The organism is Chelonobacter oris, assembly GCF_000772535.1.
Lineage (GTDB): Bacteria > Pseudomonadota > Gammaproteobacteria > Enterobacterales > Pasteurellaceae > Chelonobacter > Chelonobacter oris.
In genome coordinates this window covers 1-57,671 of record NZ_JSUM01000006.1, presented here as the reverse complement: position 1 = coordinate 57,671, position 57,671 = coordinate 1, and the positions used below count along the sequence as shown (strand labels likewise).

53 protein-coding genes, 5 tRNA genes, 1 other RNA gene and 3 pseudogenes (1 of these 62 running past the window's edge) are annotated in these 57,671 nt (G+C 44.1%); 31 read left to right on the top strand and 31 right to left on the bottom strand.

All coding sequences use genetic code 11. The annotated features are described in order from the left end of the window. A protein-coding gene (gene kdgR, locus OA57_RS04520; protein ID WP_034614025.1) for a DNA-binding transcriptional regulator KdgR crosses the window boundary here: on the top strand, nucleotides 1-215 show its 3' portion. It extends 571 nt beyond the left edge of the window; the window shows 215 of its 786 coding nt (coding positions 572-786); its start codon lies off the left edge, out of view; its stop codon occupies nucleotides 213-215. Between the two features lie 47 nt (nucleotides 216-262). On the opposite strand, the pseudogene OA57_RS04515 reads toward kdgR, so the two are convergent. The 9 genes and pseudogenes from OA57_RS04515 to OA57_RS04475 all read right to left on the bottom strand — a co-directional run bounded on the left by OA57_RS04515 (nucleotide 263) and on the right by OA57_RS04475 (nucleotide 6,796). Beyond that, nucleotides 263-1,571: pseudogene (locus tag OA57_RS04515) on the bottom strand (TRAP transporter large permease). A 57-nt stretch (nucleotides 1,572-1,628) separates the two neighbouring features. Beyond that, on the bottom strand, nucleotides 1,629-2,087 hold the full coding sequence (locus OA57_RS04510; RefSeq protein ID WP_152596717.1) for a TRAP transporter small permease: 459 nt from the start codon (nucleotides 2,085-2,087) through the stop codon (nucleotides 1,629-1,631). A gap of 53 nt (nucleotides 2,088-2,140) precedes the next feature. After that, nucleotides 2,141-3,070 (bottom strand): TRAP transporter substrate-binding protein, encoded by a 930-nt coding sequence (locus OA57_RS04505; protein WP_268746703.1) that lies wholly within the window; start codon nucleotides 3,068-3,070, stop codon nucleotides 2,141-2,143. An 86-nt stretch (nucleotides 3,071-3,156) separates the two neighbouring features. Further along, complete coding sequence (kduI, locus tag OA57_RS04500) at nucleotides 3,157-3,864, bottom strand: 5-dehydro-4-deoxy-D-glucuronate isomerase (protein ID WP_268746702.1); 708 nt, start codon at nucleotides 3,862-3,864, stop codon at nucleotides 3,157-3,159. Nucleotides 3,865-4,261: 397 nt separating this feature from the next. Then, nucleotides 4,262-4,348, bottom strand: a tRNA-Leu gene (locus OA57_RS04495). Between the two features lie 4 nt (nucleotides 4,349-4,352). Then, nucleotides 4,353-4,428, bottom strand: a tRNA-Gly gene (locus OA57_RS04490). A gap of 115 nt (nucleotides 4,429-4,543) precedes the next feature. Beyond that, a complete protein-coding gene (pgsA, locus tag OA57_RS04485; protein WP_034614023.1) occupies nucleotides 4,544-5,101 on the bottom strand; it encodes a CDP-diacylglycerol--glycerol-3-phosphate 3-phosphatidyltransferase in 558 nt (185 codons plus the stop codon). A 132-nt stretch (nucleotides 5,102-5,233) separates the two neighbouring features. Next, entirely contained in the window at nucleotides 5,234-6,076 is an 843-nt protein-coding gene (gene ypfJ, locus OA57_RS04480; RefSeq protein ID WP_034614021.1) for a KPN_02809 family neutral zinc metallopeptidase, read from the bottom strand. A gap of 39 nt (nucleotides 6,077-6,115) precedes the next feature. After that, the gene (locus OA57_RS04475; RefSeq protein WP_034614019.1) at nucleotides 6,116-6,796 is read right to left on the bottom strand and encodes a TIGR01621 family pseudouridine synthase; all 681 of its coding nucleotides are present in this window, start codon (nucleotides 6,794-6,796) and stop codon (nucleotides 6,116-6,118) included. Between the two features lie 38 nt (nucleotides 6,797-6,834). On the opposite strand from OA57_RS04475, the gene cls reads away from it, so the two are divergent. Next, complete coding sequence (gene cls, locus OA57_RS04470) at nucleotides 6,835-8,295, top strand: cardiolipin synthase (protein WP_034614017.1); 1,461 nt, start codon at nucleotides 6,835-6,837, stop codon at nucleotides 8,293-8,295. 76 nt (nucleotides 8,296-8,371) lie between these two features. On the opposite strand, the pseudogene tnpA reads toward cls, so the two are convergent. Next, nucleotides 8,372-8,793 (bottom strand): annotated as a pseudogene (gene tnpA, locus OA57_RS04465) (IS200/IS605 family transposase). A gap of 46 nt (nucleotides 8,794-8,839) precedes the next feature. Between tnpA and OA57_RS04460 the strand changes: the two are divergent. After that, nucleotides 8,840-9,517, top strand: coding sequence for an RNA-guided endonuclease InsQ/TnpB family protein (locus OA57_RS04460; protein WP_034614015.1), 678 nt, complete (start codon nucleotides 8,840-8,842; stop codon nucleotides 9,515-9,517). A gap of 385 nt (nucleotides 9,518-9,902) precedes the next feature. Here OA57_RS04460 and OA57_RS04455 read toward each other — a convergent pair whose 3' ends face one another. Beyond that, nucleotides 9,903-10,121, bottom strand: coding sequence for a type II toxin-antitoxin system RelB/DinJ family antitoxin (locus tag OA57_RS04455; protein WP_034614013.1), 219 nt, complete (start codon nucleotides 10,119-10,121; stop codon nucleotides 9,903-9,905). A 741-nt stretch (nucleotides 10,122-10,862) separates the two neighbouring features. On the opposite strand from OA57_RS04455, the gene OA57_RS04450 reads away from it, so the two are divergent. The 6 genes from OA57_RS04450 to OA57_RS12945 all read left to right on the top strand — a co-directional run bounded on the left by OA57_RS04450 (nucleotide 10,863) and on the right by OA57_RS12945 (nucleotide 20,380). Next, entirely contained in the window at nucleotides 10,863-12,641 is a 1,779-nt protein-coding gene (locus OA57_RS04450; protein ID WP_161788332.1) for a ShlB/FhaC/HecB family hemolysin secretion/activation protein, read from the top strand. Between the two features lie 66 nt (nucleotides 12,642-12,707). Continuing rightward, nucleotides 12,708-18,560 carry a two-partner secretion domain-containing protein gene (locus OA57_RS04445; RefSeq protein ID WP_034614009.1) on the top strand — a complete coding sequence of 1,951 codons (5,853 nt, stop codon included), beginning with the start codon at nucleotides 12,708-12,710 and terminating at the stop codon, nucleotides 18,558-18,560. Nucleotides 18,561-18,569: 9 nt separating this feature from the next. Further along, nucleotides 18,570-18,938 (top strand): DUF596 domain-containing protein, encoded by a 369-nt coding sequence (locus OA57_RS04440; RefSeq protein ID WP_034614007.1) that lies wholly within the window; start codon nucleotides 18,570-18,572, stop codon nucleotides 18,936-18,938. 3 nt (nucleotides 18,939-18,941) lie between these two features. Further along, entirely contained in the window at nucleotides 18,942-19,334 is a 393-nt protein-coding gene (locus tag OA57_RS12950; RefSeq protein WP_407637074.1) for a GH-E family nuclease, read from the top strand. 86 nt (nucleotides 19,335-19,420) lie between these two features. Continuing rightward, nucleotides 19,421-20,029, top strand: coding sequence for an ankyrin repeat domain-containing protein (locus OA57_RS12360; RefSeq protein WP_235424628.1), 609 nt, complete (start codon nucleotides 19,421-19,423; stop codon nucleotides 20,027-20,029). 183 nt (nucleotides 20,030-20,212) lie between these two features. Continuing rightward, a complete protein-coding gene (locus OA57_RS12945) occupies nucleotides 20,213-20,380 on the top strand; it encodes a DUF596 domain-containing protein (RefSeq protein WP_084589866.1) in 168 nt (55 codons plus the stop codon). A gap of 240 nt (nucleotides 20,381-20,620) precedes the next feature. On the opposite strand, the gene OA57_RS04430 is transcribed toward OA57_RS12945, so the two are convergent. The 3 genes from OA57_RS04430 to OA57_RS04420 form a co-directional block, all read right to left on the bottom strand. After that, nucleotides 20,621-20,707, bottom strand: a tRNA-Leu gene (locus OA57_RS04430). A 12-nt stretch (nucleotides 20,708-20,719) separates the two neighbouring features. Further along, nucleotides 20,720-20,793 (bottom strand) — tRNA-Cys (locus tag OA57_RS04425). 8 nt (nucleotides 20,794-20,801) lie between these two features. Beyond that, nucleotides 20,802-20,877, bottom strand: a tRNA-Gly gene (locus tag OA57_RS04420). Nucleotides 20,878-21,125: 248 nt separating this feature from the next. Between OA57_RS04420 and OA57_RS04415 the strand changes: the two genes are divergently transcribed. From OA57_RS04415 to bioD, 6 genes are all read left to right on the top strand, one after another. Next, nucleotides 21,126-22,232 (top strand): methionine biosynthesis PLP-dependent protein, encoded by a 1,107-nt coding sequence (locus OA57_RS04415; protein ID WP_034614001.1) that lies wholly within the window; start codon nucleotides 21,126-21,128, stop codon nucleotides 22,230-22,232. Between the two features lie 108 nt (nucleotides 22,233-22,340). Next, nucleotides 22,341-23,630: an adenosylmethionine--8-amino-7-oxononanoate transaminase gene (bioA, locus tag OA57_RS04410; protein ID WP_034613999.1), complete on the top strand. Its 1,290-nt coding sequence runs from the start codon at nucleotides 22,341-22,343 to the stop codon at nucleotides 23,628-23,630. After that, nucleotides 23,627-24,784 carry an 8-amino-7-oxononanoate synthase gene (gene bioF / locus OA57_RS04405; RefSeq protein ID WP_034613997.1) on the top strand — a complete coding sequence of 386 codons (1,158 nt, stop codon included), beginning with the start codon at nucleotides 23,627-23,629 and terminating at the stop codon, nucleotides 24,782-24,784. Before bioA ends, bioF begins: the two co-directional genes overlap by 4 nt. A gap of 2 nt (nucleotides 24,785-24,786) precedes the next feature. Next, nucleotides 24,787-25,437 carry a DUF452 family protein gene (locus OA57_RS04400; RefSeq protein ID WP_034613995.1) on the top strand — a complete coding sequence of 217 codons (651 nt, stop codon included), beginning with the start codon at nucleotides 24,787-24,789 and terminating at the stop codon, nucleotides 25,435-25,437. Then, nucleotides 25,428-26,207: a malonyl-ACP O-methyltransferase BioC gene (gene bioC / locus OA57_RS04395; RefSeq protein ID WP_034613993.1), complete on the top strand. Its 780-nt coding sequence runs from the start codon at nucleotides 25,428-25,430 to the stop codon at nucleotides 26,205-26,207. The genes OA57_RS04400 and bioC overlap by 10 nt, the downstream gene beginning before the upstream one ends. Nucleotides 26,208-26,211: 4 nt before the next feature. Then, on the top strand, nucleotides 26,212-26,856 hold the full coding sequence (bioD, locus tag OA57_RS04390) for a dethiobiotin synthase (protein ID WP_034613991.1): 645 nt from the start codon (nucleotides 26,212-26,214) through the stop codon (nucleotides 26,854-26,856). A 76-nt stretch (nucleotides 26,857-26,932) separates the two neighbouring features. Here bioD and OA57_RS04385 read toward each other — a convergent pair whose 3' ends face one another. The 9 genes from OA57_RS04385 to OA57_RS04345 form a co-directional block, all read right to left on the bottom strand. Beyond that, nucleotides 26,933-28,531, bottom strand: coding sequence for an ABC transporter substrate-binding protein (locus OA57_RS04385; protein WP_034613989.1), 1,599 nt, complete (start codon nucleotides 28,529-28,531; stop codon nucleotides 26,933-26,935). A 171-nt stretch (nucleotides 28,532-28,702) separates the two neighbouring features. Continuing rightward, the gene (locus OA57_RS04380) at nucleotides 28,703-30,064 is read right to left on the bottom strand and encodes a PFL family protein (protein ID WP_034613987.1); all 1,362 of its coding nucleotides are present in this window, start codon (nucleotides 30,062-30,064) and stop codon (nucleotides 28,703-28,705) included. A gap of 9 nt (nucleotides 30,065-30,073) precedes the next feature. Beyond that, on the bottom strand, nucleotides 30,074-30,346 hold the full coding sequence (locus OA57_RS04375; protein WP_034613985.1) for an ACT domain-containing protein: 273 nt from the start codon (nucleotides 30,344-30,346) through the stop codon (nucleotides 30,074-30,076). A gap of 70 nt (nucleotides 30,347-30,416) precedes the next feature. Beyond that, nucleotides 30,417-31,508 (bottom strand): redox-regulated ATPase YchF, encoded by a 1,092-nt coding sequence (gene ychF, locus OA57_RS04370; protein ID WP_034613983.1) that lies wholly within the window; start codon nucleotides 31,506-31,508, stop codon nucleotides 30,417-30,419. 32 nt (nucleotides 31,509-31,540) lie between these two features. After that, a complete protein-coding gene (pth, locus tag OA57_RS04365) occupies nucleotides 31,541-32,125 on the bottom strand; it encodes an aminoacyl-tRNA hydrolase (RefSeq protein WP_034613981.1) in 585 nt (194 codons plus the stop codon). A gap of 101 nt (nucleotides 32,126-32,226) precedes the next feature. Next, nucleotides 32,227-32,595, bottom strand: a complete 369-nt coding sequence (locus tag OA57_RS04360) for a GDYXXLXY domain-containing protein (protein WP_034613979.1) — start codon at nucleotides 32,593-32,595, stop codon at nucleotides 32,227-32,229. 29 nt (nucleotides 32,596-32,624) lie between these two features. Then, a complete protein-coding gene (locus OA57_RS04355) occupies nucleotides 32,625-33,194 on the bottom strand; it encodes a hypothetical protein (protein ID WP_152596716.1) in 570 nt (189 codons plus the stop codon). Next, nucleotides 33,154-33,393, bottom strand: coding sequence for a hypothetical protein (locus OA57_RS04350; RefSeq protein ID WP_152596715.1), 240 nt, complete (start codon nucleotides 33,391-33,393; stop codon nucleotides 33,154-33,156). The genes OA57_RS04355 and OA57_RS04350 overlap by 41 nt, the downstream gene beginning before the upstream one ends. A 69-nt stretch (nucleotides 33,394-33,462) precedes the next feature. Beyond that, entirely contained in the window at nucleotides 33,463-33,792 is a 330-nt protein-coding gene (locus tag OA57_RS04345; protein ID WP_034613974.1) for a DUF2157 domain-containing protein, read from the bottom strand. Between the two features lie 214 nt (nucleotides 33,793-34,006). Between OA57_RS04345 and OA57_RS04340 the strand changes: the two genes are divergently transcribed. From OA57_RS04340 to OA57_RS04310, 7 genes and pseudogenes are all read left to right on the top strand, one after another. Continuing rightward, nucleotides 34,007-34,759 (top strand): carbonic anhydrase, encoded by a 753-nt coding sequence (locus OA57_RS04340; RefSeq protein ID WP_052122368.1) that lies wholly within the window; start codon nucleotides 34,007-34,009, stop codon nucleotides 34,757-34,759. Nucleotides 34,760-34,867: 108 nt separating this feature from the next. Beyond that, the gene (locus OA57_RS04335; protein ID WP_034614463.1) at nucleotides 34,868-35,605 is read left to right on the top strand and encodes a copper homeostasis protein CutC; all 738 of its coding nucleotides are present in this window, start codon (nucleotides 34,868-34,870) and stop codon (nucleotides 35,603-35,605) included. A gap of 77 nt (nucleotides 35,606-35,682) precedes the next feature. Then, nucleotides 35,683-36,117, top strand: coding sequence for a type II toxin-antitoxin system RatA family toxin (locus tag OA57_RS04330; protein ID WP_034613972.1), 435 nt, complete (start codon nucleotides 35,683-35,685; stop codon nucleotides 36,115-36,117). Beyond that, nucleotides 36,107-36,412, top strand: a pseudogene (locus OA57_RS04325) (RnfH family protein); the annotation flags it as partial. The gene OA57_RS04330 and the pseudogene OA57_RS04325, both read left to right, overlap by 11 nt. A gap of 121 nt (nucleotides 36,413-36,533) precedes the next feature. Then, nucleotides 36,534-37,751, top strand: a complete 1,218-nt coding sequence (locus OA57_RS04320; protein ID WP_034613968.1) for a ribosomal protein uL16 3-hydroxylase — start codon at nucleotides 36,534-36,536, stop codon at nucleotides 37,749-37,751. Nucleotides 37,752-37,759: 8 nt separating this feature from the next. After that, nucleotides 37,760-39,157 carry an exodeoxyribonuclease VII large subunit gene (gene xseA / locus OA57_RS04315; protein ID WP_034613966.1) on the top strand — a complete coding sequence of 466 codons (1,398 nt, stop codon included), beginning with the start codon at nucleotides 37,760-37,762 and terminating at the stop codon, nucleotides 39,155-39,157. Nucleotides 39,158-39,259: 102 nt separating this feature from the next. Further along, a complete protein-coding gene (locus OA57_RS04310; protein WP_200883595.1) occupies nucleotides 39,260-39,829 on the top strand; it encodes a cytochrome b in 570 nt (189 codons plus the stop codon). Nucleotides 39,830-39,856: 27 nt separating this feature from the next. Here the strand turns inward: OA57_RS04310 and OA57_RS04305 are convergent, their stop codons facing one another. From OA57_RS04305 to OA57_RS04290, 4 genes are all read right to left on the bottom strand, one after another. After that, a complete protein-coding gene (locus tag OA57_RS04305) occupies nucleotides 39,857-40,975 on the bottom strand; it encodes a pyridoxal phosphate-dependent aminotransferase (protein ID WP_034613964.1) in 1,119 nt (372 codons plus the stop codon). 97 nt (nucleotides 40,976-41,072) lie between these two features. Further along, complete coding sequence (locus OA57_RS12585; RefSeq protein ID WP_052122367.1) at nucleotides 41,073-41,261, bottom strand: hypothetical protein; 189 nt, start codon at nucleotides 41,259-41,261, stop codon at nucleotides 41,073-41,075. 33 nt (nucleotides 41,262-41,294) lie between these two features. Next, entirely contained in the window at nucleotides 41,295-41,738 is a 444-nt protein-coding gene (locus OA57_RS12580) for an ISAs1 family transposase (protein ID WP_052122366.1), read from the bottom strand. Nucleotides 41,739-42,513: 775 nt separating this feature from the next. Beyond that, entirely contained in the window at nucleotides 42,514-43,416 is a 903-nt protein-coding gene (locus tag OA57_RS04290) for a DNA adenine methylase (protein WP_034613962.1), read from the bottom strand. Nucleotides 43,417-43,704: 288 nt separating this feature from the next. On the opposite strand from OA57_RS04290, the gene OA57_RS04280 reads away from it, so the two are divergent. Beyond that, complete coding sequence (locus OA57_RS04280) at nucleotides 43,705-44,187, top strand: hypothetical protein (RefSeq protein WP_152596714.1); 483 nt, start codon at nucleotides 43,705-43,707, stop codon at nucleotides 44,185-44,187. Between the two features lie 485 nt (nucleotides 44,188-44,672). Here OA57_RS04280 and ssrA read toward each other — a convergent pair. Beyond that, nucleotides 44,673-45,038: a transfer-messenger RNA gene (ssrA, locus tag OA57_RS12345) on the bottom strand. A gap of 402 nt (nucleotides 45,039-45,440) precedes the next feature. On the opposite strand from ssrA, the gene pstS reads away from it, so the two are divergent. The 5 genes from pstS to phoU all read left to right on the top strand — a co-directional run bounded on the left by pstS (nucleotide 45,441) and on the right by phoU (nucleotide 49,924). Further along, the gene (gene pstS / locus OA57_RS04275) at nucleotides 45,441-46,496 is read left to right on the top strand and encodes a phosphate ABC transporter substrate-binding protein PstS (protein WP_034613956.1); all 1,056 of its coding nucleotides are present in this window, start codon (nucleotides 45,441-45,443) and stop codon (nucleotides 46,494-46,496) included. Nucleotides 46,497-46,570: 74 nt separating this feature from the next. After that, nucleotides 46,571-47,530, top strand: a complete 960-nt coding sequence (gene pstC / locus OA57_RS04270; RefSeq protein WP_034613954.1) for a phosphate ABC transporter permease PstC — start codon at nucleotides 46,571-46,573, stop codon at nucleotides 47,528-47,530. Nucleotides 47,531-47,535: 5 nt separating this feature from the next. Continuing rightward, on the top strand, nucleotides 47,536-48,411 hold the full coding sequence (gene pstA / locus OA57_RS04265) for a phosphate ABC transporter permease PstA (RefSeq protein WP_034614451.1): 876 nt from the start codon (nucleotides 47,536-47,538) through the stop codon (nucleotides 48,409-48,411). 16 nt (nucleotides 48,412-48,427) lie between these two features. After that, nucleotides 48,428-49,210: a phosphate ABC transporter ATP-binding protein PstB gene (pstB, locus tag OA57_RS04260; RefSeq protein ID WP_034614447.1), complete on the top strand. Its 783-nt coding sequence runs from the start codon at nucleotides 48,428-48,430 to the stop codon at nucleotides 49,208-49,210. A 12-nt stretch (nucleotides 49,211-49,222) separates the two neighbouring features. Further along, nucleotides 49,223-49,924, top strand: coding sequence for a phosphate signaling complex protein PhoU (phoU, locus tag OA57_RS04255; protein ID WP_034613952.1), 702 nt, complete (start codon nucleotides 49,223-49,225; stop codon nucleotides 49,922-49,924). Nucleotides 49,925-49,998: 74 nt separating this feature from the next. On the opposite strand, the gene metE is transcribed toward phoU, so the two are convergent. After that, on the bottom strand, nucleotides 49,999-52,263 hold the full coding sequence (gene metE, locus OA57_RS04250; RefSeq protein WP_034613949.1) for a 5-methyltetrahydropteroyltriglutamate--homocysteine S-methyltransferase: 2,265 nt from the start codon (nucleotides 52,261-52,263) through the stop codon (nucleotides 49,999-50,001). Nucleotides 52,264-52,393: 130 nt separating this feature from the next. Between metE and OA57_RS04245 the strand changes: the two genes are divergently transcribed. Continuing rightward, entirely contained in the window at nucleotides 52,394-53,320 is a 927-nt protein-coding gene (locus tag OA57_RS04245) for a LysR family transcriptional regulator (protein WP_034613947.1), read from the top strand. On the opposite strand, the gene hxpB is transcribed toward OA57_RS04245, so the two are convergent. Both hxpB and OA57_RS04235 read right to left on the bottom strand, forming a co-directional pair. Continuing rightward, complete coding sequence (hxpB, locus tag OA57_RS04240) at nucleotides 53,303-53,971, bottom strand: hexitol phosphatase HxpB (protein WP_034613946.1); 669 nt, start codon at nucleotides 53,969-53,971, stop codon at nucleotides 53,303-53,305. The genes OA57_RS04245 and hxpB overlap by 18 nt on opposite strands. A 28-nt stretch (nucleotides 53,972-53,999) precedes the next feature. Beyond that, nucleotides 54,000-54,857, bottom strand: a complete 858-nt coding sequence (locus OA57_RS04235) for a fructosamine kinase family protein (RefSeq protein WP_034613945.1) — start codon at nucleotides 54,855-54,857, stop codon at nucleotides 54,000-54,002. A gap of 261 nt (nucleotides 54,858-55,118) precedes the next feature. Here OA57_RS04235 and thrS point away from each other — a divergent pair, with 261 nt between their 5' ends. Beyond that, nucleotides 55,119-57,050 carry a threonine--tRNA ligase gene (gene thrS, locus OA57_RS04230; RefSeq protein ID WP_034613944.1) on the top strand — a complete coding sequence of 644 codons (1,932 nt, stop codon included), beginning with the start codon at nucleotides 55,119-55,121 and terminating at the stop codon, nucleotides 57,048-57,050. 226 nt (nucleotides 57,051-57,276) lie between these two features. Continuing rightward, nucleotides 57,277-57,513, top strand: a complete 237-nt coding sequence (locus OA57_RS12810) for a Fic/DOC family N-terminal domain-containing protein (protein WP_034613943.1) — start codon at nucleotides 57,277-57,279, stop codon at nucleotides 57,511-57,513. Nucleotides 57,514-57,671 lie beyond the last annotated feature (158 nt).

Below are 57,671 nucleotides of genomic sequence, written 5' to 3'. Positions count from 1 at the left end.
ATTACGCGGAGGACAATGAAGAGCAGGAGCAGGGACTCAGATGCGTTGCTGCACCGGTTTATGATCGTTTTGGATATATTATTGCAGGGCTGTCGATTTCACTACCTTCAATTCGTTTTGAAGAAGAAAAATTACCGTATTTGGTTACTTTATTACAACAAGCTGGAAAGAATATTTCTGAGAAATTAGGATATCATAGCTATCCTATAATATAATATCTAACAGGAGAGGAAAACCTCTCCTATTCTTTAAATGAGAAATGTCATTTAATAAATCCCATCATTTCAGGTATTGCCATTGAAATTTCAGGTATATAGGTAACTAGCATTAACACGAGAAAAATAACTAAAAAGAACGGTAGTAATGTTTTAATAACTTGTTCAATAGCAATGTTATTTACCTTGCAGCCTGTGAATAATATTGGACCAACAGGTGGTGTTATTGTTCCTAGTGATAAATTAAATATTAATATTATGCCAAATTGAATTGGACTCATTCCTAAACCGGTACAGATTGGTAAGAATATAGGAGTGAATATTAATACTGCCGGGGTAGGATCCATAAATGTACCAATTATTAGTAAAATAATATTAATAATTTAATAAGATCAATACAGGATTATCCGTGATAGATAATAAAATATTAGCAATCACTCCTGGTATTTGCGTAAAAGCCATAACCCACGACATGATTGATGATGTAGCAAGCATAAGAATAACAATGGCAGTCATTTTTGCAGTGTCTAACAAAATATTAGATAATTCATCTAGATTTAGATTTCGATAATATAAACTGAGAAATAAAGAATACATGACTGCGATAGCAGAAGCTCCTGTAGCAGTAAATATTCCACCCAAAATACCACCGATAACAATAAAAATTAAAGAAAGACTGGGAATGGCTTCTAATGTTACTTTTATGCAATCAGTAAAGTTCATATAGTGCTTTGTAATGTAACCTTGTTTTTTTGCCATCCAGCCAGCAACTAGCATTACTCCTAATCCCCAAAGAATCCCTGGTAAATAGCCTGCCATAAATAGTGCTGATACTGAAACGCTACCTGCAATAGTGGCATAAACAATTAATGTATTGCTTGGTGGAATTATCATACCTGTGGGGGCGGATGCAATATTAACTGCAGCACTATATTTAGGCTCATATCCTTCTTGCTTTTGAATAGGGGACATTATTCCACCAATGGCTGCGGCAGATGCAACTCCGGAGCCACTTATGGAACCGAATAGCATATTAGATACAACATTTGTTTGGGCCAAATAACCGGGAAAAAAACCACTAATAATTTTAGAAAAATTAATTAATCTAATAGCAATCCCACCTTTATTCATAATATTACCAGCAAGTATAAAAAATGGAATTGCTAGCAAGGCAAATGAGTCAAGACCGACAAAAATTCTTTGAGCTGATGTCACTATTGTCCCCTGAAAAGGAAGTATAAACAACATTGCAGCAAAAGATGATATTCCAACGCTAATACTTATTGGAGTACCGATAAGAAGAAAAAAAACAGTCCCTAGGAACATAATTAACCCTGCTGTTGTAGCTAAATCCATAATTAATCCTCTGAATTTTATGATGTTTTTTTAAAATCGTTATATAATTTTAATTCATTATGAATAAAATAAAATTAATCCGCCGCTTATAGGGATAACTGAGTATATTACCCCAATTGGTATTTGTAGTGCCGAATCTAATTGCCACATTTGGCGAACACTTGCACTATAACCTCCAAGAATCATTATAGCTAATGCAAAAACAGCAACAGCAAGCTCTGATAACATATCAGAAATTATCTTTGTTTTTGGTGGGAATTTGTCTTTTATGAAAGAAATTAGCATATGTTCTCTTAAACCGAATACATAGGCACTACCGAATAAAACTAACCAAATAAAGAAATATCTAGATAAAACTTCACTTATGGCACTTGGGTTATTGAAAATATACCTAGCGATGACTTGATAAGAAACTAATAGTGTCATAGTGCTAATAATAAATATACATGCTATAGAAATGATTTTGTCTATTATTATTTTCAGCCTTTTGATGATGTTAAAAATTTTATTAAACATATAAAATCCTTTATAAAAAGGAGGCTAGGCTATGATTAGCCTCCTTAACTTGTTTATTTGAATGAAATTATTTTTTCATATAATGCTTTTTGTTCTGGGGTTCTTATTAGCTCATTTTGTAAGTTTTTGCAGCTTTCTTGAAATGGAAGAATGTCGACATTAACAAATGAAGCTCCTTTTTCTATAGCACTATTTTCTGCTGCTTGAATTTGTAAATTCCATATTGAGAATTCTTTAGATATGCTATCTTTCGCTAACTTTTTTAAAATATCTTGATCTGTGTCAGACATAGAAGATAAGAAATGACTGCTTACAACTAATAGATCTGCAACCATTAAATGTTTTGTTCTAGAGAAATAAGGAGCAGCTTCATACTGTTTTAAATCAGTATAGGTTATTTCATTATTTTCAGCCCCATCAAGCACACCTTGTTGGATGGCAGTATAAACTTCTCCTTGATTCATTGGAACACCGGTACCTCCCATACAATTCAGTGTTTTAATCATAGTATCAGATTGTAGTACTCTGATTTTTTTTCCTTTAAGATCAGACATTGTTAATACTGGCGAATTTTTAGTGTATATGCTTCTGGCTCCTGCTGTATAGGCAGCTAAAACTTCAAAACCAAACTTATTTGTAGAAATAAATAAATTGTCTAATATACTGGAAGTAAAAACTTTTTCTTGATGCTCTGAACTGGTGTAAACATAGGGTAATCCTAATATAGCAAAAGTATTATCATAATTTTCAACTAATGGATTCGCTACTATTGCCATTTGGATTGCACCATTCTGTACTAATTCTAATGATGCGCGTTGATCACCTAGTAATTCATTTGGATATATATTAAGTTGATAGCGACCTTCGGTTTTTTCATATAATTGCTGACTTAAATATTGCAATGCCTGATATTGAGGGTGTTTATCTGATTGGTTGAATGCTACTTTTAATTCAGTTGTTGCATTCGCTGCATAGCGATATATTTAATAATCCACTAATGATAGAGATTAGGGATACAGATTTTAATAATCTATTTTTAAACATAATTATGTCTCCTAAAAAATTCTAGTTAAGATAATTGATTAATATCAATAAAATCCATGTCGTCAAATGTTTGATTTTCACCGGCCATTCCCCAAACAAAGCTGTAATTTTCGGTTCCACAGCCAGAATGGATAGACCAACTGGGTGAGAAAATAAGTTGTTTATTTCGTATGATGATATGGCGTGTTTCATGTGCTTCTCCCATGAAATGGAAAACAACTTGCGAAGGTTTAATGTTAAAATAAAGATATACTTCCATTCTTCGCGTATGTGTGTGAGCTGGCATAGTGTTCCATACGCTGCCAGGCTCCAAGTGGGTTACCCCCATACATAATTGACAAGTTTTAATTATATCAGGATGTAAATACTGGTTAATAGTTCTCATGTTTGCATTTTCTGGCGTTCCTAATATTAATTTTTTTGAATCAGTTTGTTTAATTAATTTGGTTGGATATGAATGATGTGCTGGTGTACTAAGTCCATAAAGTACAGCCGGATTATTTGGGTTTAGAGAAATAAATTCGATATCTTCAGTTTCTTTTCCTAAATATAGGGCATCGAGATTATCTAAGATAAATTTCTCTTCTTTGCATTTTATTTCAGCTTCTCCGCCCAAATTGATAATACCAAGCTCTCTTCGCTGTAAGAAGTAAATCTGTTCCAAAGCTTTTTTATCAACAAAGTCATCTAATTTGAGCGATGTTTTAATAGGGCATATTCCAATTGCAACGATGCGATCTATATGCTATATAGCATCGTAATCGTTGAATCATTAAATAATTTCTCTTGTAAATATTCTTTTCGTAAACGCAAGGTGTCATATTGTTTAGCATCAGTAGGATGGGTATTGTGATAAATTTTCATAGTTTGCTCCTTAAGTCAGATTTGATTTTAAGTTAATCATAATAGAATCTACAACTAATTTTGATTCATTTTTTTATAAATTGTGATGATGATCTATTTTTTTTATGAAATGCTATTTTGTTTTTTTGCGAGGAGGGAGGGCTGGATTGTTATAAATGATAAGAGATGGAGCATCGTCATCTGAAATTATGATGTATGAGATTAAACTTTAGAAATAAAAAAAGCCGCATTAAGCGGCTATCTTATTGAATTCTTTATATTTTAAATGGTGCCCGAGGGCGGACTTGAACCGCCACAGCCCGAAAGCCGAGGGATTTTAAATCCCTTGTGTCTACCGATTTCACCACTCGGGCAATTTGGAGCGGGAAACGAGACTCGAACTCGCGACCCCAACCTTGGCAAGGTTGTGCTCTACCAACTGAGCTATTCCCGCATTCGGATTCATTAACTGAATCAAGTGCGGTGCATTTTACTGAATTGAAATTTTTAGTCAAACAAAATTATGGCTTTTTATCTCAACTGCTTAAAAAACAGCACATTTTCAGTGGTTAAGGATTGACGTCGTCCAACAGGCTGCCTTTGGCGGCATTTAGATATTGCAGCATCGACCAAACCGTCAGTACGGCGGCGATATACAAGGCTACGATTGCAATTTGTTCCATTAACGGGTTATAACGCCATAATAAGCCGATAAGTGAAATCATTTGTGCGGTTGTTTTGAATTTTCCCCACCATGAAACCGCAACCTTGTTGCGATCACCGATTTCAGCCATCCATTCGCGCAGTGCCGAAATGATGATTTCCCTTGAGATCATCACGATTGCCGGAATCGTAATCCAAAAATTATGGTAATACTGCACCACCAACACCAATGCCGCAGCGACCATTACTTTATCGGCGACTGGATCAAGAAAGGCGCCGAAAGGGGTGGTCTGGTTCCATCTTCTGGCAAGAAAACCGTCAAACCAGTCTGTAACCGCAGCAATGAAAAAGAGTAATGCCGTTAAAAACGGCGCCCATTTGAACGGAAGATAGAAACACGCAATAAAAAACGGAATCAGTATGACCCGAAACAGCGTCAAGAATGTGGGTATATTAAATTTCATCGAAGTGCCTTAATCACGAAAGACTTCACGGCAAAAGTTTTCCCATTTTATCGCAAAAAAAGAATTATTTAAACCGACATAAAAAAATAGCGCGCAAACAAAAGGCGCAATCCTTGCGCCTTGCCAATCGATTTAACCAAACGGATTACACTGCTTTATATCGCCGCTTTGTAAGCCGCGTTTGAACCATGCCAAACGCTGTGCCGATGTGCCGTGCGTGAAACTGTCCGGCACGACATAACCTTGACTCTGTTTCTGCAAGCGGTCATCACCGACGGCTTCGGCGGCATTAAAAGCCTCCTCCAGATCGCCGGATTCTAGAATTCCGTTTTTATCGGCATAGTAACCCCAAATCCCGGCAAAACAATCCGCTTGTAATTCAAGCTTGACCGATAACTCATTTGCCGCCGCCCGACTGCTGCTGTGCTGTTGTGCCTGCTGTACTTTTGGCAAAATACCCAATAAATTTTGTACGTGGTGTCCGACTTCATGCGCAATGACATAGGCAAATGCGGCATCGCCCGATGCGCGTAGTTTATTGCTCATGTCTTTATAAAACGAGAGATCCAGATAAACCCGCTGATCATTAGGACAGTAAAACGGCCCCATCGCCGCCTGTCCCATGCCGCATGAAGTTTGTGTCGCATAATTATACAGCACCATCGTCGGTGCGACATACCGCTGACCGCTCTTGGCAAAATATTGATCCCAAGCGACTTCGGTATCCGCCAGCACAACCCGTGAAAAAGAATTGAGCTGCTGTTCTTCCTGTTCGCTCAAGCTGCTTTGATACTGCTGCCCGCTCGACGTTAATCCGCCGGTATTGACCAGTCCGGATAAATCGACACCGAAATAGGCGCCGACCAACAGAATCAATAGACCGACAATGCCGCCGCCCTTGCCGCCAAAACCGCCGCTGCTTGAACCGCGGCGATCTTCTACATTATTGCTTTCTCTACGCCCTTGCCAACGCATAATTTAAGCCCTTTTCAAAACTAAACTAAAATCGGGGTATTATCCACTAAATTTACTGTTGATGTCCAGTTGCTCGATTTGTTGCCGAACTGACGGCTGTAAGAAATACTCGCCTTGCTGCGGCAACCGTTTGAGAAACACCGTTTCGCCCCGATAGCAAAACCGAAGGGCGTAAGCATGGAGATAAGTGCGGTCAAGTGCGGTTTGATCCCCATAGCGCTGATCGCCTAAAATAGGGCTGCCGATACTTTTTAACGCCACGCGAATTTGGTGGGTTTTGCCGCTTTTCGGCATCAAGTGAAACAATCGAACGCCCTGTTGACAGCCGAAACTGGTAAAACGGGTAATCGCAGGATTATCACGCGTGCGGCATAATTTCCAACTGCCGTTACGGCTCTTTTGCATATCTCCGATAATTACGCCCTGTTTTTTCTTTGGTTTCCGTACGGAAAGGGCGATATAATGTTTTTCGATCCGCTGCTCCGCAAATAGCTGTGAAAATTCGGCAGCCGCCTGCGCATTTCGCGCCAAGATCAGTAATCCTGAGGTGATTTTGTCCAGACGGTGTACCAACCATAACGACGGACAGCCCAACTGCTCTGCAACCAAATCGGGCAATCCGGACTGCTGTTGATCTTTATGGACACTGATTCCGATGGGTTTATCGATCACGATAAAATCCGAATGTTGATACACGATGGCGATTTTTGTTGTTTGCATTATATGAATAGAGAAATTGAAATAATAATAAGCATAGTATGAATACAGAACTTTCGCAAATTATCGGCTATCTGATGCCGCCTTTAATCTGGATTTTCAGTGTCGGCATTACGGCACGTCTCGCCTTTAAAAAACAAGCGGTGTCGATCACGCTGGCATGGCTTTTGGTTATTTATATCATTCCGCTGTTCGGGATCATCGCCTATCTGGTGTTGGGGGAAATCAAACTGGGTCGCCGCCGTGCCGAATCGTTTAAAAAACTAACCCCTTTGTATAAAGAATGGTTCAGTAGTTTTGATCAGTGTTCCAATCTCACCTTGAGCAATCAGAATTTACGGTTTAAACCGCTCTTTGCCCTCAGTCGACATCGGATCGGCATTCCCTGCGTGTTAGGCAACGAACTGCATATTTTGGATACGCCGCAGCGTATTATCAGCGCAATGATTCGTGATATTGAGCGGGCGCAGCACACAATTGACATGACATTTTACATCTGGTTTGACGGCGGGTTGGTCAATGATGTGATGACGGCACTGATTCAGGCAGCCAAGCGCGGTGTCAAAGTCCAGATCTTGCTTGATTCGGTCGGCAGTAAAAAATTTCTCGGCGGCAAAAATTACCGCTATATGCGTGAGCACGGCATTCGTATTGAAGAGGCTCTGCACGCCAATCTTTTCCGAATGTTTTTTCGCCGCATCGATCTGCGCCAACACCGCAAAATTGTGATTATTGATGATCAGGTCGCCTATACCGGCAGCATGAACATGGTCGATCCGCGCTATTTCAAACAAAACGCTCGTGTCGGCCAGTGGATTGATATCATGGTGCGGATTGAAGGCCCGGTATCGCTTATTTTACGCGGAATACACAGTATGGATTGGCAAATGGAAACCGAAGAAGAGGTTGCCCTGCTGCCGCAATGCCCTATTTTACAGCATAAACCGGACGATTCGCACGGGGTACAGATTTTACCGTCCGGCCCAGGATTTTCGGAAGATATGATGATTCAGTCCCTCTTATTGGTGATCAGCAGCGCCCGCCGTAGTATTACTATTACTTCACCGTATTTTGTACCCAGCGCCACCATTGCGTCTTCCCTTGCGACAGCCGCCATTCGCGGTATCGACGTACAGTTGATTCTGCCGGAAAAAAACGATTCGTTGCTGGTCGAATGGGCAAGCCGTACCTTCTTTGACGAATTGCTGGAGGCCGGCGTTAAAATTTATCGCTTTAAACACGGCTTGCTACATACCAAAAGTATTCTGGTCGATTCCCGCTTGGCGTTGGTCGGCACGGTCAACATGGACGCCCGTAGTTTCATGCTGAATTTTGAAGTCACCATGATTGTAGACGATTTGAGTTTCGGACAGGAAGTTGAAGCGTTGCAGCAGGGATATTTACAGCAATCCGATTTGATGGATATCGAAAAATGGATTAACCGCCCGATTTATCAACGTTTTTTTGAACGGCTATTCTTTTTGTTCAGCCCATTACTGTAATTTTATCAGCCCGTGCCGTAAAACTCCGTCCTTCAGGGCGGAGATATAAGGCTCAAACGGCGAAGCCGTTTCAAACCTAGCTAATCTGTGGGGGTTGTTGTTGCTCGATGTATTGGCGAATAATCGAAATCGGTGCACCGCCACAACTACCTGCAAAATAAGACGGAGACCAAAGCTGATTGCCCCATAATTTTTTGCGTATGCTTGGGTAATTTTTGCGACGTATTAGCCGACTTGAAACGCCCTTAAGCTATTCACAAGATTAGATATTGCTACTTTAGGTGGGTATTCAACGAGTAGATGAACATGATCGTCTTCACCATCAAACTCTACCGGTGTGGACTCAAAATCAGCAAATACGGCTTCAAAAATTGAGCGTAAATCGTCCAAAATGGCTTTAGTGAATACATCTCTGCGATATTTAGTTACAAAAACCAAATGAACGTGTAAGTTAAAAACAACGTGTCTTCCACGTCTAATTTCCATTTCTTTTCCCATAGACCAAGTGTAGAATAAACACAATTTTTGTATTTTAGTTTGGACTATGTTAATCCGCAAAGCCTTTAAATTTGAAATAATGCCAAATGGCGAGCAAGTCCGTAAAATCAAGCGGTTTTGCGGCTGTTCTCGTTTTGTCTTTAATAAGGCATTAGCGTGGCAAAATGAACAGTACGAACAAGATAACGACCACAAATTTAGCTATACTAAAATGGCCAATCTTCTTCCACAATGGAAAAAAAACAAAACCAAATTTAGCCGAAATTGGCAGAAATTAAAGGCAAAAATTGCCAAATTGCACCATAAAATTGCCAACTGTCGCAAAGATTTCTTGCACCAAACTTCAAGTAAAATCAGCAAAAAACACGCCATAATCTATGTTGAAGATTTGCAGGTACAAAATATGTCGGCATCAGCAAAAGGTACGGTAGAAGCACAGGGTAAAAACGTGAAACAAAAATCAGGTTTAAACCGATCGATACTCGAGTCTTGGTTTGAGTTTCGACGTCAATTGGACTACAAAACCCAATGGCTAGGCGGATTTTTGGCAGCTGTTCCTCCACAAAACACCAGCCGAACTTGCCCTTGTTGTGGGCATAGCGCAAAGGAAAACCGCCAAACGCAGGTTCATTTTGAGTGTGTCGAATGTCGCTACAGGGAAAACGCCGATGTAGTCGATGCAATCAATGTGTTAGCGTGTGGACGAGCGATTGTCCAAGCATAATGAAGTATCAGGGCAGGACCTGCCCGTCGCGCTTGTGAAGTGAACTGCATGCACTAGCAGTCAGTAGAACCCACCGAGAGTAGCCTATTGCTTGCAATAGGCGCTAGTAGGAATCCCCTGCCTTAGGCAGGGGAGGATGTCAAGATCTAATCCTCGCCGACGAATCGATTCTTTGATCATCTCGAAATTCGGATTTTTGTTCGACGCGGAATTGGAAAATGCGTTACAAGCTGCTCGAGTTCATTGGGAAAGGCAGGTAAACAGCGAAACATCAATACGATTTTTGTATGATGTTTCAGGAAAGAACCTGTACTTTTTATTTTTCGATTATATTAGGCACCCACATAAAGCGTCACGTTTAAATTGATTTGTTAACGCAATTTTTTCATTGAGCAATTTCAGTGGGGAAATGATTAAAATCATCAATCTGAGCCAGTTTGCCATTTCTTGCGACTGCAATGGCTCGCATGGTTACAGCACTTTTTTCATAATTTGGGATTTTCTTATCATAATCAAAAGATAATGGTACCGCACCGGTCTTAGCGATTTGATGGAAAAACAGTTTCACGGCCTGCGCAGGCGATAAACCATAATTAGACAGCACTTGTACATTATTATCTCGGTATTTGAGAGCCTTATGGTGATGATGAGTTGATTTGTAATTATTGGAAGTTCTTGGATATTGAAAATCCGGAATTTGAAGAAAATAACATTGAAGCAGAATATGATAATGTTCCCTACGACAGCCTCTAAAAGGGTAACTTAAATGGCGAAAGGGAAAAGGGTGACCTTTCCAACAGGAAAGGTCTTACCCGAAAGGGCCAAAGGGCTCTCATAAACGGCTTAATAATTATCCATTCAAAACTACAAATTAGTAATTATTTCTACATTAAGGGGTAAGTTTTACTGTTTTTACGATATTATGCTGACTTGAATAATATGGTCGTATGAATAACTCAGTTCGTTTAATCTGATGAAACTGTTCTGTTTTATCAATAAACGCCGTCCATAATGAATCTATTTTAGCGTGTGCTTCAGGCGTCACAATACCCGGTATTTGGAAACGATCGTAAATGCCGGGTGTCAACCACGAAATTATCGCAGGCTCGGCGTGAGCCGTTTCTTTACCAAGATATTATTTCCAATCACATTGTCCAACTATCAATATTTAGCAAGCGGATTTGACAGAGAGGTAGATTTTATCTGGTATGTAATACCAAATAAGTTAAATTTTGCGATAGCGATCATAAATATTAAAATGCATAAGGCAACCTAGATTGTAATAAAAATTATTGTTATTTATAATGGTATTATATATTCAATTATTAGAATAATAACAATGATCATGATGAATTTATCCACCCTAAAATGGACACCGCACTTTTTACGCTATTCATTGTTCTCTCTTTTCTTATCTGTGCCGGCCACCTATGCCACCGCAAATGAAAATGAAATTGACGGTCTGGACGCACAGCAGACTGTACATCAACAGCAACAAGATAAACAATTACAAAAACAGATGTCGTCTGCGCAAGATATTCGTTTTGATCAAATAACAGAGGAAAAACACACGTTACCGGTGACTGAAAAGCATTGTTTGATGATGAATACATTATCATTGACTGAATGGGACAATGCAGGCATTCAAACCTCATCTTTACAGAATCAGTTTTCTTCGATATTAAGTGCTGCCCGGAAAACACTAGACTTAACATTACCTCGCTGTCTCGGAATTGAGAGCATTGAGATTATCGTTAACCAACTACAGAATGAATGGATTCAACGGGGCTATATTACAACCCGGGTCTATTTGGAAGATCAAGATATTAGTAAAGGCCTGATCGTATTTACAGTCGTACCCGGTAGAATAGGGCATATCGACTGGCGCGATACGAGTGCGACGCCACGCTGGAAAGCCGGTTTAATGCGGAGTGGACTGCCTTTAAAACCGGGCGATTTGTTAAATGTACGCTCGCTGGAACAAGGGTTAGAGAATTTTAAACGTGTGCCTTCCGGCGATCTTAATATTCAAATTATTCCGAATGAATTAAAAAATGCCCTCGTTGGGGAAAGCAATTTGCTGCTTGAATATCAACAGCAATTTCCGCTGCGCTTTTCTCTGGGCTTGAATGATGCCGGTAATAAATCGACCGGCAGGCTGCAAACCCATGTTGGTATGGAATTGGATAATCCATTTTCCTTGAATGACCTTTTTTATCTGAATGTTAGCCATTCTTTTAAACAAGGCAGTGATATGCCGGATAAGCGTCGGGCGCGGAATATTAGTGTTGGTTATTCAATGCCATGGAAAAATTGGTTATTCAGTGCATTTTTCTCTCAGCACTATTATGACCAAACGGTTTTTGGTTTTTATACCAATTATCAATATTGGGGAAAAAGTAAGAATAGTCGCTTAAAAGGCAGTTATCTGCTTCATCGTAATAGTACCCAGAAAACCTATCTTGATATGGGGGTATGGCAACGGCAAGCCAATAATTTTATTGATGATGTTGAAGTCGACACGCAACGTCGGCGTTTAGCCGGTTGGGATATTGGTTTACGCCATCAACATTTTTTTCAACAGAGCTTGTTATATCTCAGTGTAAATTATAAAAAAGGTACCGGTATGTGGCAATCGGTACCGCAGCCGAATAAAACATTAAGTCGTCCTGAAGTGATAAGTGTCAGCCTGCAATTTTATCAACCCATTAAATTCAATACGTTTCGAGGCTATCTGAGCACCGACTGGCAGTTTCAATGGAATAAATCGCCATTATTGGCAAATGATTTATTAAGTCTCGGTGGTCGTTACACAATCCGTGGTTTCAGCGGGGATCTGACCTTGTCCCGTGGACGAGGTTGGATTGGACGACACGATATCGGTTGGCATTATCACCGGAACCATCAGGCTTATCTGGCCGTTGATCTTGGTCGCATCAGTGGTGAATCACAAAAATCAAAAAAATCAAAGATGTTAATCGGCAGTGCAGTCGGCATTAAGGGGGAATTCGCCGGTTATGGTGATATTTATTATGACTTTTTTATCGGCAAACCAATTCACAAGCCTAACCATTTTAATGCCGATAAGCATATTTTGGGATTTAACGTAACCTATTCTTTTTAACCGTTAGCCATTTCAGTTATACGTTGTAATTTTGCTGTTTAAACACCTAAAATAAGGACATGCCCCATGAACAAGCATTTATTTAACGTCATTTTCAGTCAATTCAGACAACTTTTCGTCGTTGTTGCCGAATATTGTCGCCATAGCGGCAAAACAACCCGACTGTCAAAAATCAAAACACCCCGTTTATCACTTCTTTTACCTCGTCCGCTGTCCTTACTGAGTATGGCTATTTTGTTAGCGGTTTCACCAGATATTACCGCCCAAATTATTGCCGATCCGAAGGCAAACAGCAATCAAAAAGCGACCGTCCTGAGCCAAAACGGTAAACCACTGATCAATATCCGCATGCCAAGTACAGGCGGTGTGAGTCATAATGTTTATCAGCAATTTGATGTGGACAGCAAAGGCGCTATTTTTAATAACAGCAAAAATAACCCTTGGTTGGAGAAGGGGGAGGCGAAAGTCATTCTAAACGAAGTAAACTCAAATCATGCCAGTAAATTGGAAGGACAAATTGCCGTTCAAGGGCGAAAAGCCGATGTCATTATTGCCAATCAATCGGGGATTACAGTCAATGGCGCCAGTTTTACGAATGCCGGTAATGTGACCTTAACGACCGGCAAGCCGACAATAAATCAAGGTGATATCCGGGATATCACTATTGAGAAAGGCGTGATTACCGTCGGGAAAAAAGGGCTGGACAATCGGCAGGCCGATTATATTCAACTGCTCGCCAGAACAGCGATTATCCAAGGTAAAATACAGGCAAAATCACTGAGTATTGTCACCGGTTCGCAAAAGATCAGCTATCAAGACGGTACGATACAACCACAAAAAAGCAAAGGTGAGCGGCCTCAGGTTGCGATTGATGTGGCGGAGTTAGGCGGAATGTATGCCGGTAAAATTCATCTTCTGGCAACGGAAAACGGTGTGGGCGTGAAAAATTTAGGCACGCTGCAAGCGACAAACGGTCAATTGATACTCACGGCGGACGGCAAATTAGAAAATCGCGGAACGATACAGGGTGATGTCGTCTCGCTGGCAACGGTGAGGGGCAATATTGAGAATGACGGCAAGCTACAAGGCAAAAGTGCGGTCAGTATTGCCGCAGGGCATGATGTTATTTTGTCAGGTAATGGCATAACACCGACAAAAAATAAGCAAGGCAAAGAGACCCAAGCACAGGGGCAGGTCAGCATTGAAGCCAAAGGCAAAATAATACTGCGTGACAATGCACGGATTGAAAGTAGCAAAACAACGATACCACATCATATTCAGCTTGTCGCAGACAACGTGGAAACAGGAATGAAAGTGCAAGTTGTGTCAGGCGGCTCCTTAGACATAGCAGGTAAACACGGCATTGTTACTCAGCAGGACACTCAGCTTTCAGCCGAGCAGGATCTCACCTTATACAGTAACCGTGGTATCACCTTATCGCATACCGCACTGAAAAGTGATAAGGGGAATCTTATCCTTCACAGTGAATATCCGGTAACGTCTTCGGAGAGTGCTCCCCACATAAAAACAACAGTACTTGCCGATATCTCAATGAAAGAAGGTGCTTTATTTGCCGGCAAACAGATCTTGATGCAGGCAGATAACCAATTAAGCGTGCTTAAACCTCAGATTGGCAAGGCGCATCATATGGCACTGGATGCCGGTGATAAACTGACTTATTTTTTGCCTCTGATAAAAAATAAACCGACAAATCTCAGCGGTGATGTATCGCTCAGCGGCAAAAGTATTTTGATTGGTGATGCGCCGATAACCGCTACACTACAGGCTCAGAACATACGCCTAACAGCGAATGACGGCTTGTTATCTATCGGGAATAATAATCAATTTAAGGCGAGGAAACAGATTGATATTGAATCATTAAACGGTGATATCCAAACGACCAATCTATATGCCGAAGCACTGGACGGTAAGTTATCGGTGCTGGCTAAAAACAACACTCGGTTAACGGCAAAAGACAATATAACAACCGTTTTACACGGTAAAAACGGTATTATGCTGGGCTCGGCCGGCCCCGGCACATTGCAGTTACCGACAGGCATGCGTTTTCAGGCTGAAAAAGGCACCGTGAGTTTACAAACAGGGATAAATTTATCCGTTGATCTCAGTAAAATAGAAAACCGAAGCCAAGGCTTCACCCTGTTTTCCCGCTCGGGCAATATTGAGCTTAAAAACGGCAATCTGACATTAGCCGAAAACGGGCTGAACCTCGATGCAAGAAAAGGGACGGTCACGGTTGGCAATGTCACAGCGAATGTTTTGAACGGAGCGGTCAGTATTTCAGCACAATCGGATATTCATCTGAACCAAACACAATTTACGGCTAAAGAGATTGTGATCAGCAGTAACAAAGAACTCAATCAGAATAACGGTGTAGACACCAAAAATCGACTGGTTGCACAGGATATTCTTTCTTTATACGCCGGTTCATCCCAGAATTTAAATAAGACGACATTACAAGGCGGTGCGGTAGCGATGACCGCCAAGCATGGCGGCATCTATATTCGAGGCAGTACTGATTGGAAATCCGTCGGCAGCGATGGCTTGAAAAATGATCAAAAAACCAAAGGCTTTAACGGGGCATTCAGCATTGATGTCAAAAATCACTTAACCTTGTTACCACAATATAACATCCGTGCACAGAGTGATTTGTCGATTAGAACGCAAAATCATTTACTTTTACGTGGATTTTCAGGAAAACAAGGCAATGCGTCTGCGCAAGTGGTAAAACTGAATGCTGGCGGAAAAATAGATTTAACCGCCGGGGCGGTCACGTTGGAAGCTTCTGAGCTACAATCCAATAATATCAACATCACCTCAACAACGGGCAATATTCAGTTGAAATCGTTGAAAAATAGTGCGGGAAAATATAGTGGTATAGACTGGATGCTTTCTACATTAAAAGCAGAAATTAGTGATTTAAATACGAAATTACAAATTGTTTATGATGAGCTTGATTACCCGTGGAGAGATACTTCTCCTGAAATGGAGTTACTTGAAAAGAAAATAGCTGATACACAAAAAATAATTAATTTTATTTCTTCTCCTAAAAATGGCTATGAACACCTCGGTGCAAAATTGACCGCAAGAACGATCAATCTGCTTTCTCAAGGCAGTATCAGTATTGAATCTGCAAAAATAACTGCCAGTGATACGGTTAATATTAAATCACTCGGCACGACGCCGGCAAAAGACGAACAGCGTGCTTACGGTGTCATGATTAACGGTACACCGGAAGTGTTTGAAAAAGGTAAAAGTGGTAATAATGAACACAGCTATGCCATCTTTAATACTCCGACAGAGATTATCGGCAAAAAAGGCATTAATATTGAAGCTGCCGCACAAAACGGTGATTCAAACTTAATTATCAGCGCTGCTGATTTGCATGCGCTTAATGGTAAGATTAATTTATATGCCTATAATGATATGCGTTTGGAAAGTGGGCAAGAAGAGTTCTATAGTTATCACTTTCGCAGTTATCGAGCCGGTAAATGGTATAAGCCTAAACGCGTGACAGAAATAAATACGAGTAAACGTTCAGTGGCAAAACCGACAAACTTGTCGGCACAGTCGATTAACTTAAAAGCCGGCGGCAATATCGATCTCTATGCGACTCACTTCAAAGCTCGGAAAGGCAATATCGATATCACCGCAGGTCGAGCATTACGGCTATATGCCGTTGATGAAGAAAATTATTACAAACACGAAAAAACCAAAAAATCCAAATTATTCGGTTTTATCTCCAGCGGCAAATCAAAATCCTCCAGTACCAAAGCGGTTCAGTCTGCGCTACCGACTCGACTGGTGGCGCAAAGTGCATCGACAAATTCAGGTTGGGATACACTCTTGCAAGGGACGAAGTTTACTACACTGACGCCGGCAAAAATCCGTGTTGGTGTGGGGGCGCAAGCTCGCAAAGATGCGAAAATCATTTTCGAAGGGATAAAAACCAAAGTCATCGAAATTCATAAATCGGAATCCAAATCAGCGCTGTGGCAGAAAATGAAAGACCGAGGCAGCAGCGTTGAAACCTTGAGCTTACCGCACTTTAACGGCACGGCGCCGATATTTTCCGCCCCCGGTGGCTTATCGGTGCAGCTGCCGAAAGGGGCTTTCAGAACAGAAGTTGAGAAGCTGGCGAAACAACCGGGCATGGAATACCTCAACAGCCTTACCCAACGCAAAGATGTCGACTGGAAACGGGTAAAACTGGAATATGAAAAATGGAATCACAGCCAACAGGGACTGAGCGGCGCCGGTGCGATAATTGTGGCGATTGCAGTTGCGGTCGCCACGTCGGGTGCCGGTGTAGGCGCTTTGGCAATGACGGGCGTTAATGTTGCCGCCACCTCAACTGCGGGGGTGATGGCGAATGCCGCAATAACCGGTTTGATTACCCAAGCCTCGATTTCGAGTATCAATCACGGCGGTGATTTAGGCAAAGTCTTTAAGGATTTAGGGAGCAAACAGAGTGTAAAATCACTGGCAACCTCGGTGGTGACGGCCGGCATACTGGAGAAAGTCGGTGCCTTGTCCAGCATGCAACCATGGTCGGATAGCGTATACTGGACGGATAAGCTCAGTTATAACGTGGTTAACAACAGCATCAGCTCGCTGACGAGTGCAACGATTAACGGCGAAAGTCTGGAAAGCGCCTTGAAACGCGGGCTGTTAAGTGCGGTAGCGGAAACCGGACAGGGCATTGGGGCGAATCGGATTAAAGGGCTGAAAACGTTCAGCAGCAGCGAATTTGCCAATCAGTTTGCGCATAAACTGGCACATGCCGTAGCGGGTTGCGGTGCCGGTGCAACGGTTGGCGGCAAATGTGTTGACGGCGCTGTCGGGGCAGTGATGGGGGAAATTACCGCTGAAATGCTTGCTGATAAACTGATTCAATTGTTAAGCGACAAAGAGCGTGAAAAAGTGGTCGGCTACAGTAAGCTGGTTGCCGCCGGAGTTACCACATATCTCGGCGGCAACCCCAATACCGCCGTCAACACTGCTGACGTAGCGGTGCGCCATAATTTCCTGAAGGATAATGAACCGGCTTATTTTGCCGAGAAGATGAAGCAATGCAAGCGGAATACAACCTGCGAAATGCAGGTAACCCAACAAATGGCTGAACGGGGTATTCGGAATATTAATGAATTGAAAGGCTGCTGGGAGAGAGGTGATCAGGCTTGTAAGATTCGGATTCAAGAGGGTATTACAAATGCTGAGAAACATTATAGTAAATTGCATTTAATGGATTCGATAGTCAGCGACAGTTATAAGAGTTCGGGCTACTGGTTTGCGGATTTGATCGAAAATGGGCAAGGAAGCAGTTGGCAAGGTGCACTACAAGGTAAAAATCTTTCATCAGCAACAATGTCTGCAACATTTGGTATGTTGGCCGGCATAGGCGGCATGGTACAAAATCAAAGTGCGGTTAGTGTTGCAAAGATGCAGACGAGAGATATTGCAGTCAGAACTCAATATAATCTTATTAATCAATTTAGGGAACAATTCAATAACAGTAAAATTCATCCAAGAGAGATGAAATTAAGTGTGAATGGAAAAATTTTCTATGCCAATAAGAAATTGAGTGAGGGTGCACCGATTTTCTCAGGATTATCCAATAAGCAAATTGAACAGCTATTTAAAGATATTTCAGGAGTTAATAAGTTGCCAAAAGGTAAAATTGTTCAGGGAATAAAAAGTATTAATGGTGAACCAGGAATAGTTTATCCTGTTAAACCAGAGGATAGTTTATTAAAGGATACAACAGTTAACTTAAGAAACTTTTCTACAAGTCAAGATATTAGTGGTGTAAAATGGACTATAGAAATTATTAAAGGGAAAAAGAACATTGAATCCCAAGGATTATTCAAGAGTGATAAAATAGAAATTAAATTTAAATGAGGTGCAATTATGATAGAGAAAATTCCGTTACTTGTTTACGAAGATATAATGCTTAATAAGGGGTATTCATTAGATGGGGTTTTTATAGGATTTCAAAGGCATTTTGGGTTTATCGAAGATAATCCAAGGGTTAAAGAATTGTTTTTAGAATTTTTGACTGATTTAATGTATAAAGGAGAAATGAAATTATACAGTTATGATGAAAATAATTTTTTAAAAGGGAGTGTTGAAGAGCAAATAAATTTATTTCGCAATGCATGGCCAAATCATTATGATGAAAAAGATCCATTATATGATATTAATGGTTTATGGTGGAATAGCTATGCGCCTGCTGGAGCAGTGTGGTGTTATGATGATGGTGGAATGGGTTGGACATAAGCCATAAGAAGTAGCATTATTGAAACACTAAGCTTATCGCGCTTAACGGCACGGCGCCAATATTTTCCGCCTCCGGCGGCTAAAGAGTTAAAACTAACTCAGCAACAATTCAATAATTATGTGAATGCAAGACCGCAGAACTTTAGATTAGAAAATATGTTAGAAAATCGTAGCCATAAAATTGAAATGCCTGGAATAGATAAAATTAATCCAATTGTTGGTGATAGGAAGGAATTTTTTAATAAAATGAAAAAAGAAGATTTTGCATGTAAACAAAAAGTTTTAGATAGATATCAAGAATTGTATAACCAAGATCTTGAGTTAAGGGTAATTGGGGAAAATAGTGATGAAGATATAAAACTTTTACAAGATGTTTTTTTATTAAAAAAGAATTAAATATTCTTGATATAAGTCCTAAAGAAAAATAGAATTGGCTACATTATTGCAACTTAAATAGCTATGCTCCCGCACCTTTAGTTGTGATGGAGTTTTATATTAAGCATGGCGTAGATGTAAATGCTCAAGATATGTATGGCATGACCCCATTACACTATGCATTACGGGCACGAAATGCAGAAGGAGCAATAGCTTTATTAAATGCAGGGGCAGGTGGCTCTGCTGTAAAGCTGCAAAGTGCGGTTAATGTTGCAAAGATGCAAACGAGAGATATTGCAGCCAGAACTCAATATAATCTTATTAATCAATTTAGGGAACAATTCAATAACAGTAAAATTCATCCAAGAGATATGAAATTAAGTGTGGATGGAAAAATCTTCTATGCCGATAAGAAATTGAGTGAGGGTGCACCGATTTTCTCAGGATTATCCAATAAGCAAATTGAACAGCTATTTAAAGATATTTCAGGAATTAATAAGTTGCCAAAAGGTAAAATTATAGCGGGAAAGCAAAGCCTTAATGGAGATGTCGGATTAGTATATTCAATTAAAATTTCCAATGGAGATCTTAAGGGCTCAATTATAGGATTAAGCAATTTCTCTAGTTCACAAGAAATATCTGAAGCAAAATGGACACTTGATGTAACAACACCTTTGATAAATAAAGGAAGACAAATAGAGGTTAAGTTCAAATGAATTATGATTATTTAATAAAAGATATCATGCGATATGCTAGAGGTTATAGTTTTGTATCAACGTGGCAATGTATTAGTGAATATAAAAAAACAATAAAATAGAAAAATCTAGAAAAGAAATTTTTTTAGATATTTTACGGATATTGATAGAAACGAATAAAATAAAACTAATGTCTAATAATGTATTTATAGAAAAAATGCGGAGGAACTTGCAGAGCTATTTAATCAGTATTGGCCTAATCATTATGATGACAGTGATCCTTTGTATGATATAGATAATTTGTGGTGGAACTGTCATGCGCCTGCGAGTGTGGTTTGGGTTTATGATAATGGTAAGTTTGGCTGGACATAAGCCATAAGAAGCAGCATTATTGAAACATTAAGCTTATCGCGCTTAACGGCACGGCGCCAATATTTTCCGCCTCCGGCGGCTAAAGAGTTAAAATTAACTCAGCAACAATTCAATGATTATGTGAATGCAAGACCGCAGAACTTTAGATTAGAAAATATGTTAGAAAATTAACAGGAAAAATGTTAAGGAGTATTGACGATTAGGTTAAAATAAAAATATGAGTAATTTCAGATATATAGATGGTGCCCGAGGGCGGACTTGAACCGCCACAGCCCGAAAGCCGAGGGATTTTAAATCCCTTGTGTCTACCGATTTCACCACTCGGGCAACTGATTTTGATGGAGGCGTGTCCCGGAATCGAACCGAGCTACATGGATTTGCAATCCAGTGCATAACCTCTTTGCTAACACGCCTTAGAATTTGGAGCGGGAAACGAGACTCGAACTCGCGACCCCAACCTTGGCAAGGTTGTGCTCTACCAACTGAGCTATTCCCGCAATTGTCAACGACGTTTTGTTACTGTCGTTAGTCAGTGAGTGGGCATTTTACTGACTTCTGATTTAGTGTCAATGGCTGATTGCATTTTTTTGTTTGATTGCCGAAAAAATGAGTGGTTTTGTCGGAATCGGCGTAAAAGTGCGGTTTGACGGATTTTTTCGCTTATAAGGTGCTTTAATCGGCTTGGGCTTTATGTCAAAATGAATCACTTCTTAATTATTGGCAGACTGTTTTAAGGCATTTCATTATGACAACTTACTCGATCGAAACCGAACTGGCGCAATTGGGCAACCGCACGGATGAAAAAACCGGCGCGGTTTCTGCACCGATTTATCTTTCTACCGCTTATGGTCATCACGGCATTAACGAATCGACCGGTTACGATTATACCCGCACCAAAAATCCGACCCGTACCGTGTTGGAAGAGGGTATCGCCCGTTTGGAAGGCGGCGATCGCGGTTTTGCCTGTGCCTCGGGCATGGCGGCGATTCAGCTGTTGATGTCGTTGTTCCGCTCGCCTGACGAATGGATTATTTCCAGCGATGTATACGGCGGCACTTATCGTTTGCTGGATTTCAGCTATAAAAACAACAACAGCGTGAAACCGGTGTATGTAAATACCGCTGATTTAGCGGCGATCGAAAGTGCGGTTACGCCGCATACTAAAGCGATCTTTATTGAAACGCCGTCCAATCCATTAATGGAAGAGTGTGATGTGGCGGCAATCAGCAAAATTGCCAAAAAGCATAATTTATTACTGATTGTGGACAACACCTTTTTAACGCCGGTGTTGTTCCGTCCGATTGAACACGGTGCGGACTTGGTGATTCACAGTGCCACAAAATATTTGTCCGGCCATAATGATGTGTTGGCTGGGCTGATTGTGTCAAAAGGGCAGGCGCTGGGGGAGCGCCTGTTCTATCTGCAAAATGGTGCCGGGGCGGTATTGTCGCCGTTTGATTCTTGGTTGGCGGTACGCGGTTTGAAAACGTTGGCATTGCGTATGGAACGCCATCAGAAAAATGCACAGGCAATAGCCGAATTTTTGGCGGCGCAGGATGAAGTGCTGAATGTGTTGTATTCCGGCAAGAGCGGTATGTTGTCGTTCCGCCTGAAAGACGAAAACTGGGTTAATCCGTTTTTAAAAGCGATGAAACTGATCACCTTTGCCGAAAGTCTGGGCGGCACGGAGAGTTTTATTACTTATCCGGCAACCCAAACGCACATGGACATTCCTGAGGCGGAGCGTATTGCGCGCGGCGTGTGTAATCGTTTGTTGCGTTTTTCTGTCGGGCTGGAAAATGTGGAAGATATCAAAGCCGATTTAACGCAGGCTTTCGCACAATTGAAATAAGTGAATTTAAGTCAAGTAATTTAATATTATATAAAAGGATATTCATCAGAATATCCTTTTTTATCGCTATGTTAGAATGGCGTTTATTTTTAAAAAGACGATACTCATATGAATTTAACCGCACTTTTAGCGTTTGATCGCCAACACTTGTGGCATCCTTATGCTTCCACACTCGATCCGTTGCCGACTTATGCGGTAGCCAAAGCCGAAGGCGTGGAAATCACATTGCAAGACGGGCGCAAGCTGATTGACGGCATGTCGTCATGGTGGGCTGCGCTGCACGGTTACAATCATCCTCGCCTCAATCGAGCAGCGACCGATCAGTTACACAAAATGAGCCACATTATGTTTGGCGGCTTGACTCATCAACCGGCAGTAGAATTGGGGCGGCTGCTGCTTGAACTGCTGCCGTCGCCGTTGCAAAAAATCTTTTATGCCGATTCCGGCTCGGTGGCGGTGGAAGTGGCGATGAAAATGGCGCTGCAATATCAGCATGCAAAAGGAAAACCTGAACGCTGTAAGTTTGCTGCCGTTCGAGCCGGATATCACGGCGACACTTGGCATGCGATGTCGGTGTGTGATCCGATTACCGGAATGCATTCGCTGTTCAGCCGGCGCTTGCCGATTCAGTATTTTTTACCGCAGCCGCAAACCAAATTCCATGATAGCTGGAATCCTGACGATATCACCGCACTTGCAGACTTATTGGCACAACATGGCGATGAGATTGCCGCTCTGATTATAGAGCCGGTTGTGCAGGGGGCGGGCGGCATGTATTTTTATTCTCCGCAATATTTGGTTGAAGCCAAAGCGTTGTGCGAAAAGTACGGCGTGTTACTGATTTTCGATGAAATTGCCACCGGTTTCGGGCGCACGGGAAAACTGTTTGCTTTACAACATGCCGACATCACGCCGGATATTATTTGCCTCGGCAAAGCGCTGACCGGCGGCTACATGACCCTTTCGGCGACGATAACGACTGCTCGCATCGCCGATACCATTTGCGCCGGTGAGGCAAGCTGTTTTATGCACGGCCCGACGTTTATGGGTAATCCGCTAGCGTGTGCCGTGGCGGCGGAATCGATCCGAATATTACTGGAAAGCGATTGGCAAGGGAATGTTGCTCGGATTGAAAAACAATTAAAACAAGAACTTGCGCTTGCTAAGCATTGGGATTGCGTGGCGGATGTGCGCGTGTTGGGGGCAATCGGCGTGATTGAAATGAAAAGTGCGGTCAATCTGCGTAGTTTGCAGGCACGCTTTGTTGAACAGGGCGTTTGGCTGCGTCCGTTCGGCAAATTGGTCTACCTGATGCCGCCGTTTATTATCACGCCGCAGCAATTGTCACAGCTGACCAACGGGCTGTTGACCGCACTTCGGCAGGAGTATTCGTTATGATCGGTTTTTATGCCGAACAGCTACAGCGATTAAAACGGCAGGGGCAATACCGCACTTTGCCTGATATTCGCCATGAGGGAAAATTTATCTGGCGTGACGGGCGAAAAATGCTGAATTTCTCCTCGAATGATTATTTGGGATTAGCTTCTGATCAGACACTTAAGCAACAATTCTTTGCGCAAATTGATTGGCAACAGGCAGCGCTGACCTCTTCTTCATCTCGCTTATTAACCGGTAATTTCCCGATTTATGCGCAATTGGAAACCTTGATGGCAGTGCAATTTCAGCGTCAAGCCTGTTTATTATTTAACAGCGGCTATCATGCCAATATCGGCATTTTGCCGGCATTGGCTGACAAGCAAACCCTGATTTTGGCGGATAAATTGGTACATGCCAGCTTGATCGACGGAATTCGGCTATCAACAGCACATTATCAACGCTATCGGCATAATGATTATGCGCATTTGCAGCAGTTATTGGAAAAAAATGCCGCAAATTTCCAACGGATTATTATCGTAACTGAAAGCGTGTTCAGCATGGATGGTGATGCGGCGGATTTGACGCGGCTGGTGGCTTTAAAACAGCAGTATGGCAATGTGTTATTGTATGTGGACGAAGCCCATGCGATCGGCGTACTGGGTGAGAATGGGTTAGGCTTGGCGGAACAATGTAATTGTATTCAAGAAATTGATTTTCTCGTCGGTACGTTTGGCAAAGCGATTGCTTCAATGGGCGCTTATTTGCTTTGCGATTCGGTTATTAAGGAATATCTGATCAACAACATGCGACCGCTGATTTTCTCGACCGCACTTTCGCCGCTGGTGGTGGAGTGGTCATATTTTGTGATGCGACATTTGGCGGATTTCAAATCACAACGCATGCATTTGCAACAAGTAAGTGCGCAATTGCGGAGTGCGGTGCAGGCAATCACCGGCCAACCGATGCCGAGTGAAACACATATTGTGCCGTATATTTTGGGCGATAATTCAGCCGCGATTGCCGCTGCCGAACGGCTGCAAAAGTGCGGTTTTTACTGCTTGCCGATTCGTCCGCCGACCGTGCCGAAAGGCGGATCGCGCATTCGTTTCTCATTGACGGCGGATATGACCGCCGCCGAGGTGGCACAACTGATCACACACTTGAATACGGATTGATTATGCAAACGGAATGGATTTCGATAGCAGAGAATAACCGGCACTTGATCGTCTATTTTGCCGGCTGGGGAACCTCGCCTGATTTGGTAAAAAATTGGCAAATTCCGCCGGGGCATGATGTGCTGTTAGTGTGGGATTACCGCACTTTAGATCTGAATTTTGATTTTAGCCGCTATTCGCAACGGAATTTGGTGGCGTGGTCGATGGGCGTATGGGCGGCGGAGCAGAGTGTGGCGGATTTGGCTTTTGCAACGGCGGTCGCAATCAACGGAACACCGCACTTGTCAGATGATGAATTAGGGATTCCCACGGCTATTTTTCAGGGAACATTAGCGGGTTTTAACCCATTAACCCGTAGTAAATTTGAACGTAGAATGTGTGGTAACCGTGATTTCTTACAACAATATCAAGCGGTTTCGCTTAGATCAACCGAGGAAATCGCTGCCGAATTGAACGCTGTAAATGCGCATTTGCCGTTATCGAAACCGCCTGTTATTGCATGGCGGAAAGCAATTATCGGCGAGCAGGATCAAATTTTCCCGAGTGCTAATCAGCAACGCTATTGGCAACAAACGGATTGCCAAATAGAGCAATTGACCGCACCGCACTTTTTATTTCCGTTATTGAACGGCTGGGATAGATTATGCCGTTAGTAACCGATAAAGTGAGGATCGAAAAATGTTTTGCTAAAGCATTCACCAGTTATGATAACCACGCAATCGCACAACAGCAGATGAACCGTGAGTTATGCCGCTTATTATCCCGTTATACGCAAACCGAGCAATTTGAACAGGTGTTGGAAATTGGCTGTGGCAGTGGGGATTTGACTCGTTTAATCGCACAGCAATACCAAGTGCGGTCATGGTGGCTGAATGATTTAAATGCCGCCGCATTAGCAGAAGTGCAATCCGATTTAAAACAACAGCAGATTCAACTACTGGCAGGCGATGGGGAGCTATTGGATCAAATGTTGCCACTGAATCGGCAATTTGATTTATGCCTTTCTGCGGCTACCGTGCAATGGTTTCAACGCCCACAACGATTTTTACACTTGGCGCAACAGGCGCTGAAAGCGGGCGGGCTGTTACTGTTCAGCACGTTTTTACCGAATAATTTATCGGAAATCAAACAATTAACGCAGATTGGGCTGAATTATCCGAACGAAGCGGATTGGCAAACATGGCTGCAACCGCACTTTGAATTAGTAGCGCTGCAAAATGATCCGATCGTACTGCATTTTGCGCACCCAAGTGCGGTATTGCGCCATTTACAGGCGACCGGTGTGACCGCCACCAACCGAAGATTCTGGAGTAAAGGGCGATTGCATGATTTTTACCGGCGCTATCAACAGCAGTTCGGCATGGCGGACAGCCAAGTGCGGTTGAGTTATGCCCCGTTACTGATATTGGCAAGAAGAAAATAAGTAGATGAAAAACAAACAGATATTATTCGTTTCCGGCATTGATACCGATGTCGGCAAAACCCTTGCCACCGGTTTTTATGCCAACCGTTTAACGGCTCAGGGGCTGACGGTGATCACGCAAAAACTGGTGCAAACCGGTTGTCAGGGGATCGCCGAGGATATCCAAACACACCGTAAAATACAAAAAATACCACTACAACAGTGGGATCACAACGGCACAACTTGTCGTTATGTGTTCGGCTATCCGTGTTCACCGCACTTGGCGGCAGCATGGGAAGGGCGGCAACTCGATCTTGAACAACTTACGGCGGATACGCAGACATTATCATCGCATTATGATGTGGTATTGATCGAAGGTGCCGGCGGTTTGGCCGTGCCGTTGAACCGTGAAATCACCACGTTGGATTATCTTGCACGGCAGCGCTATCCGTTGATTTTAGTCACGTCAGGTAAGTTGGGGAGTATCAACCACACCCTGCTGAGCCTGGAAGTATGCCAACGGCGTGATATTCCGCTACAGGCCGTCATTTATAATCAATATCCGCAAATTGATCCGATTATCGAAACGGAAACGCAACGTTATTTGCAGGGGTATCTTACCCGCCATTTTCCTTCGGCGGAATTTATAATGATGCCGATTTGCGAGTAAATCTTGTCATCACCAAAAAGGAAAAACCGCTATTTGCAAAACCGATAGCGGTTTATTCATTTATACGGTAAACGGATTAATCCGCTACACTCACCCCATAAAATGCCGTATAGCCGAACGGACTTTGTTGGAAATTTTGTACACGGGTACCGGTCGGGACATAATTCACCGAATGTGCCAACGGAATTAACGGCGCTTGCTCTTTTGCGATCACTAACGCTTGCTGATAAAGTGCGGTGCGCTGATTTTCATCGGCGGTCGCGGCAGCTTGTTGCAATAATGCTTCAAATTCCGAGTTACACCAGCCGGCATAGTTGGTGCCGCCGACATTTTCACAACCTAACAACGGGGCGAGAAAGTTATCCGGATCACCGTTACGGCTGGTCCAGCCATAGGTGCCGGTATAAAATTCGCCCTCGCGGGTGCGTTTGTTGAAATCCGCCCATTCGTGAGTGACGAGCTTGGCTTTTATCCCGATTTTTGCCCAATCCGCTTGTAAGATTTCTGCCGTACGGCGTGGATTCGGGTTGGAAGGGCGCACCACCGGCTGTACCCAGATTTCGGTTTCAAAACCGCCACCGTAGCCGGCTTCAACCAGTAATTGTTTGGCTTTTTCCAGATCAAACGGATAATCCTGAATATTATCATTGTAACCCAATACACCCGGCGGGAACGGGTTGGTTGCCGCCACACCACTACCTCCCTGATAAACTACATTGATGATCGATTGTTTGTCGGTGGCGTAATTCAGTGCTTGGCGCACTTTCACATTTTCCAACGGTGCTTTGCGCAGATTGATGCCGATATAGGCTAAATTCAAGCCTTCTTTGGCATATAACCGCACTTTCGGGTTATTTTTCATTTCTTCGATATCGGCGATATTCGGGAAGTCGATCACATCACAAGCGCCGGTTTGCAGCTTGGCGTAACGTGCGGTGGCGTCAGGCGTAATACTGAAAATCAGCCGATCCAGATCGGCTCTGCCTTTCCAGTAATCGGCATTGGCGGTATAGCGAATCGCTTGATCCAGTTGGTAGGTTTGGAAAACAAACGGGCCGGTGCCGATGGGGATTTTATCAATCGTTTCGGGTTTGCCGGCCGCCAACATCTTGTCGGCATATTCTTGTGAATAAATCGACAGAAAGTCCATTGCCACAATTTTCAGGAACGGCGAATAGGCTTTGTTCAAGTGGATTTTGACGGTGTAGTCATCAATTTTTTCCACCGACTTCAGGATTTTCGGCAACGCCATCCAGTTGAAATAAAAATAAGTGCCGTTGGAAACAGTGTGGAACGGATGGTTTTTGTCCGCTTGGCGGTTGAAGGAAAACAGGACATCATCGGCATTGAAATCCCGTGTCGGACTAAAGGTTTGATTATTGTGGAATTTCACGCCTCGGCGTAAGTGAAAGGTGTAACTTAAGCCGTCATCACTAATTTCCCAACGTTCTGCCAAAGCCGGCTCAATTTCGGTTGATCCCGATTTAAACGCCAATAGGCTGTTGTACACTTGTTGCGAACTGGCGTTGAAATCATTGGCATCGTTTGTTATCGCCGGACTGAATTGCCCGGGGGAGTTGCCGATACAGTTGATCAGGGTATGCGGTGCGGCGGCAACAGCCGTTGAAAATGCGAAGCCAAGTGCGGTTAAAGCAAAGAGATGGCGGGATTTCATGACAATAATTTCCTTTAACGTAAACAGATAACGTTAAAATACAATAAAATCGTTATTGCCCAAATAAAAAAATGCTTATTAGCTAGATCAAAAAGTAATAAGTCGGTAAATAGCGTTTATTGCGGTTATGCCGTTCGGTCGCTATCGGATGCGGCGATAGCGACCGCACTTTTAGTTTTTCAATGATTGTACCGGAGCGGGAATGCGACCGCCACGGTTGACGAAAATTTCGCAGCTGCCTTGTTTAATCGGCATAATTGGCGCATAACCGAGCAAGCCGCCGAATTCGACACTTTCGCCTACATCTTTATCCGGCACCGGAATAATCCGCACTGCGGTGGTTTTGCTGTTGATCATGCCGATTGCCGCCTCATCGGCAATAATACCCGAAATAGTGGCGGCAGTGGTGTAGCCGGGAACGGCGATCATATCCAGCCCGACCGAACAAACGGCGGTCATCGCTTCCAGTTTATCTAAGGTCAATACGCCTTGTTCGGCAGCTTTGATCATGCCTTCGTCTTCAGACACCGGAATGAAAGCGCCGCTCAAGCCGCCGACCGCACTGCTTGCCATCATGCCGCCTTTTTTCACTGCATCATTTAATAGTGCCAGTGCCGCAGTCGTGCCGTGAGTGCCGCAAACGCTCAGTCCCATGTGTTCCAAAATTCTCGCCACGCTGTCACCGATAGCCGGGGTCGGCGCAAGAGAGAGATCCAAAATTCCGAATGGAATGCCCAGTCGTTTTGAGGCTTCCTGCCCGATCAGCTCGCCGACACGGGTAATTTTAAAAGCGGTTTTTTTCACCACTTCCGCCACTTCGGTCAGGGTTTTGGCATCGGAATTTTCTAATGCCGCTTTCACTACGCCGGGGCCGGAAACACCGATATTAATAATCGTATCGCCTTCGCCCGAACCGTGAAATGCGCCCGCCATAAACGGATTATCTTCTACCGCATTGCAAAAAATGACTAATTTGGCACAGCCGAAACCGTCGGGGGTTATTTCAGCGGTTTGTTTGACAATTTCGCCGACCAGTTTGACGGCGTCCATATTGATTCCGGCTTTGGTCGAACCAATGTTGACCGAACTGCAAACAATATCGGTACATTTTAATGCCTCGGGAATAGAACGAATTAAGATTTCATCGGACGGGCTCATGCCTTTTTGCACCAGTGCGGAAAAACCGCCGATAAATGAAACCCCGATGGCTTTGGCGGCGCGATCCAACGTCTGTGCAATCGAGACATAGCTGTCGACTTTGGTGGCGGCGGCGATTTGAGCAATCGGCGTGACCGAAATCCGTTGGTTGACAATCGGCACGCCATATTTAGCGGAGAGTTCTTTGGCGGTTTGCACCAAATCTTTGCCGACTGTGGTGATTTTATTGAAAATATTCTGATTCAGGGTAGCCAAATCCGGACTGATACAATCATGCAGATCAATGCCGATAGTAATGGTGCGCACGTCAAAATGTTGATCGGAGACCATTTTCAGCGTTTCTAAAATTTCATAAGACTGAATACTGTTGCTCATTGCCAATCCTTAAATGCGGTGCATGGCATTAAAAATGTCAGTGTTTTGCAGGCGTAAATCCAGCCCCAGTTTTTCCCCTTCCGCCATAAAAAAGCTGGCTAAGGTTTGATAATCTTTGGCGCAAGCGGTGGTATCAACTAAAATAATCATAGTGAAAAATTCATTCATGAGTTGTTGGCTGATATTGACGATATTAATTTGCTGTTCCGCCAATAGCTTGGCGACATCATACACGATCCCGATACGATCTTTCCCGATAACGGTTAATACGGAATTATTCATGTTATTTCCTTACCTATTTTTAGCTTCTTTGGATAGAAAAAACGCTGCTCATTCGCAGCGTTTCTATTAATTACACATTAAACCGAAAATGCATCACATCGCCGTCTTTGACGATATAGTCTTTGCCTTCTAATCGCCATTTTCCGGCTTCTTTGGCGCCGGCTTCACCTTTGAATTGGATAAAATCATCATAAGCGATGACTTCGGCACGGATAAAGCCTTTTTCAAAGTCGGTGTGGATCACTGCGGCGGCTTTCGGTGCGGTTGCGCCAACGGAAACCGTCCAAGCCCGCACTTCTTTGACACCGGCAGTGAAGTAAGTTTGCAGATTCAGCAATTGATAGCCGGCACGGATAACGCGATTCAAACCCGGTTCGTCTAAGCCGAGTTCTTGTAAGAATTCATTTTTTTCTTCGTCTTCCAGCTCAGCGATTTCGGATTCGATTGCCGCACAAACCGGCACGACCACCGCCCCTTCTTGTGCTGCGATTTCACGCACCCGATCCAAATACGGGTTGTTTTCAAAGCCGTCTTCATTGACGTTGGCAATGTACATCGTCGGTTTTAAAGTCAGGAAGTTATAGCCTTTGATCGCGTGCAGCTCGTCTTTGTCTAAACCGACGGAGCGGATCATGCCGGCGTTTTCCAGCACCGGCAGGCATTTTTCCATAATGCTTAATTCGAATTTAGCCTCTTTATCGCCGCCTTTAGCCCGTTTTTGCAGGCGTTGGATCGCTTTTTCGCAGCTGTCTAAATCCGCTAACGCAAGTTCGGTGTTAATGGTGTCAATATCTTCCGCCGGATCGATTTTACCGGCAACGTGAACGATATCATCGTTTTCAAAACAGCGCACCACATGGCCGATCGCATCGGTTTCACGGATATTGGCTAGGAATTTATTGCCCAAACCTTCGCCTTTACTCGCACCGGCAACCAAACCGGCAATATCCACAAATTCCATGGTGGTCGCTAACACGCGTTGCGGATTGACGATTTCCGCCAGCGCCTCCAAACGCGGATCCGGCATCGGCACTACGCCGGTGTTTGGCTCAATAGTGCAAAACGGATAGTTCGCCGCTTCGATTCCGGCTTTGGTCAATGCATTGAACAGCGTTGATTTTCCTACATTCGGTAAACCGACGATACCGCACTTAAATCCCATAATATTTTCCTTGTTAATACCGTTTTTTATGATTAAATTTTGAAGCCGTTCAGACGGTTCATCGCTTTGCTGATGCCGTCTTGCAGTAGCAGATCGACACAGACAGCCGCTTCTTCCACGGCTTGTTCGATCAACTTCAATTCAGTTTGTGGTGGTTTGTTCAGTACATAACCGCTGACCAGATTTTTATCGCCGGGGTGCCCGATTCCTAGTCGTAAACGGTAGAAATTTTTGCTGTTGCCCAAATTAGAGATAATGTCTTTTAATCCGTTATGTCCGCCATGTCCGCCGCCTTGTTTGAGTTTGGCGCTGCCGGGCGGCAGATCCAGCTCATCATGTGCAACCAGAATTTGTTCCGGCTGAATACGGTAAAAATTTGCCAACGAGCCTACCGCCTTGCCGCTCAGATTCATAAATGTAGTCGGCACTAAAAACCGCACTTCGCGACCTGCGACAACAGTACGTGCCGTTTTGCCGAAAAATTTATTTTCGGGGCTAAGGTTGAGGTGGTATTGGCGGCAAAGCTGCTCAATCAGCCATTCTCCCGCATTGTGGCGAGTGTTGGCATATTGATTGCCCGGATTTCCCAAACCGACGATTAACTTGATGTCCGACACGCTGTTTCCATATACGATAATACTAAAATAGAGGCGCATTTTACGCTAAAGTGCGGTTTTTCTCAATCAAAAGCGAAACCGTACTTTATCCTGTATTTTAATTACAGCGGTTGTAAATTCCCATCCAATAAACGCTGTAATAGTGCTGTGCCGTTTAAAATGCGAAACTCTCCATATACGGCTTGGGCAAAATGCTCACCTTGTCCTTCAGCGAAGAAGAATTGTTTGCCGGGCATGGTAATCGCCCACAGGAAATCATAATTCGAGATCAGGATTTTGATATAACGATCGTCACTGCAACCGTGATATTGCTGCGGCGGAGTGTTTTCCAAGCTGCAGAAACCAGCCACGCCGCTATCGGCTTGATTTAACAAGATATAACGTGTTTTCGGCAGATTTTGCCGCCATTGTTCAAATTGGGCATGGGCGGCTTGCCGTTCTTCGCTCTCATAGGCAATACTATTTTCCAATGTGCTGTCCGAGTCTACATAGTCAAGCTTTAGGGCACGGCGTTGCGGAGCTTATTTAGCTGAAATTGACGGCTGAATAAGAGATAAAACAGTACTGGTAAAAAGTTAATCAGCAACAAAAACAGAGCTCCAGGATGCCGGTTTACCGCTGGAAACAGACGCCGCCAAAAATCAGACCAACTCAGCGGTGTGACGATAGTATCTGGTTGGCTAAAGGGGGGTAGCGTATGCAGTTCAAGCTGCTTAATAAGTTGATAAAATCCCAAATAGTACAGTAAAAAACCCCAGGCGGCAGTTTGTAGATAACCTTGATAGCGTGACGGCTTGATTGCAAAATAGAACAGCAACAATATGCCGAGCGGCAACCAGTAATCACTGTAACGCACAAATAAAAAATAGCCTAAGCCGTATTGCTCGGTAAACGGATCATCAGGCTGGGAGTAAGAAATGCTGAATTCACCTGCATACCAACAAAACAATGTGATGAGCAGCGCAATCAGGCTATAACTTTGTAACCAACTGATCTGAATTTTAGCGTAGCATAGCAGGCAAACGGCACTAAAAATCAGCAACGGCAACGTGTGGAGATCGAATGGCAAAGAGATTCCCCCCCTGATATTGCAGAGAATACTGATAAAACGATCCCAATGTTAAACCGATTGCCAACAGCATACCGATCATAAATTCGTTTTGCTTTTGATAATACCCGAATGCACCGACGATGAGAAAAAATAGGGCTGTTAGCAATAGAATCCGTTGCTCTTCTCCGGCGGCGGATAAAAACAGAAAAATCAGCACTAATCCCGAGATCAGCAGTGTCGCCGCCGAATTAGGCAAAGCGAGCAGTAACGGCAGCTGTAACAGTGATCACAAAGCAAACAATTGCCACGGATCGGCACCGGTTTGATAGATTTGCCCGATCAGCGCCCCTATCATCACCGCCGCCACAAAAAACAGAGTGGCAGCGGCAAATTTTAACCGCACTTTGCCCTGCTTACGAGATTCCCGATAGTAACAGACAATGCCGATGACAAAGCTAAGCACAAGCAACCCCTGTGTTGCATACAGCTTAGTAAATTTGTCGAACTGCTCCCGGTTGGCAGCGATCCAAGTGACCACGCCGCTGGAAAAGAAGCCGGCTAAAATCAATAAATATTTTTCCCATGATGCCGTAAACCGTAAAGAACGATTTTGCATAAGTGTGATCTTTTTTCTTATGACGCGCCTTTGATTACCGATTAACGTCGCTTTTTGATGTCAATAATGATTTTAATCACGGAGTATTTTTGATATTAAAGGTTTTTCAATAAAAAACAAGAAAATGAACTTGTCAAGAAAATAAACAAGCGTATATTCCAATTGAAGCGTTTTAGCGCTTTTATACTATTAAAATATATTTGGAGTTTTAGTGATGAAAAAAATATTGGCTACGGCAATTTGCACCGTATTTTTGTCTGCATGCAGTCATCAACCAAGTGCTGAACATCATCCGCACTGGAGTTATCAAGGGGAAGAGTCGCCGGCGCATTGGGGAGAACTTGCGCAAGAATTTGCGGTTTGCGGCAGTGGGCATCTGCAATCTCCGGTAGATCTGTCAACTAAAGCAAAAGTAGTGAAAGCGCATTTGCATTATCAATATTCGCCGATGGATTATATCTTAGAGAATAATGGTCATACCGTTCAATTAACCCCACAAACCAAATCGGTTAATCTGATCTTGGAAGGAAAAGAATACACCTTGCAACAATTCCATGTTCATACCCCCGGTGAACATACGCTGAACAGCAAACAGTTCCCGATGGAATTGCATTTTGTACACACCGATAGCCACGGCGAAATTGCCGTTATTGCCGTGATGTTTGCGGTCGGGAAAGAAAATTCGCACTTGAATAACTTATTGAAAAAACAAGTTAAAGTGGGTGAAAAAGTGGCATTAACAGAAAAAATTAATGTTCAGGATTTGTTTCCAAAGAATACTCAACATTTGAGTTTGAAAGGCTCTTTAACAACACCGCCATGTACCGAAGGGGTGAACTGGATTGTAATGGAACAACCGTTACAAGCCAGCTATGCGCAGTTGACAGCGATGGAAAAAATGATTGGGCTGAAAAATAATCGTCCGTTGCAATCGTTGGGTGACAGAATAGTTGTGATCGGCAATTGATCGTTGCGAAACACACTAATATCAGCAAAAATGTGCCGGCCAATATGGTTGGCATTTTTTATTAAGCGGAGTTTACCTTACTACTATTTCCGTTCAGAGAGAATTATGATCAACATTGAAGTATGTATTGATAATATCGAATCGTTAAAAACGGCGCAGCGCAGTGGAGCAAGCCGTATTGAGCTGTGTGCTGCGTTGGCGTTGGGCGGCATAACCCCCCATTACGGCTTGATTGAACGTGCGGTTAGTGCGGCTGAACGCCCGATTTATGTGATGATTCGCCCGAGAGCAGGGGATTTTCTGTTTAGTCGTGATGAAATCAATATCATGCAAGCGGATATCCGCATGGCAAAGCAGCTTGGCGTGGACGGCATTGTTATCGGCGCATTAACTGCGCAAGCCGAAGTAGATTTGGATTGCTGTCGGCACTTAATTGAATCGGCTGACGGACTTGGTATTACTTTTCATCGAGCGTTTGATCTGTGTCGTGATCCGCTGTTCGCACTTGAGCAGATTGTCGAATTGGGCTGTGAGCGGATTTTAACCTCGGGACAGCAGCAAAGTGCGGTTTTGGGCATGCCGTTAATTCGGCAATTGGTACAACAAGCAAAGCAACGGATTTCAATCATGCCCGGCGCAGGGGTGAATCGGTTTAACGCACTTCGGATTTTGCAGCAAACCGGCGCAACGGAATTGCACCTTTCCGCCAAAGGTTATCGCCGCAGCCGAATGCAGTCGCAACACAACCCGACAATGGGGCAAAATGCCGTCGATGATCTGCAAATCAATGTGACGGACGAAAGCGAATTAAGTGCGGTGGTGCAGGCGGTGCGACAAGCGTTTTAATCGGGATTGCGGTTTGATATTGGTGCGAGGTTGGCGTATATTACGCGCTATTCTTTGTTCCCGATTTCAGGAAAATCATGCCGTCCGTTAATCAATCCGCCTTAGTGGGCTACAGCGCCGAACAAATGTATCAACTGGTGAATAATTATCAACAATACCCCGAATTTCTGCCGGGCTGCGTGTCGAGCCGGACATTAACCCGTAATGATCATGAACTGACGGCGCAGCTGGTGATCAGCAAGGCGGGAATCAGCCAGCAATTTACTACCCACAACACGATGCAGCCGCATAAACGGATCCGTATGCAACTGGTCGAAGGGCCGTTTCGTTTTTTGCAGGGGTATTGGCAGTTTGACGAAATTGACGAAGGTTCATGTTATATTCGGCTGAAATTGGAGTTTGAATTTTCCAGTGCGTTGATCAGCATGGTGTTTGGTAAAATCTTTGAGCAATTGACCCAGAAAATGATCGATGCATTCAAAAAACGGGCAAAAGAGGTGTATGGTGTCTGACAAAACCACTGCGGAAAAAATCAATATCCAGATTGCGTATGCCTTGCCGGACAGATATTTTTTGAAACATTATCAAGTCGATAAAGGCACAATTATTCAAAATGCGATTTTGCAGTCGGGCATTTTGCAGCAATACGGCGAGATCGATTTACGCAGCAATACGGTGGGCATTTTCAGCCGTTTGGCGAAACTGACCGATGTACTGGAAGATGGGGATCGGATTGAAATTTACCGTCCGCTGCTGGCGGATCCGAAAGAGATCCGCCGCAAGCGTGCGGAGCAGCAAAAACAAGAACTAGAAGCACAAAAGGCGCAAGAAAAGCAGCAGCGCGCCGAAGCCAAACAACACGCTAAAAAAGCGCAAACCCAAGTGCGGTCTCAGCCGCAGACAACCGAATCAGCAGAAGGATAATCTCATGCCAAAAATCGCCTATTGTTTACCCCATGAAATCAGTGCCGAGCAGTTTTTGGCAGAATATTGGCAGAAAAAACCGTTGTTGATTAAAAACGGGCTGCCGCAAATTGTCGGCTTACTGGAGCCGCAAGATATTATTGGATTAGCACAACAAGAAGATGTTACCGCTCGTTTGGTAAAAACCGAAGTTGATCAGCACGGCGCAGAAAAATGGACGTTAAAAACCAGTCCGTTAACTCAAAAAGATTTTCATAAATTGCCGCAGCAATGGTCGGTATTGGTGCAGAATCTGGAACAGTGGTCGCCGGAATTGGGCGAATTGTGGCAAGCATTCGGCTTTATTCCGCAGTGGCAACGGGACGATATTATGGTGTCTTACGCCCCTGAAAACGGGTCTGTCGGCAAACATTATGACGAATATGACGTGTTTTTAGTGCAGGCATACGGCCACCGCCGTTGGCAACTGGGCAAATGGTGCGATCCGAGTACCGAATTTAAAGCCGACCAACCGATTCGGATTTTTGATGACATGGGCGAACTGGTGCTGGACGATGTGATGGCGCCGGGCGATGTGCTGTATGTGCCGTCGCGCTTGTCGCATTACGGCGTTGCGCAAGATGACTGTCTGACGGTGTCATTCGGTTTGCGCTATCCGAATTTGGGCGATTTGATTGAGAATATCAACGATGCGATTTGCCATCCGACACCGCACTTTAATCCGTCTGAATTCACTATTCCGCTACGTTTGTCGCCGAGTGAACAGCCGTCGGCAAAACTCGATCCGGCTATGGTTGCCGATATGAAGCGGCAACTACTGGATTCTCTCAGTCAATCACCACAGTTCGACAGCCTGTTCCAACACGCTGTGGCAAGTGCGGTCAGCCGCCGTCGTTACGAATTATTACAGTCCGATGAGGAATTTTACCCTGAAGAACTGGCGGAAATGCTACAAGACGGCGCAACGATTCAACAAGACGGCAACAGCAAAATATTGTATACCGAACAACCGTTTGCATTATATGTCAACGGCGAGTGGTTAGACGAATTGAGCGAAACCGAAAGTGCGGTGTTACAAGATCTGGCAAACGGCACGATGCTGGATTGGGCGGGTTTACAGCGCCATACTGCCGCGTGCCATGATGAGATGGCAGCAGAATTGCTGCTGGATTCCCTGTGCAGCTGGCTGGAAAACGGCTGGTTAGTGCTAAATCAGGCATAGCTTGAAATATGCAAGAGACAATTTACTCCGTCAGCCAATTAAACCATCAGGCTCGATTGCTGTTGGAAGGCAATCTGGGGCAAGTTTGGCTTAGCGGCGAAATTTCCAATTTCAGCCAACCGATTTCAGGGCATTGGTATCTCAGTCTGAAAGATGAAAGCGCCCAAGTGCGGTGTGCAATGTTTCGCATGAAGAATATGCGTGTCGCCTTTAAACCGCAAAACGGTATGCAGGTGTTGGTCAAAGCGTCGGTCAGTTTGTATGAGCCGCGCGGCGATTACCAACTGATTATCGACAGTATGCAACCGGCGGGCGACGGGCTGTTGCAGCAACAGTTTGAACGGCTGAAACAAAAACTGGCGGCGGAAGGGCTGTTTGCACAACAACTGAAAAAAGCGATACCGCACTTTAACCGTACCATCGGCATTGTTACCTCAAAGAGTGGTGCTGCGTTACAGGATATTTTGCAGGTATTGCAACGGCGTGATCCGAGCTTGGAGGTTGTGATTTATCCGACCCAAGTACAGGGCAAGGAAGCGACTGCCGAGATTGTACAAATGATTGAGTTGGCGAATCGACGTAACGAAGTTGAAGTATTAATTGTCGGACGTGGTGGTGGCTCGTTGGAAGATTTGTGGTGCTTCAACGAGGAAGCGGTGGCAAGGGCGATTTTTGCCTCGGAGATTCCGATTATCAGCGCCGTCGGCCATGAGACCGATGTGACGATTGCCGATTTTGTCGCCGATTTGCGTGCGCCAACGCCCTCAGCGGCAGCAGAATTAGTTAGCCGTGATCAAAAAGAATTATTGCAACAATTGCAATATCGGCAGCAACATTTGGAAATCGCTTTTGATCGGCTGTTCAGCCGCAAACAGCAGCAATGGGAACGCTTGAGCCTGCGCTTAAGCCACCAACACCCAAGTAAACAACTTCAGCTCCGCCGGCAACAGATCCGACAGCTGATCGCCAGATTGAATCAAGCTGTTCGGCGCGCTTTGGATAATCAAACACAGCAACAGTATTTTGTCCGCCGGCGGCTAGTGCTTTCCATTCAGCGGCAATTGGAGCGCAAACAGAACCGTTATGCCAATCTGCAACAGCGGTTACGGCAAAATCCGCTACCTTACCGAATCGGTCAACAGCAACAACATTTGCAACAACGGCAAGTGCGGTTGAATGCGCTGTTTGAGAAAAGCTTGATCGCCAACCGACATCAATTGGCGGAATTATGTTCCGCCTTAAACCGCCTCAGCCCGTTAAATGTGTTGGCGCGCGGTTACTCGATTTCGCAAGATCCGCAGGGTAAAACGATCACCGCCGGCGGCCAGCTCCAAGTCGGTGATCGCATGCTGACACGATTCCGACAGGGGGCGGTAATCAGCCGAGTGACGGAGGTTATCGATTGACTCGTCGGCTTTCCTACAGCAAATTTCGCTATATTTTAGAGAAAAAGTCATTATAATAATCGACGAATTTACTTTTTATTAACAATCGATATAGGATTTTTTATGTCTTCGAAAATGAAAGATACCCCTGAACGCCTATCGCATATCACCATTTCGCTGCATTGGCTGATTGCGCTTTTTATCCTCGGCTTAATGACATTGGGCGTTTATATGAGTGAAACCGCCAGTTACGGTTTGTATCCGACCCATAAATCGTTGGGGATTTTTATCTTCCTGTTTATTGTGATTCGGGTGCTGTGGCGTTGGAAAAACGGCTGGCCGAAACCGGTCGGGCAGCATCAGGGCTGGGAGCAGGCGTTGGCGACACTAATTCATTGGATTTTAATTTTGGGCACGTTGGCATTTCCGATTTCCGGCATGCTGATGTCTTATGCCGGCGGCCACGGTTTACAGCTGTTCGGTTGGGATTTGGTCTCCGCCAATCTGGTTGACGGCAAGCGGGAAGTATTGGACGCCGGTTTGGCGGGGGCGGCAAATTCGGCACATAAAACTTTGTTGCCGATTATGCTGGCGGCGATTCTGCTGCATGTTGCCGGTGCATTAAAACACCATGTGATTGATAAAGACAATACCTTAAAGCGAATGTTCGGCTTTAAAAATAACAGCCTGTAACGGCGTTTCACAAAAGAGCGGGGCTTTTTAGCCCCGTTGTTGTAACCACATTTTCAAGCGCTCGATCCCTTCACGCATATGTTCGATTTCCCGTGTATACGCAAAGCGTAAATAGTGCTTGGTGCCGTTATTGCCGAAATCAATGCCTGGCGTGGTGGCGACTTGAATCTCGTGCAACATCTCTTTGGCAAATTGATAGCTGTCATCGCTGTAATGCGATACGTCCGCCCACAGGTAAAACGCCCCTTGCGGTTTAAATTCGATGGTAAAAAGTTTGCTCAATTCTTGATACAGATAATCACGCCGTTGTTTAAATGTCGTTTGGATCTGCTGCAAATAATCCGCATCAAAAGCGTGCAACGCCGCATATTGGCTTAATGTCGGCGCACAGATAAAAATATTCTGGGCGATGATTTCCGCCGACCGCACTTTGTCTTGCGGCACGATAATCCAGCCAAGACGTGCGCCCGGCATACAGAAATATTTGGAAAACCCATTGATGACATAAGCGTCGGGATTAAATTGAAGTGCGGTCGCAGCTTGCTGTTCGTAAACCAGACCGTGATACAGCTCATCGGAAATAAAGGCGATATCATGCCGACGGCAATAGTCGTTTAATGCCCGCAGGTTGTCGGCGGTGTAAATATTGCCGGTCGGATTGGCCGGTGAGGAGATTTGCAGCGCCCGAATCGGCTGTCCCTGTAACTGTTGCGGCGTGAGTTGGTAGCAACTGTGTTTGTCCACCGGCATAAAGTGCGGTTCGACTTCCATCATATAGGCAAAATTTTTATAGCACGGATAAGACGGATCGGTTAAGCCCAGTTTATCGCCTTTAGCCAGTGTTAACGCATAGGCAATTAAAAAAGCGCCGCTGGTGCCGGGTGTCAGCAGCACACGTTGCGGAGAGATTTCAACCTGATAATGTCGGTGGTAATATTGGCAAATCTTTTGCCGCAGTTCGGCTAAGCCCAGACTTTCGGTATAACGGAACTGATTGTCGGCAACCGCATGTTGTAATGCCGCTTTGACCTTGGGCGAGGGCGGCAGATCAGGCTGACCGATTTCAAAATGAACGGCATTCGGGTATTTGGCGGCTTCGCGCACGATATCCATTACGATAAAGGCACTCATTTTGTCATAACGCATGATATATTGTCCTTCAAATTCAACTTGGCGCAATGCTACGGCAATCGTCCGCTCAGCTCAAGAGAAAGTCAGGGCAAGCGCACACTTTGTATAATAATTAAGCGCTCACCCCAAATATCAACGCCGACCGGTATTCGTCCGACCAACCCGCCATTTTTAGCTTGCCCCGCATGCTCATTTTATCCGGCTGCAGACGGGATAAATTCAGTGCAAAACGGCGTAATATCGCCATATTCTCCGCCCCGTCTTCCGCATTAATCGGGCAATCGTCCTCTTTATATACCACATCAGCCTCTAGCCTGCCGATATAAAATGCAGTTTACTGTTTTTTCTTGCGGGTATTGATGGCATCCACTGAAATCACTGCATTTTTTAATATCAGTGAATCTAAGATTTCCAGTACACCTTGTTGTTCGTTTTTCCAGCCCGGGGATTTTTGCTGCGCCGGAATCAAGCCGCGGCTTTTACTCCAAACGGTGATGCTGTGAAGCGCGGTTTTTGTACCGTCGCTAAAGCTGTGGCGCAGGGTTTTACCGTCGATGGCGATTTGTTCCACGCCTTGTGCCGACCGCACTTGATTGACAAAATTAATAAAAATATCCTTCAGTTGCACCGGGGAAAGACGGCGGATAATGCGGGCAATGGTGTCATAGACCGGAATGCCGCGCTGAAACGGCCGGTATTGCCGCAGCCACGCCAAATGACTGTCGCCGAAGCGTTTAATATCCGCCCGACCTTCCGCCCCGGCAATCACCGCACTCATGGTCAGAAACAGGATTTCAAGAAACGGTTTTGATTGATGTCTTTGCGCAGGTCGTCCAATTGCCCGAAAAAGTGAAATAAATTCATGAGATTGCCTTTATTTTGGAAGTGAACGTGATATTAGATCATATTTTGGGGAAAGTGCGATCTTGCCCTGATAATCTACTATATAATTTTATGCTTTAACTTGACATGTATAATCTTATGGGTTATTGAAATAGAAGGTATTTTATACTATGTTGATGATCCGAGCACTCCAATAATCTCTGAGCCGATCGATCCATAGAAATAAAAATTCTATTATCTATTTCTGGCTCTTTTATAGTAAACAGTGATGGAGAAAGGAGTGTCAGCTAATAGCCGCTTTTTAAAATGCTTTCTGGTATTATATACCTTTCCCTAATATTCAGAAGTATAACATGAGATATAAAAGAGATAAGGCGTCAGGAACTTGGTTTGATCCTTCAGACTTTTTATGGAAGATTAAATTTATTCGTGGTTGATGGTTGTGATAATATTTTTTCAACAACAGTTAAATATATTTGACAATCAATAAATAATATTATATTTAATAAATGTTTTCTGAAAATATTCACTTCAATAAAGTGTTTGATTATCCCAAATATGGGGAGTTTTTTACAGCCCGATGGGCTGAAAGAGTGCCCCAAGTATGGAGATATGTATTCTACCCAATGGGTAGTTTCCTTAATGGGAAAAGAAAGAATTGAAAGGCCTTTTTAACAACATATGTTATAATATGTTCATAGTGCTTTAAGTCAAATGCGTGCTTCAAATACTTGTGGATTATTTTTCAATGCATGAGAAATATAGTCTAAGCCAGAATCTCTAGGGATGACCATATCATCTGAAAAAATGAAAACTTCGTTTCCTTTATATACTTTAGCTACATTGTATTGAAGCTGATATAGGAATTTTTTCCTGTTTTTATAATAACTGAGTATGTTTTCAACACCATCATATGAAACAATCCATTTGATATTATCAATCATTTGTATTGTATTAGCTATTCGTTCATGGTCTTCTGGTTTATAATAATTAAGATATAGTCCACTAGCTTTATCAAAGTAAGGCGGATCACAATACATAAAAGTATTTTCGGGAAAGGTTATAACATTTTCAGCAAAAAAATCTTCTGCATCTTTATTATAAACAAAAACACTATCTTTTTTGGATGCAATTAATTCTATACGATTTATTAGCTCTGAATGTGAAAATCTTGCATCAATTTTCCATTTACCTTCTTGTGATAATCCACCAATAACCCCGCCAGTTAATACTCCAGAACAATTAGTTCTATTCAAATAAAAGGTAGAAAAACCAACACCAAAAATACTATGTTCTGATGGATGACGTACTACTTCACGATGCTTTTTCCATTCATCAATATTTAATAATGGCTTAGATATCTGATTACAGAATTTTTCCGTATCGTTTAATATTGAATGCCAAAATGCATAGATATGATAAGATGAGTCATTGAGATGAACATTTTTCACATGTCCATCAATGAGAAGCTGCATTGCAACACCGGCTCCACCTGCATACGGTTCAACGTATTGACAGCCTTCCATTCCGTTCGCAATAATTAGTTCCAAAACAAAAGGGGTTAGCTTTTGTTTCCCGCCGGGGTATCTTAGTGGTGTTCTATATTTAGCCATAATTAGTTATTCATTTTTTTAATTAGTGGGAAAATGCATACAAAAAGACCCGGAATATCATTACTACGGATAACAAAGTTTGGATTATGCACTAGCTGGTTCATCGAGGTTATTGACAATAAACCATCTTGGCGCGTTATTTCTGTTAATGGGCCATGTAATAATTTTACCATTTGTTTGTCAGCTTTGTTTTGAGTTAAATAACTTACAATGTCTCTTAATACATCGGCTAGATTTCTGTCGCTACCATCTGCTTTAACATATTTGGGAGAGCCTTGGGATGAACTTATGTCATCACAATACGCCTTAGCAGATATTTCAATCATACATCTTAGAAGAAAAATAAATGCGATGGGGTGTTCCTCAGGCTTTAATTTTACCATTTCTTTTTTAATATCTAATAGTTTAGATCTATTTGGTCCAAATAGTTTCAGGCTACGCAATAATTTTCTTACTGTTTTTATATCGTTTGTTGAGGTGGCTGATTTTTTTGTAGACGAAGAACTATTATTTGCTGCAGAAGTATTGCTATTTTGCGTTGAGCTATTCGCAGCGGTTCCATTTGTTCCAGAACTACCTGAACTATTCTGTGATGAATTATTTGAGGATGAGTTATTAGTCCCTGTAGGGGCATTTGGAGTAGATGAAGATGTATTATTTGAGTTGATATTAGTCGTGTTTTTTTCGTGTTCAGAGGTGGAAACCCGTACCGTATTAAGAAATCACTGGATGTACGAATATCAGGAAACTTCAATTCCTCTAGGCCAATAGCATAGATAACTGATTCTAATTCTTTTTTATATTTTATGTTTGGATAGTTTAGTGCTAGATCCATAATGGAAGTGCAGTCAACTCTCTCATATATTTCGGGGAGAGCTTCATTTAAAACAGATAGGTTATATTTCCCTGACCATCTTAGCTTTTGTTCAGTTGAATGGTTTTGACCATGTTCAAGATATTTCTCAAGCAGTGTTAAACCATACTCGGGGGCTGAATTTACTTGCTGGTTATGTCTCGCTCGAGCAACGGTTTCCCAGTCATCACGTCCAGCTTTTTGCCCTTGGCCTTCTTGATCTGAGTATCGTTGAGTTTAGAACGATTCTTGCCATTTTAATAGCCTAAATAATCGGGGTACTAAACAGGGCGTCATAACAAGTAGTTTCTAGCAATTATCAGTAGACTTCATTAGGCATAAAAAAGGCCGCAACCCTTTTGGATTGCGACCTTGATAGTCTTTGGCGGACTTTACTAAAAAGTGGTGGAGCTGGCGGGAGTTGAACCCGCGTCCGAAATTACTCTACCTTCAGCACTACATGTTTAGTCAGTCTTTAATTTCACTTACCCACTGCGGACAGACACGCGACAGATAAGCTAGCTTGATTCAATTTAACGTTTCGATCCGCAAGCGGAGGCGTCCACGCGATCTCGTTTGGGTTTGACTCCTCTTGATCCCCGTCTTACGAGCAGAAGCTGGGGAGAGAAGGCTAAGAGCAGGTTATTAAGCTGCTAAAGCGTAGTTTTCGTCGTTTGCGACTATTGTTTTGCGGTTTGTTTACGAGGCCTACCGCACCTCGACATGCACCTTGGGCTTCGCTAATCCCGTCGAATCCAGAATCAGCCCCAATAGGGAAAGATTCTAACAAAAAATAGGGCAAAACAAAAGCCATATTGTCGGTTTTGGATTTTTATCTGGCAGTATCGATATGATTACTTTTGCCGAAATAACCCCGTTGGCAAAATTCTGCGGCAAGACATGCTCAATAAATGAGCAGTTGAATATTTTTGTTTTATGACAGTTATATGACAAAAATAAAAAAATATGCTATTTCATAATGATAATAAAATAAACATAGCGTCATAGCTAGCTTATCGATGGGTTTTTAGGCTGAAAAAAGAGGTTGATCGAGAAAAAAATTGCTCTATATTCGAGCCATAAGTTTTGCGAGACCGTGTGAAAATACTGTTTAATTCGCTCAAAAAGGCAAAACGGATTGGATTTAAAATTTTACGTTAAGGAGACTGAAATGAAAGTTATTAAAAATAAATTTGTCCGCACTTCACTATTCACATTGATGGGTTCTGCAATGGTATTAGCTGCCAACAGCGCCGTTGCGGTAGATATTACCGGTGCGGGCGCGTCCTTCCCGGCACCGATTTATGCCAAATGGGCGGATACTTATCAAAAAGAGACCGGGAATCGGGTAAATTATCAAAGTATCGGTTCGTCAGGTGGTAAAAAGCAGATTATTGCTAAAACCGTTGATTTTGGGGCAACGGATGCGCCGATGAAAGACAAAGAGCTGACAAAAGAGAATCTGTTTCAATTTCCTACGGTGATCGGCGGCGTGGTGCTGGCGGTGCATTTAGACGGGATTCAAAGCGGGGAGCTAGTCCTCGATGGCAATACGGTTGCCGATATTTATCTCGGTAAAGTGAAAAAATGGAACGATGACGCCATTAAAAAATTAAATCCCGACCTGAATTTGCCGAATAAAGATATTGCGGTTATTCGCCGTGCCGACGGTTCCGGTACGACATTTGTTTTCACCAGTTATTTATCTAAAGTCAGCACTGAATGGAAAGAAAAAATTGGTTCTGGTTCAACCGTACAATGGGCATCGGGTTCTTTTGGTGGTAAAGGGAATGAAGGGGTTTCCGCTTCAATCCAGCAACTTGACGGTGCAATCGGTTATGTTGAATATGCCTATGCCAAACAAAATAATCTGCCGTATGCCAGCTTGATTTCTGCCGACGGCGAAGTGGTTCGCCCAAGCTCCGAGAGCTTCAGCAATGCCGCTGCCGGTGCGGATTGGAACGCTTCTTTTGCACAAGATTTAACCCAACAAAAAGGCGCGAATGCTTGGCCTATCACGTCGACCACGTTTATTTTGGTTGAGAAACAACCGGGCAATGCAGAACATGCCAAAGAAACCTTGAAGTTTTTTGAGTGGGCATTGGACAAAGGCGGTGATGAAGCCCTTGCGTTAGATTATGCGGTGCTGCCGACATCGGTGGTCGATACCGTTAAGTCTGCTTGGAAAAGCAATATTGCCGATAAAGACGGCAAAGCAGTTTATTAATCTTTACTGTCAACACAACGGAGTGTGAACCGCACTCCGTTTTATTTCCTAAAGATTTATATAAAGGACGTCATATGTCAAATAAATCCTCAGCGGTAATATCACCCGGTAAGAAAGGTGATATTTTTTTTGAATTGCTGGTCAGGTTTTCCACTTATCTGACATTGTTGATTCTGGGGGGGATCATTCTTTCGTTGATTTTTTCTTCTTTGCCGGCGATGAAAGAGTTCGGCGTTGCCTTTCTTTGGTCTAAGGAGTGGAATCCGCCGTTAGATCAATACGGGGCGTTGGTGCCGATTTACGGCACGTTGGTTACGTCTTTGATCGCCTTGATTATTGCCGTTCCCGCCAGCTTCGGCATTGCTTTCTTTTTAACCGAATTGGCACCGCAATGGCTGCGCCGTCCGTTGGGGACGGCAATTGAGCTGTTGGCGGCAGTGCCGAGTATTGTATACGGCATGTGGGGCTTTTTTATTTTTGCCCCACTGTTTGCCAAGTATTTCCAACGTCCGGTCGGCGAAGTGCTTTCCGGCTTTCCGATTATCGGCTCGCTGTTTTCCGGACCGAGTTTTGGGATTGGAATTTTGGCTGCCGGGATTATTTTGGCGATTATGATCATTCCTTATATCGCCTCGGTGATGCGAGATGTGTTTGAACAAACACCGGCATTGATGAAAGAATCGGCTTACGGTGTCGGCTGCACCACTTGGGAAGTGGTGTGGCGTATTGTATTGCCGTATACCAAGAGCGGTGTGGTCGGTGCAATTATGCTCGGCTTGGGAAGAGCATTGGGGGAAACCATGGCGGTGACCTTTGTGATCGGCAATACTTACCAGCTCGACAGTCTGTCGTTGTATATGCCGAGTAACAGCATCACCTCGGCAATTGCCAATGAATTTGCCGAAGCGGAATCGGATATGCATATTTCCGCGTTGATGGAATTAGGCTTAATCCTGTTTGCCATCACGTTATTGGTACTTATCGTATCCAAATTGCTGGTGCGCCGTTTGTCGAGAAATGAGGGGGCGAAATAATGGCGATGTCAAGGCGGAATAATGACGAAAAGCGCAAAGTGCGGTTGCAGAACAAACGCCGGATCATCAATAACATTGCTATTTTCACTGCGATGCTGGCAATGGTGTTCGGCTTAATCTGGCTGGTCTGGATTTTGTTTACCACGTTACAAAAAGGTGTTGCCGGCTTATCAGCGGACGTCTTCTTTGAAATGACGCCGGCACCGAATGCCGAAGTCGGCGGATTGGCGAATGCGATTGTCGGCAGCCTGATGATGGTTATTTTTGCTACTTTTATCGGCACGCCGTTAGGGGTTCTGGTGGGGATTTATTTGGCGGAATACGGCAAAAAATCGTGGCTGGCGGAAGGTATGCGCTTTGTTAACGACATTCTCTTGTCTGCGCCGTCAATTGTTATCGGGCTGTTTGTGTATGTTTTGTTTGTGGCGCCGGTCGGCAATTTTTCCGGTTGGGCAGGGGTGGTAGCGTTGGCGTTGTTGCAAATTCCGATTGTGATCCGAACGACGGAAAATATGTTGAATCTGATTCCGAACAATTTGAGGGAAGCGGCTTATGCGTTGGGAACGCCGAAATGGAAAATGATTTTGTCGATCACCTTGCGAGCCTCCACCGCAGGGGTGATCACCGGCGTGTTGTTGAGTGTCGCCCGAATTGCCGGCGAAACCGCACCGTTGATGTTTACCGCACTTTCGAACCAATTCTGGAGTCTGGACATGGGCAAGCCGATGGCGAGCTTGCCGATGACCATTTACAAATTCGCTTCCAGCCCGTTCACCAACTGGCAGGAATTGGCATGGACAGGGGTGTTGATTATCACATTCGCCGTCTTGTTACTGAACATTTTGGCACGTGTCGTGTTTAAAAATAAAGAGAAGAAGTAAGGAATAACCGATGAGTATGATTGATTTGACTAAAGCCGAGCCGAAGAGAAAAATTATTGAAGTCAAAGACTTAAATTTTTACTACAGCGACTTTCATGCCTTGAAAAATCTGAATCTGGATATTGAAGCCAATCAAGTCACGGCGTTTATCGGGCCGTCGGGTTGCGGCAAATCCACTTTATTGCGCACTTTTAACAAAATGTATGCCTTGTATCCTGAACAACGGGCGGAAGGGCAGATTTTTCTGGACGGAGAAGAGATTATCAGCAGTAAAAAAGATATTTCGCTGTTGCGCGCCAAAGTCGGCATGGTGTTCCAAAAGCCGACGCCGTTTCCGATGTCGATTTACGACAACATTGCATTTGGCGTGCGACTTTTTGAGAAACTGTCCAAACCGGAAATGGACGAACGGGTGCAATGGGCGTTAAGCAAAGCCGCACTTTGGAACGAAACCAAAGATAAACTGCACAAGAGCGGTTACAGCCTGTCGGGCGGACAGCAACAGCGCCTGTGTATTGCTCGAGGCATAGCGATTAAACCGGAGGTGCTGTTGCTTGATGAGCCGTGTTCGGCACTTGATCCGATTTCAACCGGTATGATTGAAGATCTGATTTTGGAATTGAAAAAAGATTATACCGTGGTGATCGTCACGCACAATATGCAGCAGGCGGCACGCTGTTCCGATTACACGGTGTTTATGTATTTGGGCGATATTATTGAACACGGCGAAACGGAAATGATGTTCAACCGCCCGAAAGACAGCCGCACGGCGGATTACATCACTGGCCGTTTCGGTTAAGAGGAGAAAAAAATGACGTTAAATGAAAAAAAACACATTATGAAACAGTATGATCGTGATTTGAATCATCTGTTATCACTGCTGTTGACCATGGGAAGCCTGGTGCAAAAACAGTTGCATGACGCTTTGCTGGTGATGAAAGGGAATTCGGAGGTTAGTGCGCGTGCGGTTGTGGAAGGGGATCAACAGGTCAATTCAATGGAAGTGGCGGTGGACGAAGCCTGTGTAACGCTGATTGCCCGTCGTCAGCCGTTGGCGGACGATTTGCGGTTTATCATTACAATTCTGAAAGTCGCCTCGGAACTGGAACGTATCGGCGATTCGGTGGATAAAATGAGCCAAACCACCCTGCATGACGATGTAACCATTGAAAAAACGCTACAGGATAAGATTGATGTGATGGCACAAGATGCGATTGCCATGCTGCATGATACGTTAAGGGCTTTTTCCAGCATGAGTCTGGAAGAGGCAAAAAATGTTTATGCCCGTGATATTAAAATTGACAGTCGTTATCAAGAAATTATTACCGATGCCAAAATCGGTATGAAAACCCGAGCTGACAGTGTGGACAGTTTGTTAACGGCAATTCTGGCCGCCCGTGCGATCGAGCGTATCGGTGATCGTTGTCAAAATATCTGTGAGTTTATCTATTATTACCTGAAAGGGGAAGATGTGCGGGAAACGGAAGAGCGGGTTTTTGAGTACGAAAACTGAATTGACCGCACTTGAACGGTGAACAATAAAAACGCGCCTTGTCGGCGCGTTTTCTGTTGGAAAGTGCGGTTTGCTTAGTTCAGTTCGGCACGTAACTTTTTGGTCACATTGACCATGACTTCCAGTGCGGCGTGGGTTTCCGGCCAAGCACGGGTTTTCAAGCCGCAATCCGGATTCACCCACAAACGTTCGGCAGGAATCACATCAAGTGCTTTACGCAGCAAATGTTCGATTTCACTCGCTGCCGGCACACGCGGGCTGTGAATGTCATAAACGCCGGGGCCGATTTCGTTCGGGTATTTGAAATCGCCAAACGCCGTCAATAACTCCATATCGGAACGGGAAGTTTCAATCGTGATGACATCGGCGTCCATGCCTGCGATTGCCGGCAGAATATCGTTGAACTCGGAATAGCACATATGGGTGTGGATTTGGGTTGAATCTTCCGCGCCGAAAGAAGACAGACGGAATGCTTCGGTCGCCCAAGCCAGATAATTCTGCCAATCGGCACGTTTCAACGGTAAACCTTCACGAATCGCCGGTTCATCGATTTGGATAATTTTGATGCCGGCTTTTTCTAAATCCAATACTTCATCATTTAATGCCAATGCAATTTGTTTACACACGGTGGCGCGTTCAATATCGTTGCGCACAAAAGACCATTGCAGAATGGTTACCGGACCGGTCAACATGCCTTTCATCGGTTTTTCGGTCAGGCTTTGTGCATAAGTGGACCAAGCGACCGTCATCGGGTTAGGACGCACGACATCACCGAAGATCACCGGCGGTTTCACACAGCGGCTGCCGTAGCTTTGTACCCAACCGAATTTAGTAAAGGCAAAACCGTCAAGCAATTCGCCGAAATATTCCACCATGTCGTTGCGTTCCGCTTCGCCGTGCACCAACACGTCCAGATCCAGTTTTTCTTGTTGTTCGACCACATAGGCGATCTCTTTTTTCATGGCGGCTTCATATTCTGCGGCCGAAATCGCTCCTTTTTTGAAGCTGGCACGGGCATGGCGGATTTCCGTGGTTTGCGGGAATGAACCGATATTGGTCGTCGGCAGCAACGGCAATTTTAGCCATTCTTGTTGTAATTTGATCCGCTCGGCAAACGGTGATTGGCGCTGATCGGCATTGGCCGGTAGAGAGGCCAAACGTGCCGCTACTTCAGGGCGGTGGATCACGTTGGAAGCGGCGCGGGCATCGGCCGCGGCTTGGCTGGCGGTAAGATCCGCCTGTACGCTGTCACGACCGTGGTTTAACGCTTGTTTAACCACGTTTAATTCTTGAATTTTTTGCAGACTGAACGCTAACCAAGAGTAGAGATCTTTGTCTAATTGGGTTTCCACTGCCAGATCAAAAGGAGTGTGTAATAGTGAACAGCTTGGTGCGATCCACAATTTTTCGCCCAGTTTGGCTTTTAACGGCTCAACCACGTCTAAAATACGGTTCAGGTTGGCACGCCAGATATTACGCCCGTCGATGATGCCGACAGACAATATTTTTTGATAATCTTCAAAAGCGGTTAATTGCTGTGGCGCACGCACCAGATCAATGTGCAAGCCGTCAACCGGCAAACTTTTCAGCAAATCGGCATGTTCGGCAACCGAACCGAAATAGGTTGCCAACAGCAGGTTGGCTTGTACTTTAGCGAGTTTTTCATAAGTCGGTTTGAAAACGGCAACCCATTCGGCAGGCAGATCAACCGTCAGTGCGGGCTCGTCGATTTGAATCCATTCGGCGCCGGCTTGTACAAGTGCGGTCAGGATTTCTGCATAAACCGGTACTAATTTTTCCAGCAGCTCCAAACGGTTAAAGGCTTCTTTGCCTTTTTCTTTTCCCAGCCACAGAAAGGTAATCGGGCCGACAATGGTCGGTTTGGCTTTCAAACCCAAGGCTTGCGCTTCTTGCAGTTGCTGCACATAGTGCGCCGGATTGGCTTTGAATTCGGTATTTTTGTGGAATTCAGGGACTAAATAGTGATAGTTGGTGTCGAACCATTTGGTCATTTCAATGGCGTGTTGTTGCGCATTACCCCGAGCTAATTGGAAGAATTGCTCTAGTGTCAGCGTGGCGCTGTCGAAACCGAAGCGTGTCGGGATAGCGCCGGTCGCCACTTGCAGATCCAAGATATGATCGTAGAAAGTGAAATCGGCAACGGCAACATAATCGGCATTGGCGGCAGCCTGGTGCTTCCAATTTTTTTCACGCAGGGCTTTGGCGATGTCCAATAAATCTTGTTCAGCCAGTTCTTTACGCCAGTAGCGCTCTTGAGCAAATTTTAATTCACGTTTGGCACCGACGCGAGGAAAGCCTGATAGATGAAAAGTCGTCATGTTATTCTCCCAATTAGTCAAATTTATTTAATTTTAAATAGCCGTCTAAATGGCTATCTGTGATGCAGAATGAAGGATTTTGGTGTATTATGCAAGCTAATAATTTTCACAAAGATGATGAATAATTTTAATGAAGCCGATATTTTTAGAACTTCGCCACCTGAAAACATTAATCGCCTTGAAAGAGACCGGCAGCGTCTCTTTGGCGGCAAAACGCATCTATTTGACACAATCCGCTCTTTCCCACCAAATTAAATTACTGGAAGAGCAATACGGTTTAACCCTGTTTGAGCGCAAAACCCAGCCCTTGCATTTTACCGCCGCAGGCGAGCGCTTGATCAAACTGGCACACGATATTTTGCCGAAAGTGATTGAAGCGGAACTGGATTTGGTGCGGGTGAAAGAGGGGGATGCCGGGCAGCTGCGGATTGCTGTAGAGTGCCATACCTGCTTTGACTGGCTGATGCCGGCGATGGATTCATTTCGCCAAAATTGGCCGTTGGTGGAGCTGGATATCGTATCGGGCTTTCATACCGATGCGATCGGCTTGCTGCTGACTCACCGTGCCGATTGGGCGATTGTTTCGGAAGTGGAAGAGACCGCAGGCATTGTCCATCAACCGCTCTTTGCCTATGAAATGGTCGGTATTTGCTCTAAAGATCATCGATTGGCGAACAAGCCGGTGTGGCAGGCGGCGGATTTCGTCGACGAAACGCTGATTACCTATCCTGTGCCTGACGATATGCTGGATTTATTGCGCAAAGTGCTGCATCCGCAAGGCATTAATCCGGCACGGCGAACCAGTGAACTGACGATTGCGATTATCCAGCTGGTCGCCAGTAAACGCGGGGTGGCGGCATTGCCGTATTGGGCGGTGTTGCCGTATTTGGAGCGGGGCTATGTCGTGGCACGCAAAATTACGGAAAACAGCCTGCAAAGCCAGCTTTATGCGGCGGTACGCGAAACGGATGTCAACACGGCATTCGTGCAGGATTTCTACCATACGGTGAAATCACAAAGTTTTTCTACCCTGCCGGGATTATCGGTGTTGGATTAACCGATCCAAAAATGCCTCGTCAATGTCCTCAAGCGAACGGCATTTGTAATCCGCAAGCGCCCAACGCGGATCATGTTCTTCTGCAGCTGACGGCAGCACGATACAGCACATCGAGGCCGCTTTGACTGCGGTCATGCCGGTGACGGAATCTTCGATACCGACCGCAAAGTGCGGTTCAACCCCCAATAAGTCGGCGGCATGCAAGTAAACCGCCGGGTGCGGCTTGTTATAATGCAGTTCGGTGGCGGATGCAATCGCCGAAAAATAGTGGCGGATACCACACTTTTGCGTGATGCTTTCCAATAAATATAACGGTGAGGCAGACGCAATCGCCATTTTAACGTTTCGTTGCGCCAAGCGTGCCAACAATGGTTTCACGCCGGGAAATAACGGCTGCCGTTGCAGAATAAGTGCGGTCGCCGCTTGGTGGTATTGCTCGGTTGCTTCTTCAACGGACAGGGGGGCGGCACCATATCTTCGGTATAAGTGTCGCACAACGTCATCGGCCGGTACGCCGGTCATCTGCTGCATATCAGCGGCAGTGACGGACAAACCGAGACGATTGAAATATTCGATTGCGGCGTGCTGCCACAACGGCTCCGAATCAATCAGGACACCGTCCATATCAAAAATAACCGCACTTATTGTCATATTTTCTTTTTTTCCTTTTTTCCTTAATTTAATTCAGTAATTCAATAATATCTGCCGCACGCTTAATGTAATCGCCGCCAAAGCGGTGGCTGAAATTAAGCAGATAGTACAGCTGATAAAGTGTTTTGCGTTGTCGATAGCCTTTATCGATCGGATTAATGCCGTTATAGGCTTGATAAAATTCGGCCGGCAGATCATAAAACAGTTCGGCAAGCGCCAGATCGCATTCGGCATCGCCCCAATAACAGGCGGGATCAAACACCACGATTTCATTATCACTGATGCCGATATGTTTATAGTAAAACGCGCCGTGCAGGAGGGCAGGTACAGGCTGGTATTTTGCCAGATGAAAAGTAACCGAAGAGATAATATCCTCAAAACGACCGAAATGAATGTTTTTCTCTTTGCACAGTTGCAGTTGCCAGCCGATACGGTTTTCACTGAAGAAATTCGACCAGTTTTTCGACCAAGCGTTGGGCTGATAAACCGGGCCGAGCCAGGTATCATAGTCGAAACCGTATTCTTGATTGCTGCCGCAGGTGTGCAAGGCCGCCAGTTGTGCGCCCAATTCCGCCATTTTGCTTTGCGGCACGGCGGTTAACGACAAAGATTCCATCAGGATAAAACAGCTGTTTTCGGCGCAGCCGACACCGTAAACCCGCGGCACCCGCAATGTACCGCTCTTTGCCAGCAGCGCCAGTTGATCCGCTTCCGTGCGAAACAGCGAACGGTAGGATTTATCGTTGATTTTGACAAAAACAGGGATTTTACCGTCGTCAATAATCCATGCCTGATGCATTTCCCCGTCTTCAACAGGCGTTTTGGATTTTATCGTGTAGTAAGAACCGAATTGTTCAGCCAACAGCTGAGAGATTGCTTTCCACATCATGTCACTCCTAATAAAGTCGCCTGTAATCCTATCTTAGTCGGAACGACTTGATTTTACTGTGATTTGGGTCAAAGTTTGACGGTTTCGTTGCGATTGCCGAGATTAAAGGTTAATTCATGGTTTTTTCATGCTAAAATACCAGCCCGATTTTTTGCACAGAGTAGGTGCGAAAGATAAACGGATTTGACAAACACCATTAACATTTTAATTTAGAACAAGTAGCCTTGCGTATGGGTTACCACTGTAAAAGGATGAATTATGCCAACTATTACTTTACCCGACGGCTCTCAACGTCAATTCGAACACCCCGTTTCCGTTATGGACGTTGCACAAAGCATTGGTGCGGGGCTTGCCAAAGCGACGATTGCCGGTCGGGTGAACGGCGTGCGCAAAGACGCCGTTGATTTGATCAGTGAAGACAGCTCGCTTGAAATCATCACCGCCAAAGATGAGGACGGTCTGGAAATTATCCGCCATTCTTGCGCCCATTTATTGGGACACGCCATTAAACAATTATTCCCGAACGTGAAAATGGCAATCGGGCCGACAATTGACAACGGCTTTTATTATGACGTGGATCTTGACCGCACTTTGAGTCAAGACGATTTGGATCTGCTGGAAAAAAGAATGCAGGAACTGGCGAAAACCGATTATGAGGTGGTGAAAAAGGTTGTCAGCTGGCAAGAGGCTTACGACACATTCAAAGACCGCGGTGAAGAGTATAAACTGGCGATTCTGGATGAAAATATTGAAAAAACCGCCACGCCGGCGTTATATCATCATCAGGAATATATCGATATGTGCCGTGGCCCGCATGTCCCGAACATGAAATTTTGCCACCATTTCAAACTGCAAAAAGTGGCGGGCGCCTATTGGCGCGGTAACAGCGACAACAAAATGTTACAGCGGATTTACGGCACGGCGTGGGCGGATAAAAAACAATTATCGGCATATTTGCAACGGCTGGAAGAAGCGGCAAAACGGGATCACCGCAAAATCGGCAAAGCGCTCGATTTATATCATATGCAGGAAGAGGCGCCGGGCATGGTGTTTTGGCACAATGACGGCTGGACGATTTTCCGTGAATTGGAAACCTTTGTACGCACCAAACTGAAAGAGTACGATTATCAGGAAGTGAAAGGGCCGTTTATGATGGATCGGGTGTTGTGGGAAAAAACAGGACATTGGCAAAACTATGCTGATCTGATGTTTACCACATCATCGGAAAACCGTGAATACGCCATTAAGCCGATGAATTGCCCCGGTCACGTTCAGATCTTTAATCAAGGCTTGAAATCTTACCGCGATCTGCCGTTACGCATGGCGGAATTCGGCTCTTGTCACCGTAACGAACCGTCCGGCTCATTACACGGCTTAATGCGAGTTCGTGGCTTTACCCAAGATGATGCGCATATTTTTTGTACCGAAGATCAGGTTGAAAGTGAAGTTACCGCCTGTATTCGTATGGTTTATGATATTTACAGCACTTTCGGCTTCAATAATATTCAAGTCAAATTATCAACTCGTCCTGAATCTCGAATTGGTTCCGATGAAATTTGGGATAAAGCGGAAGAAGGCTTGGCAAATGCGTTGAAACACAACGGCTTGGAATTTGAGATTCAAGAGGGCGAAGGCGCATTCTATGGGCCGAAAATCGAATTCGCTTTGCGTGACTGCTTAGATCGGGAATGGCAGTGCGGCACGATTCAGTTAGACTTTGCATTACCGGGACGTTTAAATGCTTCTTATGTCGCAGAAGATAATGATCGCAGAGTGCCGGTGATGATTCATCGTGCAATTTTAGGATCGATTGAGCGCTTCATCGGCATTATCACCGAAGAATATGCCGGATTCTTCCCGTCATGGTTAGCGCCGGTGCAAGCGGTGGTAATGAATATCACTGATTCGCAGGCAGAATATGTGCAAAATGTTGTGAAACAACTTTCCGATGCCGGTTTACGAGTGAAATCTGATTTGCGCAATGAAAAAATCGGTTTCAAAATTCGCGAACATACCTTACGTCGTGTGCCGTATATGTTAGTGTGTGGCGATAAAGAGATCGAAGCCGGAAAAGTGGCGGTTCGTACCCGTAAAGGGCAAGATCTCGGCACATTCACCATTGATGAATTCTGCCAAATCCTGAAAAATCAGGTCAGAAGCAGAGAATTGAGGCTGTTAGGCGAAGAATAACCGCACTTTGTGTAGGTTAGTATAAAAAGACAAGCGTTGGCTTGTCTTTTTTAATGATATACACAAGAAATTTAAGTTTTGTGTGCACGTTGTGATAATATGCACAAGAAATCTGTATTTTGTGTGAATGACTTTATAATGTATACAAGAATTAACGGTTTCCGTATGAAGTGATGATATAGATAGTAAATAAAATTAATGACTTACTATTCGATTGAGGGGAGCTATGAACCATAGCGATATCTATCAAATTCCTGATTTATTTCTTTTGAATGATTTAGAAACTAAGGCCGTGTTAAAAGCAAGCAACTTTGCCCATCAAGCACTTGGTGAGTTAAAAGGGGTTATACAAACAATGCCGAACCAAAATATCTTGGTGGGTACATTGCCTCTACAAGAAGCAAAAGAAAGTTCGGAGATTGAAAATATTATTACAACACAAGATGATTTATACCAAAGTTAGATACACCGATTTTATATCTCTCACGCTATATTAATCGTAACAAAGGGCAATATTTCTCCCTACTACAAAATGTAAGAGATACCCAAAATTGGGAAGAATGGCTAGTGTTTATGCTTAATGGTATTGCGGAAACTGCGCAGCAAGCTATTATTTTAATT

Coding starts and splice junctions, on each gene's coding strand:
- OA57_RS04510 (WP_152596717.1), bottom strand. CDS start 2,087: ATGTTTAATAAAATTTTTAACATCATCAAAAGGCTGAAAATAATAATA.
- pgsA (WP_034614023.1), bottom strand. CDS start 5,101: ATGAAATTTAATATACCCACATTCTTGACGCTGTTTCGGGTCATACTG.
- ypfJ (WP_034614021.1), bottom strand. CDS start 6,076: ATGCGTTGGCAAGGGCGTAGAGAAAGCAATAATGTAGAAGATCGCCGC.
- OA57_RS04475 (WP_034614019.1), bottom strand. CDS start 6,796: ATGCAAACAACAAAAATCGCCATCGTGTATCAACATTCGGATTTTATC.
- cls (WP_034614017.1), top strand. CDS start 6,835: ATGAATACAGAACTTTCGCAAATTATCGGCTATCTGATGCCGCCTTTA.
- OA57_RS04460 (WP_034614015.1), top strand. CDS start 8,840: ATGTTAATCCGCAAAGCCTTTAAATTTGAAATAATGCCAAATGGCGAG.
- OA57_RS04450 (WP_161788332.1), top strand. CDS start 10,863: ATGATGAATTTATCCACCCTAAAATGGACACCGCACTTTTTACGCTAT.
- OA57_RS04445 (WP_034614009.1), top strand. CDS start 12,708: ATGAACAAGCATTTATTTAACGTCATTTTCAGTCAATTCAGACAACTT.
- OA57_RS04440 (WP_034614007.1), top strand. CDS start 18,570: ATGATAGAGAAAATTCCGTTACTTGTTTACGAAGATATAATGCTTAAT.
- OA57_RS12360 (WP_235424628.1), top strand. CDS start 19,421: ATGGAGTTTTATATTAAGCATGGCGTAGATGTAAATGCTCAAGATATG.
- OA57_RS04415 (WP_034614001.1), top strand. CDS start 21,126: ATGACAACTTACTCGATCGAAACCGAACTGGCGCAATTGGGCAACCGC.
- bioA (WP_034613999.1), top strand. CDS start 22,341: ATGAATTTAACCGCACTTTTAGCGTTTGATCGCCAACACTTGTGGCAT.
- bioF (WP_034613997.1), top strand. CDS start 23,627: ATGATCGGTTTTTATGCCGAACAGCTACAGCGATTAAAACGGCAGGGG.
- OA57_RS04400 (WP_034613995.1), top strand. CDS start 24,787: ATGCAAACGGAATGGATTTCGATAGCAGAGAATAACCGGCACTTGATC.
- bioC (WP_034613993.1), top strand. CDS start 25,428: ATGCCGTTAGTAACCGATAAAGTGAGGATCGAAAAATGTTTTGCTAAA.
- bioD (WP_034613991.1), top strand. CDS start 26,212: ATGAAAAACAAACAGATATTATTCGTTTCCGGCATTGATACCGATGTC.
- OA57_RS04385 (WP_034613989.1), bottom strand. CDS start 28,531: ATGAAATCCCGCCATCTCTTTGCTTTAACCGCACTTGGCTTCGCATTT.
- OA57_RS04380 (WP_034613987.1), bottom strand. CDS start 30,064: ATGAGCAACAGTATTCAGTCTTATGAAATTTTAGAAACGCTGAAAATG.
- OA57_RS04375 (WP_034613985.1), bottom strand. CDS start 30,346: ATGAATAATTCCGTATTAACCGTTATCGGGAAAGATCGTATCGGGATC.
- ychF (WP_034613983.1), bottom strand. CDS start 31,508: ATGGGATTTAAGTGCGGTATCGTCGGTTTACCGAATGTAGGAAAATCA.
- OA57_RS04345 (WP_034613974.1), bottom strand. CDS start 33,792: ATGCAAAATCGTTCTTTACGGTTTACGGCATCATGGGAAAAATATTTA.
- OA57_RS04340 (WP_052122368.1), top strand. CDS start 34,007: ATGAAAAAAATATTGGCTACGGCAATTTGCACCGTATTTTTGTCTGCA.
- OA57_RS04330 (WP_034613972.1), top strand. CDS start 35,683: ATGCCGTCCGTTAATCAATCCGCCTTAGTGGGCTACAGCGCCGAACAA.
- OA57_RS04320 (WP_034613968.1), top strand. CDS start 36,534: ATGCCAAAAATCGCCTATTGTTTACCCCATGAAATCAGTGCCGAGCAG.
- xseA (WP_034613966.1), top strand. CDS start 37,760: ATGCAAGAGACAATTTACTCCGTCAGCCAATTAAACCATCAGGCTCGA.
- OA57_RS04310 (WP_200883595.1), top strand. CDS start 39,260: ATGTCTTCGAAAATGAAAGATACCCCTGAACGCCTATCGCATATCACC.
- OA57_RS04305 (WP_034613964.1), bottom strand. CDS start 40,975: ATGCGTTATGACAAAATGAGTGCCTTTATCGTAATGGATATCGTGCGC.
- OA57_RS12580 (WP_052122366.1), bottom strand. CDS start 41,738: ATGAGTGCGGTGATTGCCGGGGCGGAAGGTCGGGCGGATATTAAACGC.
- OA57_RS04290 (WP_034613962.1), bottom strand. CDS start 43,416: ATGGCTAAATATAGAACACCACTAAGATACCCCGGCGGGAAACAAAAG.
- OA57_RS04280 (WP_152596714.1), top strand. CDS start 43,705: ATGTCATCACAATACGCCTTAGCAGATATTTCAATCATACATCTTAGA.
- pstS (WP_034613956.1), top strand. CDS start 45,441: ATGAAAGTTATTAAAAATAAATTTGTCCGCACTTCACTATTCACATTG.
- pstC (WP_034613954.1), top strand. CDS start 46,571: ATGTCAAATAAATCCTCAGCGGTAATATCACCCGGTAAGAAAGGTGAT.
- pstA (WP_034614451.1), top strand. CDS start 47,536: ATGTCAAGGCGGAATAATGACGAAAAGCGCAAAGTGCGGTTGCAGAAC.
- pstB (WP_034614447.1), top strand. CDS start 48,428: ATGATTGATTTGACTAAAGCCGAGCCGAAGAGAAAAATTATTGAAGTC.
- phoU (WP_034613952.1), top strand. CDS start 49,223: ATGACGTTAAATGAAAAAAAACACATTATGAAACAGTATGATCGTGAT.
- metE (WP_034613949.1), bottom strand. CDS start 52,263: ATGACGACTTTTCATCTATCAGGCTTTCCTCGCGTCGGTGCCAAACGT.
- OA57_RS04245 (WP_034613947.1), top strand. CDS start 52,394: ATGAAGCCGATATTTTTAGAACTTCGCCACCTGAAAACATTAATCGCC.
- hxpB (WP_034613946.1), bottom strand. CDS start 53,971: ATGACAATAAGTGCGGTTATTTTTGATATGGACGGTGTCCTGATTGAT.
- OA57_RS04235 (WP_034613945.1), bottom strand. CDS start 54,857: ATGTGGAAAGCAATCTCTCAGCTGTTGGCTGAACAATTCGGTTCTTAC.
- thrS (WP_034613944.1), top strand. CDS start 55,119: ATGCCAACTATTACTTTACCCGACGGCTCTCAACGTCAATTCGAACAC.
- OA57_RS12810 (WP_034613943.1), top strand. CDS start 57,277: ATGAACCATAGCGATATCTATCAAATTCCTGATTTATTTCTTTTGAAT.